The organism is Serratia sp. H1w (assembly GCF_000633355.1).
Classification (GTDB): Bacteria; Pseudomonadota; Gammaproteobacteria; order Enterobacterales; family Enterobacteriaceae; genus Chania.
Genome location: NZ_AYMQ01000046.1, coordinates 1 through 57,671, shown reverse-complemented (window position 1 = coordinate 57,671; position 57,671 = coordinate 1). Strand labels below are relative to the sequence as shown.

Here is a 57,671-nt window from a genome sequence, read left to right as displayed (position 1 = left end):
CACGAAGTTGGCACCCGGTACCGCCAGCAGCACGCCGGTCATCCCACCGATGGAGAAGGTGATGATGAAGCCCACGGTCCACAGCATTGCGGAGTTAAGCTGAATACGGCCCTGGTACATGGTGAACAGCCAGTTGAAGATTTTCACCCCGGTCGGGATGGAAATGATCATGGTGGCGATACCGAAGAAGGCGTTGACGTTAGCGCCTGACCCCATGGTAAAGAAGTGGTGCAGCCAAACGATAAACGACAGGACGGTGATCGCAATGGTTGCCCATACCAGTGAGGTATAGCCGAACAGACGTTTCTTCGAGAAGGTGGCGGTGACTTCAGAGAACACCCCAAACACTGGCAGAACCAGGATATACACCTCTGGGTGACCCCAGGCCCAAATCAGGTTGATGTACATCATCATGTTGCCGCCCATATCATTGGTAAAGAAATGGGTGCCCAGATAGCGATCCAGGGTCAGCAACGCGACGGTGACGGTCAGAATTGGGAAGGAGACGATGATCAGCACGTTGGTACACAGCGCTGCCCAGGTAAATACTGGCATCTTCATCATCGGCATGCCAGGAGCACGCATCTTCAGAATGGTGGCGAAGAAGTTCACACCGGTCAACAGGGTACCCAGACCGGAAATCTGCAGACTCCAGATCCAGTAATCGACCCCGACACCCGGGCTGTATTCCTTACCCGATAGCGGTGGATACGCCAACCAGCCGGTCTGTGCGAATTCACCGACACCCAGCGAGATGTTGATCAATACCACGCCGACCACGAAGAACCAGAAGCTCAGGGAGTTCAGGAACGGGAAGGCGACGTCGCGCGCACCGATTTGCAGCGGTACTACCACGTTCATCAGACCTACCACGAAAGGCATTGCCATGAAGAAGATCATGATCACGCCGTGTGCGGTAAAGATCTGGTCGTAGTGGTGCGGCGGCAGGAATCCGGCCTCACCGGCAGACGCGAGCGCCTGCTGGCTACGCATCATGATGGCATCAGCAAAACCACGCAGCAGCATAACCATAGCCACGATGATGTACATGATACCGATTTTTTTATGGTCGACCGAAGTCAGCCATTCGCTCCACAGCCACTTCCATTTGCCGAAATACGTGATCAGCGCCAGCAGTGCCAGCCCGCCAACGATAATTGCAGCAACGGTGACCATGATGATCGGTTCATGCAACGGAACCGCATCAAGTGTTAATTTTCCCAACATCAGATTATTCCTCGGCTCCGGCGTGAGCATGTTCACTCATGTCCATACCCTGGCTCATGTCCATGCCCTGGTGCGCGGAAGCTTCTGCGCCTTTGTGCATGTGCATATCACCCATGAATTTGCCAATAGTCTCTTTGAACAAATTCGGTTTGACACTGGAGAAGTACTCGACCGGGTTGTTTTCACTCGGCTCTGCCAGTTTGTTAAAATCGCTGGTGGCGTTAAGGGTATTAGACGATTCTTTCACCTTGGCTACCCACTGATCGAAGTCGCCTTCGGTCGGGGTGACAATGGCGGTGAATTTCATGCCGGAGAACCCGCGGCCACTGAAGCTGCTGGAAATACCGTCGTATTTGCCTGCTTCGTTGCCGATCAGGTGCAGTTTGGTCTGCATCCCGGCCATCGCATAAATCTGCCCACCTAACTGAGGAATAAAGAACGAGTTCATTACCGAGTTAGAGGTGACTTTAAATTCGACTGGAACATCTTTCGGGAAAGCCAGCTCATTAACGGTCGCGATACCTTGCTCTGGATAGATGAACAGCCATTTCCAGTCTAACGATACCACTTCGATGGTCATTGGCTTTTTGTCGGTGACAATTGGCTTGAATGGATCCAGCGCGTGGGTCGTTTTCCAGGTTATGGTGCCAAGGATGGCGATGATAATGATTGGAATGGTCCAGACGACCGCTTCAATCTTGTTGGAGTGTGACCAGTTCGGACTGTACTTGGCGGCTTTGTTGGAAGCACGGTACTTCCAGGCAAACGTGAACGCCATGAAGATCACTGGCACCACGACAATCAGCATCAAGCCGATTGCTGTGAGGATCAGTCTTCGCTGCTCAACACCTATTGCTCCTTTGGGATCCATCAAAACCATATCGCAACCGCTTAGCATTACGGTGGCGACAATTAAGGACAACATCCCAATACTTTTATTGTATTTCTTAAGTCTCATCTAACGACCCCAATTACCAAGGCTCTATATTGTCGTTTCATGTGTGCGGGCATTTTACGGGAAGGTTGCAGTACTGTAAACATACTTAAGAGAGTGTCAGCGGCTTGTTGACACTTTCTGTTAAGGGGGTCACACATGTAACGTTAGGTGACAATTTACTAATGGCAACAACGTGTTGGCGAGCTGAATCGTTCCGTGAGGGTGCTATGTGTTGGAAAAGCAAGGGTATCTCAGGATATCCCGTCGGCGCTGGCGACCAGTGAATAGGCGCAAAAAGGTTTATTTAATGTAAAATTTTTGTTTTATAGAGGTGAATTAAATTCTATTTCCGAGTGTTTTACTCGGGTAAAAAAATAACTTGAGCGGAAATATTAAATTTTTAACGAAATAAATTCGTTTTTCTGATGCTTTTTTGTTGGCCGAATTTTATCGGCCGACAAAAAATCAGGCTAATTGTGTTCGGCGCAACGCCAGGTAGTCCAGCAGGCTACCCATGATAATCCCCACCAGGCTCAGCATGGCACCGGTTTGCAGCAGTTGCACGGCGAGGTTGGGCCAGTCGGTCCAATCCAGTGCGTTAGCGATCAGCAGCAGTAGCCAGATGCCTAGCAGCGAGCAACCGACGCCCAACAGACGCAGCGCCCAGCGATAGGCGGCACGGAACTCGGTGCGTGGCATAAAGTTGTCGGTGCGTTGCGTATATTCCAGCGTCTGGCGGCAAATCAACAGCAGTAACAGGCCGGGAACGGCCGCCGCGATGGAGAACAGATAGAACAGTGGCCAGCCATGAGCGGTCACAAACCAGCCAGCAATCGGCCCCACGTAAACACGACCCACGGCGGAGAGCGCCGAGAGCAGGGCAAACTGGGTGGCCGAGAAGGATTTGTTACACAAGGTCATCAGCAAGGCGACAAAGGCTGCGGTGCCCATGCCGCCGCACAGGTTTTCCAGGAAAATGGCGCTGCCCATGGTGAGAATGTTTTTATCGGTGATCGCCAGCAACCAGTAACCGATGTTGGATACTGCCTGCAAAATCCCGAACAGCATCAGCGCCCGGAACAGGCTGAGACGTTGCATCAATACACCGCCGAACAGCGCCCCGACGATGGTAGCAAACAGGCCGAGCGTTTTATTCACCAGGCCGACTTCACCGGCATCAAAGCCGACGCCGCGGATCAAAAAGGTGGTGCTCAGGCTACCGGCAAAGGCATCACCCATTTTATACATCACGATCAACAGCAGGATCAGCCAGGCATTGTTGCGGGCGAAGAAGTCACGCAGCGGTGCTACAACCGCCAGTTCCAGAGTGCGTGGCGCAGGAATGCTATCGTCCGGTTCCGGTGCCATCAGCGTAGCGGCCACGCCAATCAGCATCAGCGCGGCCATTAGCCAGTAAGTCGCCTGCCAGCCGAAGTAGCGATCGGCCAACCACAGGGCCAGGCCGCCGGAAACCAGCATAGCCAGGCGATAACCCAGCACCGAAACCGCAGCCCCGGCACCGCGCTCTTCGGCAGACAGCAGATCGGTTTTGTAGGCGTCAAACACAATATCCTGTGAGGCGGAACAGAACGCCACCATCACCGCCAGCGCGGCCAGCCACCACAGATGCTGAGACGGATTCATGAACCCCATCGCCACAATGGCGACCACCAGCAGCAATTGGCTAATTAGCAACCAGCCACGCCGCCGCCCCAGGAACGGGGGAGTATAGCGATCCATAAACGGCGACCAGAGGAACTTGAACACGTAGGCCTGACCCACCAGCGAGAAGATGCCGATGGTTTTCAGATCGAGGCCTTCGACGGTCATCCAGGCCTGTAGCGTACCGGAGGTCAAGGCCAGAGGCAGCCCCGAGGCAAAGCCCAAGACCAATAGGATGACGGAGTTACGCTGGGTGAAGATATTCAGATACTGTTTCGACATGAGATCCCGAACTGCGCTGCCCGGTGGCCCGAGCAGCGCCAGATATTGCCAGATTAACGCGCGTTTTGTTTGATAAACTCGTTGACGCTGGTGTCTTGCGCCATATCGGCGATGACGTCACCCAGCACGGTGTTGACCGCATCGGTGATTTTTTCGTTGTTGGCGGTGAAGGCACCCTGCACGTTATAGGTTGAACGGTAGTTTTTCACCTGCTTGTTGCCGTTCTTCGCCTGGGCGATGATCGAAATATCCGCTTTAGTGGTGATGTTGTAGCGCAGGTTGCCTTGGGAAACGTCGGCAAACAGCGTGTTCACGACGATCTGCAAATCAACCGCACCTGCTGGCCCAATCATGTAGCCACGTGCGCCCATTTGCTTTTCCAGCACTTCTTGCAGCAGGAAGCGCAGATCGCGCGATGGGGTCAGGGTGATCAACTGGCCGTCACGGTTCACTTTAGCCAGCGCCTGGTCTGGACGTTGGTCGGCACCGTTAATGCTGATGGTGATCCCTTGCAGGGAAGGATCCTGCTGCGGCAGCACGATCTTCGGGGTGACGTTCAACGTATTGGTGCTGGTCGCACAGCCAGCCAACAACAGGACAGCCAGCAGTGGAAGACAAAGTTTTTTTAACATTATTACTGTCTCATCAATCGTGGTTTTTATACCCGGAGCTGTTCAAACCCGCGGGCAGGGTTGTGGGTGCTTGATAATCAAAGCGCTAGAGTCAACGATAAATTGCCGCCATCATAGCATTGCCAACAACAGGGGGAAGTGTTGAAGGTGGCCATGACGTAAATTTTTCCTCAACCAGGATAAAAACAGGCTTTTTCGCTCACCTCAATCGGATAAACCTCAACTCAGCTGCTTTTATTGCTGTTTTTTCCAGCAATGCGCGGCGGGATTTACGATAGCGATGTTCTGATGAGGGCAAAACCGACTAATATTAAAGTAGAACCTGGTAGCCTGCCGGTGTTGTAAGGAGATCCTATGATCCGCGAGCAAATAGAAGCAAAGTTAAGGGCGGCATTTGAGCCCGCGTATCTGGAAGTGACTGATGAAAGCTATCGGCATAACGTTCCCGCGGGGTCAGAAAGTCATTTCAAGGTGGTGTTGGTCAGCGATCGCTTTGTAGGCGAACGCTTTCTGACCCGCCATCGCTCCATTTATGGCGTGTTGGCACAGGAGCTGGAAGATGGCGTGCACGCGCTGGCGTTACACACCTATACCCTGAAGGAATGGGAAGGGCTACAGGATACGGTTCCTGCTTCGCCACCCTGTCGTGGAGCTGGCACACTGGCCTGAACCTTAAAATTTACGGTATCAGTGGAACTTTTACCCGCATTTAGGGTATTACTACTGACGAATTTTGCAACGGCCTGCGGGCCGTTGCTGTTTTTGACGACGACAGAGCCAAAGGCTTTTGCCGCTCTGATGGCCAAGGCAAACAGGTATTTGGGCGGAAAATCGACAAAAGTGTGATTTTTAACGCGCCAGTGCCGCCTTGCCATCCTCGACTAGCTACGCTTGCGCCGCTATAATGTCGCGTCTATTTTTCCGGAATGGTTTCGGAACGCTCTCGACATCAGGGAACTCGGTTTTTAATTTAGCCGTCCTGGTTCTTGGAACGGAGTTGACCGAGCACTGTGATTTTTTTGAGGTAACAAGATGCAAGTTTCAGTAGAAACCACTCAAGGCCTTGGGCGCCGTCTCTCTATTACTGTACCCGCTGATGTTATCAATCAGGCAGTAAAGAAAGAGCTGATCAACGCAGCTAAAAGCGTACGTATCGACGGTTTCCGTAAAGGCAAAGTGCCGATGAACATCGTTGAACAGCGTTATGGCGCTTCTGTTCGTCAGGACGTGCTGGGCGATCTGATGCAGCGCAACTTTGTTGATGCGATCATCAAAGAGAAAATTAACCCGGCCGGCGCACCAAACTACGTGCCGGGCGAGTATAAAGAAGGCGAAGATTTCGCTTTCACCGTTGAATTTGAAGTCTACCCAGAAGTTGAGCTGAAAGGCCTGGAAAGCATCGAAGTTGAAAAACCGGTGGTTGAAGTTAACGACGCCGATGTTGATACCATGCTGGAAACTCTGCGCAAGCAGCAGGCGACCTGGAAAGACAAAGACGGCGCAGTCACCGCAGAAGACCGCGTGACCGTTGACTTCTCCGGCTCTATCGACGGTGAAGAGTTTGAAGGCGGCAAAGCCGCTGATTTCGTTCTGGCTATGGGCCAGGGCCGCATGATCCCAGGCTTCGAAGAAGGTCTGATCGGTCATAAAGCCGGTGAAGAATTCACCATCGACGTCAACTTCCCAGAAGATTACCACGCAGAAAACCTGAAAGGGAAAGCTGCCAAGTTCGCTATCGTGCTGAAGAAAGTTGAAGAGCGCGAGCTGCCAGAACTGACCGAAGAATTCATCAAGCGTTTCGGCGTGGCTGATGGTTCTATCGCCGGTCTGCGTACCGAAGTGCGTAAAAACATGGAGCGCGAACTGAAAGGCGCCGTGCGTAACCGCATCAAGACTCAGGCAATCGACGGTCTGGTCAACGCTAATGACATCGACGTGCCAGCGGCACTGATCGACGGCGAAGTCGACGTTCTGCGTCGTCAGGCTGCACAGCGTTTCGGTGGCAACGAGAAGCAAGCGTTGGAACTGCCTCGCGAACTGTTCGAAGAGCAAGCCAAACGCCGCGTTGTGGTCGGTCTGCTGTTGGGCGAAGTGATCAGCACCAACGATCTGAAAGCCGATGAAGAGCGCGTCAAGACCCTGATCGAAGAAATGGCTTCCGCCTACGAAGATCCGAGCGAAGTGGTTGAGTTCTACAGCAAAAACAAAGAGCTGATGAACAACATGCGTAACGTTGCTCTGGAAGAACAAGCGGTAGAAGCTCTGCTGGCGAAAGCGAAAGTGACTGAAAAAGCCACTACCTTCAGCGAGCTGATGAACCAGACTCAACAAGCGTAATGCTGGTTGACGCCAGGAGCGACCTGCTGACAGGTCCATTGCGCTAGCAGGGAGTTCCTTACAAGGCCCGTAACTTTGGTTACGGGCTTTTCTTTTGCCACGTGACTGATTAATCTCGGCTTAACTGTGGCAATATGCACTATATTTATTGGGTCATGGGTAAATGATGGCAGCGGAAGGTCAGTGGTTGTGACCTTGCTGCGATACAGGGATGTTGGTGATAATTGTTCACCGGGCTTGAAATTCGCTCTGTGACCCCCAATTCCTACAACAGTATGGGCTGCTTGATCCGCCTGGCGGAATGATAGCGCCGTCAAATCAGTGTGGAGCCTGTCGGTGGCTTGAACGTAGTCATAATGGCCGTTCTCAAGTAGAATCGACAGACAATGGCGCCAAGGCAATTTCTATTAGGAGACGGTAATGTCATACAGTGGCGAACGAGATCAATTTGCACCCAACATGGCACTGGTGCCGATGGTGGTAGAGCAGACTTCGCGCGGGGAGCGTTCTTACGATATTTATTCCCGCCTGCTGAAAGAGCGCATTATCTTCCTGACCGGCCAGGTTGAAGATCATATGGCTAATCTGATCGTGGCGCAGATGTTGTTCCTCGAAGCAGAAAGCCCAGAAAAAGACATCTTCCTCTATATCAACTCACCGGGCGGCGTGATCACGGCTGGCATGTCAATTTATGACACCATGCAGTTTATCAAGCCGGACGTTAGCACCATCTGTATGGGGCAGGCGTGTTCCATGGGGTCGTTCCTGCTGACGGCAGGCACCAAGGGCAAGCGTTTCTGCCTGCCAAACTCCAGAGTGATGATCCACCAGCCGCTGGGCGGCTACCAGGGCCAGGCAACGGATATTGAAATCCATGCGCGTGAAATCCTCAAGGTGAAGGCACGCATGAATGAGTTGATGGCGCTGCATACAGGCCAATCGCTGGAGCAGATCGAACGTGATACCGAACGTGACCGCTTCATGACAGCGGAAGACGCGGTAGAATACGGTCTGGTCGACAGTATTCTGACGCATCGCAGCTAGCACGATGCCCGATAAATTTCAGGCTGCATGGCAAAACCGGCAGCCTGAAAGGTTACGGGTACAGCGCGGCTTGCGGGCCGATAGGCTATAGTATTCAGAGCGGGCCTGGCTCGCTGTAAACAGCGTTATCGGCGTTCCCGGTATAAAGTTTGGGCGCATTGTCGCTGCATGATTGTGCGGGACAAAGACAAAAGAAGAGGTTTGACTCATGACAGATAAGCGCAAAGACGGTTCAGGAAAGCTGCTGTACTGCTCTTTCTGCGGCAAAAGCCAGCATGAAGTGCGGAAGCTGATTGCCGGTCCGTCAGTGTATATCTGCGATGAATGTGTTGATCTGTGTAACGACATTATTCGCGAAGAGATTAAAGAGGTTGCGCCGCATCGCGAGCGTAGCTCATTGCCGACACCGCACGAAATTCGCCACCACCTGGACGATTATGTTATCGGTCAGGAGCAGGCGAAAAAAGTTCTGGCCGTGGCGGTATACAACCACTACAAACGCCTGCGTAACGGCGATACCAGCAATGGCATCGAACTGGGCAAAAGCAACATTTTGCTGATCGGCCCAACCGGTAGCGGCAAAACCTTGCTGGCAGAAACGCTGGCACGTTTCCTGGATGTACCTTTCACCATGGCCGATGCCACCACGCTGACCGAAGCCGGTTACGTGGGTGAAGACGTGGAAAACATCATCCAGAAACTGTTGCAGAAATGCGACTACGACGTGCAGAAAGCCCAGCGCGGCATCGTCTATATCGATGAAATTGACAAGATTTCACGTAAGTCAGACAACCCGTCTATCACCCGTGACGTTTCGGGCGAAGGCGTGCAGCAAGCGTTGCTGAAGCTGATCGAAGGCACGATTGCGGCGGTACCACCACAGGGCGGGCGTAAGCATCCGCAGCAGGAATTCCTGCAGGTGGACACCTCCAAGATCCTGTTTATCTGTGGCGGCGCGTTTGCCGGCCTGGATAAAGTGATCGGCCAGCGCGTGAACACCGGTTCCGGTATCGGTTTTGGTGCCACGGTGAAGGGCGAATCTGAAAAAGCCACCGAAGGCGAACTGCTGTTGCAGGCAGAGCCGGAAGACTTGATCAAATTCGGTCTGATCCCGGAATTCATCGGTCGTCTGCCGGTGGTTGCCACCCTCAGCGAGCTGAGTGAAGATGCGCTGATCCAGATCCTCAAAGAGCCGAAAAACGCCCTGACCAAGCAGTATCAGGCGTTGTTCAATCTGGAAGGGGTCGATCTGGAGTTCCGTGAGGAAGCGCTGACCGCCATTGCCAAGAAGGCCATGACGCGTAAGACCGGTGCCCGTGGCCTGCGTTCGATTGTCGAAGGTGCGCTGCTGGATACCATGTACGATCTGCCGTCACTGGATAGCGTAGATAAAGTGGTGATCGATGAATCGGTGATCGCTGGCCAATCCAAGCCGTTACTGATTTACGGTAAACCGGAAGCGCAGGCTTCTGGCGAATAATTAGCCAGCCAAACCAGAAAGTTAATCGTAAAAGGGGGATTTTATCCCCCTTTTCTTTTTCTCTACATTGTTACCGTTGAATGTAAGAGATTCATCCCCATATACTCATAATCCAGATTTTGTGAAACGTTTGATGCTTGCGTCTCATGAGATCCCCCTAAATCCTGGCGGAAATTAAACTAAGAGAGAGCTCTATGAACCCTGAGCGTTCCGAACGCATTGAAATCCCCGTCTTGCCATTGCGCGACGTGGTGGTTTATCCGCACATGGTGATCCCGTTGTTTGTTGGCCGGGAAAAATCGATTCGGTGCCTCGAAGCCGCAATGGATCACGATAAAAAGATCATGCTGGTGGCGCAGAAAGAGGCCTCGACGGATGAACCTGGCATTAACGATCTGTTCTCGGTCGGTACCGTAGCGTCGATTTTACAGATGCTGAAACTGCCGGACGGCACGGTCAAGGTGCTGGTCGAAGGTTTGCAGCGTGCGCGTATTACCACGCTCTCCGACAGCGGTGAACACTTCGCAGCGAAGGCTGAATACCTTGAGTCACCGGCCATCGACGAGCGTGAGCAGGAAGTCCTGGTGCGCACGGCGATCAATCAGTTTGAAGGCTACATCAAGCTGAACAAAAAAATTCCACCGGAGGTGCTGACGTCTTTAAACAGCATCGACGACGCTGCGCGCCTGGCGGATACCATCGCCGCGCATATGCCGCTGAAGCTCAGCGACAAGCAGTCGGTGCTGGAGATGTTCGATATCACCGAGCGTCTTGAGTACCTGATGGCGATGATGGAGTCGGAAATCGACCTGTTGCAGGTTGAGAAACGCATCCGTAACCGCGTCAAGAAACAGATGGAAAAGAGCCAGCGCGAGTACTATCTGAATGAGCAGATGAAGGCGATTCAGAAAGAACTGGGCGAGATGGACGACACGCCGGATGAACACGAGGCGTTGAAGCGCAAGATCGAAGCGGCCGAGATGCCGAAAGAAGCGCGCGAGAAAACCGAAGCGGAACTGCAAAAGCTGAAAATGATGTCGCCAATGTCTGCGGAAGCGACCGTGGTGCGTGGTTACATCGATTGGATGATTCAGGTGCCGTGGAATGCACGCAGCAAGGTGAAGAAAGACCTGCTCAAGGCGCAGGAAGTGCTCGATACCGATCACTACGGCCTGGAACGCGTCAAAGACCGTATCCTTGAGTATCTTGCCGTGCAAAGTCGTGTCAGCAAAATCAAGGGCCCAATCCTGTGTCTGGTAGGGCCTCCTGGCGTGGGTAAAACCTCGTTGGGGCAGTCGATCGCTCGTGCGACCGGCCGCCAGTATGTCCGTATGGCGCTGGGCGGCGTACGTGACGAAGCGGAAATTCGCGGTCACCGCCGGACTTACATCGGTTCCATGCCGGGTAAACTGATCCAGAAAATGGCCAAGGTCGGGGTGAAAAACCCGCTGTTCCTGCTCGACGAGATCGACAAGATGTCATCCGACATGCGTGGCGATCCGGCTTCCGCTCTGCTGGAAGTGCTGGATCCGGAACAGAACGTGGCGTTTAACGATCACTATCTGGAAGTAGATTACGATCTGTCCGACGTGATGTTCGTGGCGACCTCGAACTCGATGAACATCCCGGCTCCGTTGCTGGACCGTATGGAAGTGATCCGTCTTTCCGGCTATACCGAAGACGAAAAGCTGAACATCGCCAAACAGCACCTGTTGCCAAAGCAGCTTGAACGCAACGCGTTGAAGAAAGGCGAACTGACGGTCGATGACAGCGCCATTATCGGCATTATCCGCTATTACACCCGTGAAGCCGGGGTGCGTAGCCTGGAGCGTGAAATCTCCAAGCTGTGCCGTAAAGCGGTCAAGTCACTGTTGATGGACAAGAAGCTCAAACACATCGAGATCAACGGTGAAAACCTCAAGGACTTCCTGGGCGTTCAGCGTGTTGATTATGGTCGTGCAGACACCGAAAACCGCGTAGGCCAGGTTACCGGCCTGGCGTGGACGGAAGTGGGTGGCGATCTGCTGACTATTGAAACCGCCTGCGTGCCGGGCAAAGGCAAGCTGACCTACACCGGTTCTTTGGGTGAAGTGATGCAGGAGTCGATCCAGGCTGCGTTGACCGTGGTTCGTGCGCGTGCAGAGAAATTGGGCATCAATGCCGATTTCTATGAAAAACGCGATATCCACGTCCACGTGCCAGAAGGGGCGACGCCGAAAGACGGCCCGAGTGCGGGTATTGCCATGTGTACCGCGCTGGTTTCCTGCCTGACAGGCAACCCGGTGCGTGCCGATGTGGCGATGACCGGTGAAATCACCTTGCGTGGTCATGTATTGCCGATTGGTGGCTTGAAAGAGAAGCTGCTGGCGGCGCACCGTGGTGGTATCAAAACCGTGCTGATCCCTTACGAGAACAAGCGCGATTTGGAAGAGATCCCGGACAATGTGATTGCCGATCTGGAGATCCATCCGGTACAGCGAATCGATGAAGTTTTGAACATTGCTTTGGTCAATCCGGCCTTCGGCGCACAGCCGGTAGCGGTAAAATAGTGACCTATAGCAAAAACCATTGATAAAACTCATGCTGGCAAGCCAATTCGGACTTGCCAGTATTTTTTTGTGCCGCTAAGTTAGATCCCTGTCGGCTCACGTTTCGCCGCCGTTTGGTGGCTTGCCAAGGCACGACGGGATTGATATAACAGCAGCGCTGTCGTCACCGTGGGGATTGTTCGGTGCGACGTTTTGAATTCTAGAGGGGATGATAGAGTGAATAAGTCACAACTGATCGACAAAATTGCCGCCGGTGCTGATATTTCTAAAGCGGCAGCAGGGCGTGCTTTGGACGCAATTATTGCTTCCGTTACCGATTCCTTGAAAGAAGGGGATGACGTGGCTCTGGTTGGTTTCGGTTCTTTCACCGTGCGTGAGCGTTCAGCTCGTACCGGCCGTAACCCGCAAACGGGTAAAGAGATCAAAATCGCGGCAGCCAAAGTTCCGGCTTTCCGTGCAGGGAAAGCCCTGAAAGACGCGGTAAACTGATTACAGCGTTAATCGCCTGACGTCGTTGGTAAACAATCACCTGACGCAGCGGTATTGGTAAGGTAAGATATAAGGCGCATCAGGTTGATGCGCTTTTTTTATTTTTGTCGCAGGGAACGCGCCTGCACAAGGGTTGTTAATCCATATCACAGCGGAGTGTTGTCACACTATGATGGACAATTTACGCGCGGCTGCAAACCACGTCGTGCTAAAAATCATCCTGGGGTTGATCATCTTGTCATTTCTTTTGACTGGAGTGGTCAGCTATCAGGGAAGTGCCGGCGATTACGCTGCGAAAGTAAATGGCCAGGTGATCGAACGCGCCCAGCTGGAACAGGCTTTCCAGAGTGAACGCAGCCGTATGCAGCAGGAACTGGGCGACCGTTTCTCTGCCATGGCGGGCAACGAAGGCTACATGCAGCAGATGCGCCAGCAGGTGCTGTCTCAGCTGATCGACAAGTCGCTGCTGGATCAGTACGCGAAGACGCTGGGCCTGAGCGCCAGTGACGATCAGGTGAAAGACGCTATCCGCAAAGAAAGCTACTTCCAGACGGACGGCAAGTTCGACAACGCCAAATATCTCGACCTGATTGCCCGCTCTGGCTTTAGCGCCGATCAGTATGCGCAATACACCCGTCAGCGGTTGATCAACCAGCAGATGATCCAGGGTTTTGGCGGCTCCGAAATCGTTGCGCCAAACGAAGCACAGTCAATGGTTGCCCTGGTGCTGCAAGAACGTGAAGTACGCCTGGCAACGATCGATCTCAATGCCATGATGGCCAAGCAAACCGTCAGCGACGAAGAGTTGAAGGCGTTCTACGAGCAGAACAAAAACAGCTTCATCGCACCAGAGCAGGTGAAGGTGAGCTTTATCCCACTGGATGCTGCGGCATTGCAGGATAAAGTGACCGTTAGCGAAGCCGATATCAGTGCCTATTACGATCAGCACCAGAGCAGCTATGGCCAGCCGGAACGTAAAAAATTCAGCGTGATCCAGCTGAAAGATGAAGCGGATGCCAAAGCGGTGTTGGAACAGCTTAAAAACGGTGGCGATTTTGCCGCGTTGGCGAAAGAGAAGTCCACTGACATCATCTCGCGCCGTACCGGTGGCGAAATGGACTGGATGGAGCCAGATACCACGCCAGACGAACTGAAGCAGGCTAACCTGACTGAGAAAGGCCAACTTTCCGGCGTAGTGAAGTCTTCGGTCGGTTACCTGATCGTGCGCCTGGACGACACCAAGCCAGCGCTGGTGAAGCCTTTAAGCGAAGTGCATGACGCCATCGCCAAGCAGGTCAAGCAGGAAAAAGCGGTAGACGCTTTCTATGCTCTGCAGCAGAAAGTGAGCGAGGCGGCAACCAGCGATAACGAGTCTCTGGCCTCTGCGGAAGAAGCCGCGGGTATCAAGGCAACGCATACCGAATGGTTTACCCGTGACGCTATTCCTGCCGCGTTGAACTTCAAGCCGGTCGTACAGGCCATCTTTGATGGTTCACTGATTGGCGAGAACGGCGCACCAGGCAGTAACTCTGACGTGATCACCGTTGACAACGATCGCGCGTTTGTTGTCCGTGTGGTAGCCCATCAGCCGGAAGGGATTGAGCCTTTCGACAAGGTGAAAGATCGCGTTACCGCAATGGTCAAACACAACAAGGCGCTGCAAGAAGCCAAACTACAGGGTGAGAAGCTGCTGGTTGAGCTGAAGCAGGGCAAAGGCGATGAGGCGATGAAAGCCGCTGGCCTGAGCTTTGGTAGCGTGCAGAAAATGGCTCGCGCCCCGGAAGACAGCCAACTGGTGGAAGCCGTATTCGCGTTGCCACACCCGGAAGCAGGCAAAGTGGTTTACGGGATGTCGCAGGATGCTCAGGGGAACGTGGTGCTGATCGCACTGGATAGCGTTAAACCAGGCACATTGTCAGCAGACGAAATGAAAACCTTCGTCGCCAACATGGAGAAAGGCAGCGCTAGCGTGATCTTCGATGCCTTGCTGACTAACCTGCGCAAAGAAGCCAAGATCAAAATGGGTGCCGCTGAGCAACAGCAACCTTAATCGATAAGCACCGCATTTCTTTGTAATCGCATGTAATACCCAAAGGCCGCTTTCGCGGCCTTTTCCACATTTAAACTCTGCCATTTGCCGATCCTCCGCCACTACTGCAAGGTAACCAAGCTGTCAAACACAAGGAGGAAACAGCATGCAACTTAGCGAAAATAAAGCCATTGGCCGTTTTTCTGGCGCCCGTCAACTGCTGTTGGTGGCGGTACTGTTCGGTCTGATGGGTAGCCCTGCCATGGCGGCAGAAAAGGCGGCTCAAGGGCAACCAGCAGCCACTGCGGTATCGCCCAAAGCCAATGTTCCGGTTAGCACTGAAGTGCAGAGCGAAGCTGAAGCCAAGGTCAGCATTAACCAGGCTGATGCGGAGGCGCTAGCCAGCGTGTTGAACGGGGTTGGGCTGAAAAAGGCGCAGGCTATCGTGCGTTACCGCGAACAGAACGGGCCGTTTAGCGAAATAGACCAGCTACAGGAGGTGCCGGGGATCGGACCTTCCCTGGTGGAAAGGAATCGTGATCGACTGAAAATGTGATCCCGCTCGCGGCTGCGTGGCAAAGTGTCCTCGCAGCCGCGCTGCTCTGCTACATTTCTGCTACATTTTACAGGTCATACCAGTTCAAACTCTTTTTCGTTATCACCAGAGCAGGAGCGGTTGTTTCACTATGCAGACTTATATCAAAGTTCGTGGCTATCATCTTGATGTCTATCAACATGTTAATAATGCCCGTTATCTGGAATTCCTGGAGGAAGCGCGCTGGGAGTGGCTGGAAAACCTGGATGCTTTCCACTGGATGACACAAAACAACATCGCGTTTATCGTGGTGAACATCAATATCAATTACCGTAAGCCCGCCGTGTTGGGCGATAAACTGCGTATCGATAGCCAGATGTTGCAGCTCAATGGCAAGAGTGGTGTGCTGAGCCAGCAGGTATTGCTGGAGCCAGAAGGGACGATGGTTGCTGATGCGACGCTGACCTTTGTCTGCATCGATTTGAAGACCCAGCGGGCACTGCCGATCGAAGGCGAACTGCGCGAACACCTGGAGGCGTTGCAGCTTAAGGATCGGCAGGGCTGAATTATCCACGGGCGCAGCATGCAGCGCCCCTACGCAGTGCCGGTGCCCAGATGAACTCTTTTCCCAATCCCGGCTCGGCACTAGTTCCCTCTCCCCTCACAAGCGTTTTTGACTTCCACTTTAGCAACATTGGGAGAGGGCTGGGGTGAGGGGAGCCGTGTCATTCGGTTATTCAGATTAACCGCTCCTGAGCACGGCTCTGAGCTTGTTCTCTATGTCTGTGGGAAGGGGCTTAAACCAGCCCGGTCTTGCGCTTCAGGCTGGCCATCACGCCGATCTTATCCTGCTGGTACTGCTGCAACCCATTAGCCCGCAGGTGGCAGGCTGCACATTCACCACAGCCGTCGCCCTGAACGCCGTTATAGCAGGTGAGCGTGTCGTGGCGGATGCGTTCCAACTGTTGGTAATAATCCGCCAGTGCCCAGGTTTCGGCCTTGTTGAGCCACATCAACGGCGTTTCAAAGCGAATATCACGCGCGATCCCCAGCACGATGGCCTGATTCAGGGCCTTGACGAACTCGTCGCGGCAATCCGGGTAGCCCGAGAAATCGGTCTCGCACACGCCAGTGATGACAGCCTCTGCTTCCACTTGGTAAGCATAAATTGCCGCCAAGGTCAGGAAGAGTATGTTGCGCCCAGGTACAAAGGTACTTGGCAAGGTATCCGTCTGCGAGCTGTCGTAGGCGGGCACCGGGATGTTATCGCGAGTCAGGCTGCTGATGGCCAATTCATTGAGTAATCCAACGTCCAACACCTTGTGTGCCTTGGCCCCCAAGGTTTGGCATAAAGCCTGGGCGACCTCGATTTCAGAGCGATGACGCTGGCCATAATCGAACGTGATGCAGTGAACTTCATCGTACTGTTGCAATGCCTGGATCAAGCAGGTCGTGGAGTCTTGTCCACCGCTAAAAACGACGACTGCGCGTTTCATAAATCTACCTTTTCTGTTGGGCCACTCCCGATGCACATTCGGGCGACCGGTTTATGCCAGGCTACGGCGTTACTTGCCTGAGCCTGACGCTACTGAGGGGATGCTATCAGAAATGGCTGCTATAGCGTAGGGAGGGCATACCCAACCAGGTGAATTATCACGGCAACAGACGGCCTTTGCTCAGTATCAGTTGCCGTTGAGCTAAAGCTGCGACTTCTTTTGGCTCATGTGAGACTAACAGCAGGGTCACGGAAAAGCGCTGCTGTATCTCCTTCATCGCCTGCCACAAGCGCTGCCTGACCGGCCAGTCAAGGCTGGAGAAGGGCTCGTCAAGTAGCAGGATCCTGGGTTCGCTGATTAATGCTCTGGCCAAAGCTGCCCGTTGCTGCTCTCCACCTGAGATCTGGGCAGGGTAACGTTTAGCCAGATGGTCAATTTCCAGTAACTGTAGCAAGGCGCGGCGCTTCTCTGCTTCCTGCGGCTGCTTTGCCGCGTATTGCGCTATACGCAGGTTATTTTCAATAGATAAAAAGGGAAACAAGTACAGGCGCTGGTTCAGGTAGCGGCAGGGGCGCTGCCAGATCGGCAGCGCATCAATGCATTGACCAGCAATGGCAATGCTCCCTTGATAGTCAAGGTTGCCAACGATGGCGTTCAGCAAGGTGGTTTTCCCGCTGCCGGATGGGCCGCATACGGCGGTACTGGTGCCATATTCCATCGAGAAACTGACCTGTTCGAGAATACCGCAGTAAAGATCAGTCACTTTTAACATGCGGTATACCCCTTTGTTGCAACAGATGCAGCATGATTAGCAGAAAGACCGAGAACAGGATCAGCAACAGGGCGCAGCCTACCGCCAGAGGGAAATCGCCGCTGGCAATATTCAAGAAAACGGCAATCGGCAAGGTTTCAGTTTTCATTCTTGTAGCCCCGGCCAGCATCAGCGTGGCACCAAATTCCCCAAGCGCACGGGACATAGCCAACACGCCGCCGCTTAATAGCGATCGCCAAACCAAGGGAATTTCCACCAGGCAGAACGTTTTTAATGGCGTGAGTCCTAAATTATAAGCGGTGTGGACATAGGCCGGAGAGATGGAAGTAAAAGCGGCATAGGCGCTACGAGTCAGTATTGAGCTGGCCACATAGGTTTGGGCGATCACGATCCCAAAGGGAGAGAACAGCCATTGGGAAATCATTGGAGCAATCTGCCCGACCGGGCCTTCCCGCCCAAGCAGCAGCAATAACCCGATCCCTACTACCAGCGGTGGCATCACCATCGGGAGATCAAGCAGGATATTGATCGCTCTTTTTCCTGGTACTGACAGGCGTGCCATTGCCCAGGCGGCAGGAAGGCTGATCAGGCATGCCAGAGACAAAGAGATCAGCGCTGTAGTCACAGACAGCACTAAAGCAAACTGGATCTCGCTATCGGAGAGTAATTGAACGAAGTGGCTAAAACTCAGTTGGGTAAACAGGGAAAACAGCGATCCTACGATCAAAAAAAGCAGCATCGCTAAAGGTAACAGGGCCAGCTTCGCCATTGATACTCGATCCGTCGCAATGATTAACGGGGGTGTACGGGCAGGTAACCCTGATCGGTAAACATTTTTATCCCCTGTGGTGAGGCAAAAAACTCCGCGAGCTGTTTAGCAATATCTGGATGCTCGCTGGTTTTCAGTACCGCAATAGTTGCCACTTCTTCCGGGGTACCGGCAGGGGAAGGTAATAACGTCAGGGTATCCTGATGTTTTATCGCATCGGAACGTCCAATTACCGCAGCATCAACGTCGCCGTTGAGTAAATAAATCAGCAACTGCTTAATTGTCGTCGCTTGCACGACCACCTTTTCTTTCAAGGCGGATTCATAGCCGCTGGCGACAAGGAGCTGTTCACCGCTTTTACCCAGGGCGATAGCTTTAGAATCGCCCATGCCGATCTTGAGATTGCTTTTCGCCAGATCGGCCAACGTTTGGATCTGACCACCGCTGGCTTTTCTGACTACCATTACTGGCGTATGTAACACCAGGGGGTAAGAGGCGAGCACTTGCCCTGCTTGTTGCAATTTTTCAACGTAATCGGCGGAGCCGGGCAGAAAAACGTCCCCGCTTTTGGTCAGGTTAAAGCGCGTGAGGATTTGCCCTGAGCCGCCATATTCGATAACGACTTTATGGCCGCTGTCCTGTTCAAACTGTTTGACCACGGACTCGACCGGTTGACGCAGCCCGGCTCCGGCATACAGATGTAATTCAACCGCGCTGGCGCTGTAACTGACTAACAGTAAGGTAAATAGTGTGAGGGATTTCTTTAATAGGCTTGGCATAGCGGCTTTCTCATTATTATTAAACGTTTCGCCAGAAGGGACCGATGCCGATACTCTCGGTCTTCGATATGTAATAATTTATATAACGATAGAGAATGTAGCATGCGCCGATGGCAAAACAAAGAGCGCGAAACTAAAATCCCACTGTTAAATAAGGTGTTTCTGGTTAGCTGTCCAGCGGCGGAGGCAGCCAGGCCTGGCAAAAATCAAACCAGCCGTAGGCGGTGAGCATTACGCCATGTATGCGGGGAGGAGCGCTGACCTGATATTGGTAATTGAATAAGGGCGTGAGGATCGCGGCCCCCATCAGCTGTTGATAATACTCTTTTAGCTGGCTGTAACGCTGTTGCGGCGCGGGGTGCTGTTGGATCTGTCGTAGGATCTGCTGTTGATGCTGCCAATCCTCTTCCCGCAAGATCCCCCGCCACAACAAATCGCGCCGCAGCCAACTTTCCAACGTCGCTTCCGGGGCCTCACCGATCAGGTTATCGGCCAGCAACAGATCTGCCTGGGCTATCTGCTCGGTACTTTGCCAACGTTTACCGGAATAATAGCGGATCGCCAATTGGCAGCCATGCTCGGCCAGCAATTGCTGCAAAGCCTGCGTGACGCTCTCCAGTTCGATCGGTGGATGGTACAACAGCGTCAATCGAGAGGGCAGCTCAACGTCCTGGTGTACATCATGCTCGGGGATCGCCCAGCCGGGCAGCATTTCATGGCTTGGCGTGATCACCCCTTGTTGGATTGGCAGGCTGGCCAATAATCCTGAGCGCTGGATGAGCATCAGCAGCTTTTGCCCCTGAGCCTCACTCAGTACGCCACGGCGCTGATTAATCGCCAGATAACACCATCCCAGGCTCATACTGCGCTGTACCGGCCGCGCCTGTGCCAGCTCTTCCTGTTGGCCGATGGTGATACGAACCGGGTGCAGACAGCTGGTGTCGCTACTGTTAGTTGGCAACTCTGGCGTGATCCAGTATTCGATGCTTTCCAGATACGGATGTTGCAGATGGTAATAAGGGTGCTGCTCCAGCCGTACCATATGTGGCTCGTTGAGCGCCAATTTAAATGGGCCTGCGCCGATGGTCGGTAATTCCGGATGCGTTATCAGGCAGGGCAGCTCTGCCAACCGATGTGCTAACCAATAGTCGGGTATATGCAGATCGAACTGGATACATAGCGCATGTGGCAGGCTGATTACCGCCACACTGCTCAATAATGGCTGGCTGCGCGGATGTTGGCGCAGGGCGTTAAGGGTTTGCAACAGCTGTTGGCCGGTCAAGGATTCGCCGTTATGCCAGCGTAATTGGCTGCGTAGGAAAAACTGCCAACGCAGGCCGCCCTCGCTGATTTGCCAATGATGGGCCAGGTCGGGCTGCGGCTCGGTGCAACCGGTATTGAAGCGCGTCAATCCGGCATATACGGTCGCCACCAAATGTTGTTCCGCACGGCCGCTTAGCGTCAGCGGGTCGAGCTTTTCCAGCGTGCGATAATAGGGAATACGCAGGGTAGGGCTGCCTTCCTGCCATTGCCCGCCGAGGTGGGGGCTAAGCAACTCTTGCAGATGCTGTGGCGCAAGCTGCGCCATTTCCAATGCACCTTGATGATCGCCCAGTTGCAGTAAGCGCTGGAGATGCGCTGCCCGCAGTTCATCGGGGGTTTTCAGGCATTGCAGCTGCGCGCGTTTACCTCGGCCAGCCTGGGAATGCCAACTTAGCCAACCTTGTTCCTGCAACTGCTGCACCAGAGTACGTGCATGTCGTTCACTACAATAGAATATCGCTGCCAGCTCACCGATAGTGATCGCCACCGGGGCGCTGCCTAGCTGGTGGTACAAACGTTGATACTGACCAAGACGATGAACCAGGCGCATAGCGTTATCCTAAGTGCTGCAAGCGATGAAGTTTAAATCAGGAAGTGTTTATGCAAATTGTTCACTATTACTTCCGCAAATACCACCCCATACTGCGTTGATTGCCATTGTGCTCACAGTTATGAGGTTCCTATGTACCGCCTGGCCGCTTTCGATATGGATGGCACCCTGCTGACCCCCGATCACCGTGTCGGGTCGGAAACGCTGAGCGCGTTAAATCAGCTTATCGACAGGGAAATGGTGGTGACCTTTGCCACCGGGCGGCATTACCTCGATGCCCAGCCGATCATGGCTCAGCTGGGTTTGCAGGGTTACTTGATCACCGGTAACGGCACCCGCGTTTATGACCTGCATGGGCAGCAACTGCACGCCACGGACTTACCCGCGGAGATTGCCGAAGAGGTTTTGCATACCCATTGGCGTACCTCTGCCAGCATGCACGTGTTTCGTGATGAAGGGTGGTTGACCGAACATGCGGTGCCGGAAATGCTGGAAGCCCACCACCTAAGCGGTTTTCATTTCCAACTGACCGATCTGCGCCGCCTGCCTGCGTTTGGCAACAGCAAGGTTTGTTTCTGTGCCCCTCATGAAGAGCTGATCAAACTACAGATACAACTGAGCGAGCATTTTGGTACGCGTGCCGATCTGTGTTTTTCGGCCTACGATTGCCTCGAAGTGCTGCCAAAAGGCTGCAACAAGGGAGCGGCATTGGATCGGCTCAGCCAACACCTGGGGCTGACGCTGGCGGATTGTATGGCCTTTGGCGATGCGATGAATGACAAGGAAATGCTGGCAGGCGTCGGGCACGGCGTGGTGATGGGCAATGCCTTGCCACAGTTGAAATCCCTGTTGCCGCAACTACAGATTATCGGCCGCTGCGAACATCAGGCGGTGGCTCACTATTTGCAACATTGGCTGCGTTCACCACACCTCACCTATTCCCCCGAATTCTGAGGTATTACCATTACAGCCGGCCGGGTATGACTACCCGGCTTTTTTTTCCCCTTCGTCTTTCAAGCTGTAGCGTTGTTGGCTGCGTACCCTCACCCCAGTCACTTACAAAAGTAAGCTCCTGGGGATGAGTGTCCTTGCCGCCTAGCTACAACTTGAAATCCATTGGGGATATTTATTCACTTAAAGCTTGGTCAACTGAGTGCGATAAGGCGTCAAATCACCGATATTATTGCTGACCCAGTCGCTATTGTAATAGGTATCCAGATAGCGCTCGCCGCTGTCGCATAGCAGGGTGACGATAGCACCTTGCTCGCCTTTTTCCCGCATCTGCTTGGCTAATTGCAGCGCTCCCCAGACGTTAGTGCCGGTCGAGGCTCCTACTTTACGGCCCAGAATGTTTTCCAACCAATAAATGGTGGCAATACTGGCGGCATCGGGCACACGCAGCATGTTGTCGATCACCGAAGGGATAAACGACGGCTCGGCGCGGGGGCGGCCAATGCCTTCGATGCGGCTGCCACAGCTGCCGATAATGGTGCGATCGCCATGATGGTAACAGTCGTAGAAGACCGAGTTTTCTGGATCGACCACGGTGAGCTGCGTATCGTGCCCTTGATAACGAATGTAGCGCCCCAGCGTTGCCGAGGTGCCACCGGTGCCTGCACTCATCACGATATGTCTTGGGATCGGGTGCGGCTCGCGTTCCATCTGGCGGAAAATGCTGTCGGCGATGTTGTTGTTGCCACGCCAGTCGGTGGCACGTTCGGCAAAGGTGAACTGATCCATATAATGCCCGTTCAACTCTTTGGCCAACTCCTCCGATACCGCATAAATCTGCGCTGCATGATCGACAAAATGGCTGCGGCCACCGTAAAAGGCGATTTGTTCCACCTTACGTTTGGCGGTGCAGGAAGGCATGACTGCGATAAACGGCAGGCCGAGCAGGCGGGCAAAATAGGCCTCAGATACCGCCGTGCTGCCCGAAGAGGCTTCAATAATCGGTGTATTCTGGTTGATCCAGCCGTTGCATAGCCCATAAAGGAACAACGACCGCGCCAGACGATGCTTCAGGCTACCGGTGGGATGGGTGCTCTCATCTTTCAGATAGAGATAGATGCCAGGAAATTCCGGCAGGTTTAAGCGGATCAGGTGGGTATCGGCGGAGCGTTGGAAATCCGCTTCTATTTCGCCGATAGCATATTTTACCCAAGCGTTTGTCATATTCTGGCCTCAATATAGGGGGCTTAAACCCGCCGCCTTGCAAGCCGTAGCTTGAAGTTCAGCAAGGATGTTTGAGGTGTAGCATAGCGTTTCGGCGAGAAAAAAGGATTGCCATTTTTCCTGTTTAATCGCCTAATGGGAGAAATATTTTCTATGAAACTCCCTTATGCTGGATAAAACTGACCGTAAGCTGCTGTGCATGCTGCAACAGGACTGTACGCAATCGCTGCAAGTGCTGGCCGAAGCGGTGAACCTGACCTCAACGCCCTGCTGGAAACGGCTAAAAAGGCTGGAGGATGAAGGTTACATTCGCGGGCGCGTGGCGCTGCTGGATAATGAAAAGCTCGGGCTTGGCCTGACGGCGTTTGTGCTGATAAAAACCCAGCAACACAGCAGCGAGTGGTATCAGAAGTTTGTTGATCTCACCGCGCAGATGCCGGAGGTGCTGGCGTTTTACCGCATGGCGGGGGAGTACGATTACCTGATGCAGGTTGAGGTGGCGGACATGAAAAGCTATGACAATTTCTATAAACGCCTGGTGACCGGCGTACCGGGGTTGATCGATGTGACTTCCAGCTTCGCCATGGAAAAAATCAAATACACCACGGCGTTGCCCGTGCCAGAGTGACATCTTCACTCTACTGTTGAATGTTAAGGTTGCAGGGCCGCAACCGGTAATTTGTCGGATACTGTCTGGAATAAAACTGCGTGAGACTCTTTGCTCAAATCGGCTGGTACTTCCGCCGCGAGTGGCGCCGCTACCTTGGGGCCGTGGTGCTGCTGATCGTCATTGCCATACTGCAACTGCTGCCGCCTAAACTGGTCGGCATCATTGTTGACGGTGTTACCAAGGAACAGATGTCCAGCAAGGTGCTGATGGCCTGGCTGGGCTTGATGCTTGGCACTGCCATCGTGGTCTATCTGCTGCGCTACGTGTGGCGAGTGCTGCTGTTTGGGGCTTCCTATCAGCTTGCGGTCGAACTGCGGGAAAACTTCTATCGCCAGCTCAGCCGCCAGAATCCGGCGTTCTATCTGCGCCACCGCACTGGAGATCTGATGGCCAGGGCGACCAATGACGTCGATCGTGTGGTGTTTGCCGCCGGTGAGGGCGTGTTGACGCTGGTGGATTCTTTGGTGATGGGGCTGGCGGTGCTGATTGTGATGAGCACCCAGATCAGTTGGCAATTGACCCTGCTTTCCCTGATCCCGATGCCGATCATGGCAATCGTCATCAAATACTACGGCGATCAGCTGCACCAGCGGTTCAAATCGGCGCAGGCGGCGTTCTCCAGCCTTAACGATCAGGCCCAGGAGAGCATGACCAGCATCCGCATGATCAAGGCCTTTGGTCTGGAGGATCATCAGTCCAACCAGTTTGCCGAAGTGGCGGCACAAACCGGTGCCAAGAATATGCACGTGGCGCGAGTCGATGCGCGCTTTGATCCCACCATTTATATCGCCATCGGCGCGGCCAATCTGTTGGCGATCGGCGGTGGTAGCTGGATGGTGGTTAACGGTTCACTTACGCTGGGTCAACTGACCAGCTTTGTCATGTACCTCGGCCTGATGATTTGGCCGATGCTGGCGCTGGCCTGGATGTTCAACATCGTCGAGCGCGGCAGTGCCGCCTATGGCCGTATCCGCAGTCTGTTGGAAGAGGCACCGGCCGTGAAAGATGGTGAGCTCGATCTGCCAGCAGGGCGCGGTAGCCTGAGCGTGGCAATCAACGCCTTCCATTACCCGCAAACCAACAAGCCAGCGTTACATGATGTGGCGTTGCAGTTGCAGCCTGGGCAAATGTTGGGGCTATGCGGCCCTACCGGTTCGGGTAAATCGACACTGCTCTCGCTAATCCAACGCCAGTTCGATGTTGATGAGGGCCATATCAGCTATCACGGTTTGCCACTCAGCCAAATCAAACTCGATGATTGGCGTTCCCGTTTGTCGGTGGTCAGCCAGACGCCGTTCCTGTTCTCCGATAGCGTGGCCAATAACATCGCGTTGGGTAACCCGGCAGCGACTCAGGAACAGATTGAACAGGCTGCTCGCCTGGCCAGCGTGCATGAAGATATTCTGCGCTTACCCCAGGGTTACGAGACCGAGGTAGGAGAACGCGGCGTGATGCTTTCTGGTGGCCAGAAGCAGCGTATTTCCATTGCGCGGGCGCTATTGATGGAGGCAGAAATACTGATCCTCGACGATGCCCTGTCTGCGGTGGATGGGCGCACCGAACACCAGATCCTGCACAACCTGCGCAGTTGGGGGCAAAACCGCACGGTGATCATCAGTGCGCACCGCCTTTCGGCCCTGACCGAGGCCAGTGAAATTCTGGTGATGCAACATGGCACGGTGGTACAACGCGGGCAGCATGGGCAATTGGCAACCGAGCCAGGTTGGTATCGTGACATGTATCGCTATCAGCAGTTGGAAGCGGCGTTGGATGAGGCTCCCGAAAACAGCGAAGAGGTTTTGGCCGATGAGTAAGTTACAGAACATGTGGCCAACGCTGAAACGTTTACTGGCCTATGGCTCACCTTATCGCAAACCGCTGGGGTTGGCGGTATTGATGCTGTGGGTCGCGGCGGCAGCGGAAGTCGCCGGGCCGATCCTGATCAGCTACTTTATCGATAACTATGTGGCGAAAGGGCAGCTGCCGCTGATGATTGTCAGTTCCCTGGCGGTGGCCTATATCCTGCTGGAACTGCTTGCTGCGGCGTTGCACTATTTTCAGGCGATCTTGTTTAATCGGGTGGCGGTCGGAGTGGTCCAGCGGTTGCGTACCGACGTAATGGATGCCGCTCTGCGTCAACCGCTGAGCGCATTTGATACTCAACCGGTCGGGCAATTGATCTCGCGGGTAACCAACGATACCGAAGTGATCAAAGATCTGTATGTGATGGTGGTGTCCACGGTACTGAAAAGTGCGGCGCTGATCGGGGCGATGCTGGTGGCAATGTTCAGCCTGGACTGGCGCATGGCGCTGGTGGCGATCTGCATCTTCCCGGCAGTGCTGGTGGTGATGGGCATCTACCAATACTACAGCACGCCGATCGTGCGGCGGATGCGTGGTTACCTGGCGGATATCAACGACGGCTTTAATGAAGTGATCAGCGGCATGGGCGTGATCCAGCAATTCCGCCAACAGATCCGCTTTGGTGAGCGCATGAGCGCGGCCAGCCGCTCGCATTATACCGCCCGCATGCAGACGTTGCGCCTGGACGGTTTCCTGTTGCGGCCGCTGCTTAGCCTGTTCTCTGCCTTGGTGCTTTGTGGACTGTTGATGCTGTTTGGCTTCAGCGGTGAGGGCTCGATTGGCGTAGGGGTACTGTATGCCTTTATCAACTATCTTGGCCGTTTGAACGAACCGCTGATTGAGTTGACCGCCCAGCAATCGATTTTGCAGCAGGCGGTGGTGGCTGGTGAACGTATTTTCGAGCTGATGGATCGCAGTCAGCAGAGCTATGGCAACGACGATCGCCCACTGACCAGTGGCCGTATCGATATCAACGATCTGAGCTTTGCCTACCGCAGTGACAAAAAAGTGCTGCAACATATCTCTTTGCAGGTACCGTCGCGGGGTTTTGTTGCCTTGGTGGGGCATACCGGCAGTGGCAAGAGCACCTTGGCTAACCTGCTGATGGGCTATTACCCGCTGAGCGAAGGTGAAATTCGTCTCGATGGCCGCCCGTTGTCCAGTCTCTCGCACCGCACCTTGCGCCAAGGCATTGCTATGGTGCAGCAAGATCCGGTGGTGATGGCGGAGTCGGTGCTAGCGAACGTTACGCTTGGCCGCGCGATTGGCGAAGAGGCGGTCTGGCAGGCGCTGGAGACGGTACAATTGGGTGAACTGGTGCGTGGCCTGCCTCAAGGCATCCATACGCGTCTGGGGGAGCAGGGGAACAACCTGTCCGTCGGTCAGAAGCAGCTACTGGCCTTGGCGCGCGTGCTGGTACAGGCACCGCAGATCCTGATCCTGGATGAAGCGACTGCCAATATCGACTCTGGTACCGAGCAGGCGATCCAACGCGCTTTACGCCTGATCCGCGAGCAGACAACGCTGGTAGTGATCGCCCATCGCCTGTCGACCATTGTGGATGCCGACTCTATCCTGGTTCTGCATCGTGGCCATGCCGTGGAACAGGGGAACCATCAGCAACTGCTGGAGCAGCAGGGCCGTTACTATCAGATGTATCAGCTACAGCTGGTGGGGGAAGAACTGGCCGCCACGACTCGCGATGAAACCCAACCCGCATAATATTCAGTAAGGGCTCCGCTTCTGGAGCCCGCACCACTAACAGGCATTTCCGCTTTTCCATTCCCTCCTGCTGCACTTTCCCAACGCGCGCTGCACCAAAAAGGTGCGAGATCTCTGGGCCGCAATCTCGGCTTTCGCCCGGTATCGGCAACTTCCCCCAAGAATTTCCACCTAATTGATTGAAATAAATCAGTTAATAATTTATGGCACAGCCTTTGCTTTATATGACTCGTACCGGGGGTAAGTTTTTTGGCTTAATCGTGGAGAGGCAATATGAAGCTGGTTACCGTGGTGATCAAACCATTCAAGTTGGAGGACGTGCGTGAAGCCTTATCCTCTGTAGGTATTCAGGGACTGACCGTAACCGAAGTCAAAGGATTTGGCCGCCAGAAGGGCCATGCCGAGCTCTATCGCGGGGCAGAGTACAGCGTCAACTTCTTACCCAAAGTGAAAATTGACATCGCGATTGCCGATGATCAACTGGATGAAGTGGTGGATGTGATTAGCAAGGCGGCCTACACCGGCAAGATCGGTGACGGCAAAATTTTCGTTGCCGAATTGCAACGGGTGATCCGTATTCGCACTGGCGAAACCGACGAAGCGGCTCTGTGATTGCAGGCTCAGTCAACTGAATGGGGATGGATTGATAATGAAAAGACTGTTATCCACGTTAGGCCTGAGTTTGGTAACCCTGGTTCCTTCTTTGGCGCTGGCCGCTCCGGCGGTGGCAGACAAGGCGGACAACGCCTTTATGATGATTTGCACCGCGCTGGTGCTGTTTATGACTTTGCCGGGCGTCGCTTTGTTCTACGGCGGCCTGCTGCGCTCCAAGAACGTCCTCTCAATGCTGACACAGGTTACCGTCACCTTTGCTCTGGTCTGCGTGCTGTGGGTCCTTTACGGCTACAGCCTGGCCTTCAGCGAGGGGAACGCCTTCTTTGGTGGCTTCCAGACAGTGATGCTTAAAGGGATCGGGATCGACAGCCTGACCGGCACCTTCAGCCAGATGATCCACGTCGCGTTCCAATGTTCCTTCGCCTGTATTACCGTGGCGCTGGTCGTCGGGGGCTTTGCTGAACGCATTCGCTTCTCTGCGGTAGTGATATTTGCGGCCATTTGGTTCACGATTTCCTATCTGCCGATTGCGCATATGGTGTGGGGCGGTGGTTTCCTGGCAACCGACGGTGCGTTGGACTTTGCGGGCGGCACCGTGGTGCACATTAACGCCGCCAGTGCGGGCCTGGTAGGGGCTTATCTGCTGGGCAAACGTGCCGGTTATGGCAAAGAAGCCTTCAAACCACACAACCTGCCGATGGTGTTTACCGGTGCTTCTATCCTGTATATCGGCTGGTTTGGCTTCAACGCCGGTTCGGCGAGTGCGGCCAACGGCATTGCGGCGCTGGCGTTTCTCAACACAGTGATAGCCACAGCCGGTGCCATCCTCTCCTGGACCTTCGCCGAATGGGTGGTACGCGGTAAGCCTTCCCTGCTGGGCGCTTGCTCGGGTTGTATCGCGGGTCTGGTTGCGGTTACGCCAGCGGCGGGTACTGTTGGTGTGGGTGGCGCGCTGATTATCGGCCTGGTAGGGGGTGTCGCTGGCCTGTGGGGCGTCGTCACGCTGAAGAAATGGCTGAAAGTGGATGATACCTGCGATGTATTTGGTGTACACGGGGTGTGCGGTATCGTTGGCTGTCTGTTGACCGGCGTCTTTACCGCCTCATCTTTGGGTGGCACTGGCTATGCAACTGGCGTCACTATGGGGCACCAAGTGTGGATCCAGTTGCTGAGTGTGGTCGTCACGCTGGTGTGGTCAAGTGTGGCCGCGTTTATCGCCTTTAAAGTGGCCGGAGCGGTGGTGGGGCTGCGCGTACCGGAAGAGCAGGAACGCGAAGGTCTGGATGTGAACAGCCATGGCGAAAATGCTTACAACCAATAAATTCTGTTGAATAAACACTAAGGGGGGCGATGGAGACATCGCCCCCCTTTCTCATTTAAACATCGCGCTTGCGGATCACGCCTTCCTGTACCGTAGTGGCTACCAGCACACCGTCACGGGTGTAGAACTGGCCGCGTACAAAACCACGAGCGCCAGATGCGGAGGTGCTCTCTACCGCGTATAGCAGCCAGTCATCCATGCGGAACGGGCGGTGGAACCACATTGAATGGTCGATGGTAGCCACCTGCATACCAGGTTCGAGAAAACCAACGCCGTGCGGTTGTAACGCCGTCAGCAGGAAGTGGAAGTCAGATGCGTAGCCCAGCAGGTACTGATGGACACGCAAGTCGTCAGGCATGGTGCCGTTGGCGCGGAACCAGACGTGGCGATGAGGCTCTTCCACACTGCCCTTGAGCGGGTTGTGGAATTTCACCGGGCGCATTTCGATCGGCTTCGGGCCAATAAACTTGTCGCGCACTTTTTCCGGCAGCATATGCGACAGCTTTTGGGCAATTTCCGACTCCGACATCAGTCCTTCCGGCGGTGGTACGTCCGGCATGGTGTTCTGATGTTCAAAACCTTGCTCCGGGCTTTGGAAAGAGGCCGTCATGTAGAAAATGGGTTTGCCGTTTTGAATGGCGCTGACGCGACGCGCGCTGAAGCTATTACCATCGCGCAGAGTTTCTACGTCATACACAATGGGTTTACTGCTGTCCCCTGGGCGCAGGAAATAGCTGTGGAAGGAGTGAACGATACGCTCCGCAGGAACGGTCTGCTTGGCGGCATACATTGCCTGGCCAACGACCTGACCACCAAATACCTGGCGTAAACCCAGGTCTTCGCTTTGGCCGCGGAATAAACCTTCTTCAATTTTTTCCAAATCCAGCAGTTCGAGGAGGTTGTGCAGTGCCTGGCTCATAAAGTGGCGATCCTTTTAGTCATCATGTTGCGCAGTGTGCTGAATATGATGGCAGGACGTCAATATATTGCGTGATAGCTGCTGAATGATTAACCATCAACAACGGGGGATTGTTGCTGCATGGAGTTATTTAAGGCTAGTCTGATAGGGTAAAGTCGGTGTTTTGTGCTAGGTTTAATAGTAATAGTGGTTTAAGCCACCGATATGTTACTAATAATAAAGGAGACCGACCCATGAAACTCTGGCAAATGGTAGGGGGAGCAGCCGCATTGACGATCACTCTGGCAGGTTGTGCCCACAAGAACGCTGATGTGCCAACGCAGACGGCTAACGCTGCGGCTTCACAAACGCAAATCCAGGGCCCGGTGGTCAAAGGTTCAGTCAATATTCGCCAGCGCATTGCGCTGCCGCCGGATGCCGTACTGACCGTCACCCTGTCTGATGCTTCGCTGGCCGATGCTCCTTCGCGAGTGATCTCGCAGCGTGCGATCCGCACCGAAGGCCAGCAGGCTCCTTTCCAGTTTGTGCTGCCTTATAACCCAGCGGAAATTCAGCCTAATGCGCGCATCATCCTGAGCGCTGCGATCACGGTTAATGGTCAGTTGATGTTTATCACCGACACCATTCAGGAAGTGATCAACCGCAACGGGACCCAGGCCGATCTGCTGCTGGTGCCGGTACAAAACATACCGGTTCCGGTTCAGGATACATCTGCACCCGCTCTCTAAATAAGGGGGCCAGCATCTAACAGCCTTTGCGCCTTTGGCCAAAGGCTGTTTTTTTACCAACGCCAGCCATAAAGCTCAAAATCAACCGTGCTTTGCGGGCCGAAAACAATCCCCTCAGCCAGTAGCGCCTGCCGTTGGCGCTGAAAATCTTCACCCTGCTGTGATATCTGCCCGTGGCGGTTGATAACCCGGTGCCAGGGCAGGGTGCTGCCCTCCGGCAAACGCCGTAATACGCCACCTACCTGACGTGCCGCACGCGGTGAGCCAGCCAGCCGTGCCACTTCTCCGTAGGTGGTGACCTTGCCAGCAGGAATAGCGGCCACGATATGGAACACACGTTGGCTAAAGGTCGCATCTTCGGGTTGCATGACTGTCTTCCTGAGTTATTGGTAGGGGCGCCGCACGCTGCGCCCGTTTAGCCATTAGTGTGCCACAGGCGAGATGGGTAAGAAAACAGCGGTTGAGCCCGGCTGGCTTGCTATTTGGTTGGCCATCACCGATAATGCCCACCGCTTCGCAATTTAAGAAGCCGTCAATGGGGGCCCTGTTGGTTCTCCCGCAACACTAACTTGTGAACTCGGTCAGATCCGGAAGGAAGCAGCCGTAGCGAGTGACGTGTGTGCCGGGATGTAGCTGGCAGGGTCCCCACCAATTTCTAGCTTCCCCCCCCCAAAAAAAAAGCACCGACAATTTGCCGATGCCTTCTGCTATTGATGATGCTTATGCCGGGGTTTCCCAGCAGGCAACCAGCGGATCGACGATCTGGCGCGTTGTGCCATCGGTCAGGCCAAGGTCGGTCAAATGCGGTCCGGCATTACATGCCAGGCAGGTGCCTTCAATCGCCTTGAACACACGGTAGGGCGGTTCCCAATCTGCAACTTTAGCACTCAGATCGCGCAGGTTTTTAAACTGCTGTGCCAACTGATCGGCGGGGAGGTCGGAAAGCATACCGGCGATCGGCATAGCCACCTGCGCCAATATTTCACCGTTCTGGCTGAGGGCCATGCCGCCACCGGTGGCGATCAGCGCGTTGGCGGCCAGCGCCATGTCATGAGGATCGCGACCCAGCACCACCAGGTTATGTGAATCATGAGAGTAGCTGGTGGCGATCGCCCCGCGTAATTCCCCCCAACCTTCCAGCAATGCCAACTGTGGCTTGGCCGGATGGCGGGCGTGGCGATGCTGTACCCAGATCAGGCTGAAACCCGGTGGCAGCTGTACCTTGCCGTCGCGCACTTCCACCGTGGTTTCATTCCATTGAGTGAAGCGTGCACCTTTGATATGGCGCAATGTGGCCTGGCCGTGACGAATGGCAGACACGCGCATAATGAAATCATCGGCGGCCAATGGTGGCAGGCGTAGCGTGTCGCGCGGTGCGCAGACGCCTGGCGTAGCTTGCACCGGAGCCAGCATTTTTCCCTGTTCTGCCAGGCACTGGCCAGCAACGTAAACCCGCCGGGCCTGGAGGTGTTCCAGGGAGTCAAAGACCACCAGATCGGCGATCCGCCCTGCGGCAATCAGGCCCAGATCGTTACGTTGCAAGCGAATGGCGGCATTGAGCGTAGCCATGCGCAGCGCATCGGTGGCCGGTAATCCGTGTTCGATCAACAGATTGAGCAGGGCGATAATGCCGCCTTTCTCCAGCAGCATATCGGGCGGGACGTCATCGGTGCAGATGGTGATCTGGGAGGAGAAGTGCGGCAGCGATTTTAAGGCCGCAACGATTTCCGGTAGCAGGTAAGGATGGGAGCCACGGATCTCCAGCGTCAGCCCGGAGCGTAATTTCTCCAGGGCATCAGCGGCAGAGGTCAGTTCATGATCGGAGGTTACGCCAGCGGTCAGATAGGCTTGCAGTTGTGGGCCGCTCAAACCACGCGCATGGCCTTCAATCAATTTGCCGCTGTTCAGCCCAGCGTTGAGGATTTCCTGCATTCGCTCACTGCCGTGCAGCACACCGTGCATATCCATCACTTCCGCCACGCCGCCTACTTCTGGCCAAGCTAACATGGTGTCCATCTCGCTGCCGCCAAATTCGGCACCTGACATTTCCAGCCCTGGTGTCGAAGGTACGCTGGAGGGGGCCGCGCAGATCACCCGTAGAGGCAGGTTTCGGCTGGCATCTACCGCGTAGCGCACTCCTGCAACGCCAAGCACGTTCGCCAATTCATGCGGATCCCAGAAGATGGTGGTGGTGCCCTGTGCGACAACGATCTCGGCGTAGCGTTCTGGCAGCAGGTGGGAACTCTCGACGTGCACGTGAGTATCGATCAGGCCCGGACTCAGATAGGCTCCAGCCAGGTCTTGCGTTTGATGAGCCGTTGGCAACGTGCCGCAAGGGTGAACGCTGGCGATCAGCGGGCCGACAATGCCAATATCAACCAGGCGGATTTCCCCGGTGACCATGTCGATCAGGTTGGCATGGGTCAGCAAGAGATCAAATGGCGTATGGCCTAACGCGGCCTGTACGGCACGTTGACGTTCGTCGTTTCTGACAGAAAAGGTAGCCATGATAATTCCCGGAACAAGAGTAAGGAAGTTACTGTAGGCGGGGGCGCAAGCTTTGCACAGATGATTTAATTTATTGTGCGATAAGAAACAGTTATGCTAGGGCAAACGTTTACCTCTTTTCCCGGCAGGTTAAGCTATGTCCGAGCCATGGCGGCGGCTCCCCGCGCTTTCCCTCAAGCAGATTCAGTATTTTGTCACTCTGGCGCAGCTACGGCATTTTACCGATACCGCCAGCCGTCTGGCGATCAGTCAGCCCGCGTTAAGCAGTGCGCTGCGGCAAACCGAGGCGGTGCTTGGTGGGAAATTAGTCAATCGAACGGCCTCTGCGGTCACTCTGACGGATCTGGGCGCGGCAATCCTGCCACATGCGCAACGGCTGCTGAATGTGGCTCACGCTAGCTTTGATGATATGCAGCGCGTCGTGTTGGCTGGAGGAGATGGCACGTTACGCATCGGCCTGGTCCCTTCGGTGAGCAGCCTGCTGTTTCCTGCGGTACCACAGTTGCTGGCGCAGCATTTCCCACGTTTACGCATCGAGTTCCACGATCAAACCAATGATTCCCTGCTGCGGCAGTTGGAAAATGGTCAGATAGACTTTGGCATTGGGGCGCTGGACAGTTCGGTACCAGAGACCGTGGAGATCTATCCATTGCAGGAAGATCCGTTTGTGGCGGTGATGCGCCGTGACGATCCCTTGGCGGATCCCCATCATCTGCCTTGGCGGCAATTGGCTAACCGGGATATTGCGGTATTTTCGAAAGGGAATAGCAGTCGATTGGTGTCGGCATTGGCGGAAAGCCATCGGCTGAACTTGGCGGCCCGTTACCAGGTCGATTTTTTGGAAACGCTGTATGGTTTGGTGCGGTCACAATTAGCGGTGGCTATTTTACCGCAGCTTTATACCACGCATTTAAACGATGAAGAATTAACCGTTATTCAATTACAACAGCCACTGCTTAGCCGCACTGTGGCGCTTATGCGCAGTGCAAAACAAAATCACTCACCGTTAATTGAAAATTGTTTCCAATTACTACTGCACGATTTCCAGCTCAGAAGCAAGCTAAGTTGAATTTTTAAGATAATGCTGAATTTGAGTGGCCATTGAAGCCGATAATATTATCGGCTCAACGCAAGGCTACTTTGATTATCTTACAAATTTCCAAACGGCGACCGGGATTTTATCGTACAGCTTGTTCATAGTCAGTTCGGCCAGGCGATGATCGGCGGCAGAGTAGAACAGTTCCAGCTCGTCGTCAGAAAGTTCGTACTTATTTTTCTCGATCACGCGCTCAAGGGTTTCAATCGTGGTGCATTTACGCAAACGCATCAGATAGTCAATTTTTGTCATGATAACCTTTAGTCTTATTAGCCATAAAATTATGTGAGGATAATTATCCCCTAAGTTTTCATCGTGGTACAGACGCCCTCTCCTGAGAACAATCTGAATGTGCGTGCCTTGGTTTTTTGCCAGCGACGCAGATCGGAGTCATTAATACCGTAGCTGCTAAACAGCGTGTAGGTATCGTCGAGGTATTCTTCGACCAGTTCCGATAAATCACTTTCGTCCATGTATTTAATTTTAAAACTCATTACAAACGAAGCAATATGTTCGATCAGCTCATTAAGCTGAAGATTGACGGCGGACGTTGGATCGTTCACCCAGCCGTGGTGGCTGTCACCCAAGGTGGCTATGCCTTCGTCATACAGATTTTCACACAAGAATTTGAGTTGAGCAATATCGTGCCTTTTAGGCGAATACTCATCCATATCATCCCCCGTCAGTCTTAATTTCGGTGTTGATAACACTCTGTGAGTACACTGATTTAACATCGTATGCAGTCAAGCTTAGCTCAGGCTTAATAAACTTTCTGCATAATTAATATAAATCATTTTTTGCCATCTAGCTGATTACTATTACCGAAACTTACAATTCGTCAGCGGTTGACGGACGCGAGTTGTCGATAACCTCAAACAGCAAACCCTTTTCAGTAACGGAAAATGTGACAGAATCATTTATGTATTCGTCACTACTGATATCCAGACATGCGTTAAAAGTTGACCACTGATAGCGATAACTCATTGAATACTGGTTACTACTGATGCAGTTAATCTCAACAATTTCTAATGAGCCTTCCGTATAGCGTGCATTTTCGGAGTAAAATCTTAGCCCACTGGTGAGCACCGAAACCAAATCAGATAATTGATTAACGATCACTTTCCTTAATTGTTTCACAGAAAGTGTGCCTACTTCGGAACCACGGCTTAGCGTCACTAGCATTTGGATATCTGGTTGTATCACATTCTATGCCGCTATCTTACTCCTTTTCCAGCCTTGGTGGGCAAACTTTTCATGGAATAACGCTTTTTTAGCCACCTTTGAGAGTTTTTACCCTTCAGCCGTTCTATCAATCGCCCGCTATTATCGGTTCGACGGTCCGGAAATGTTACGTTCTGTTGCATTATTCGCCTCAGGCGGCTTGAGGTTTGTTAGTTTGTGTGATGTTATATTATTACAATAATCCCTGTTCTTATCGGCGATAACCATGCTGCCTAACCTTCCCGTTACTCTGTTTAGCTCAGCCGCGCTTGTGCGCTGTGCTGCCGTTGTCGTACTGCTAGTGGTGCTTTGGTCTGCTATTGCGTGGGCGGTTGCGCTGCCATGATAACGCTGCAAAATGCCGTTTTCGGTTATGACCGCACCCCTTTGTTTCCACCGCTATGTGGTCGTTTTGCTGCCGGTTCATTAACGGCGGTGATCGGCGTTAACGGTGCCGGTAAATCTACGTTGTTGAAGTCGTTGGCCGGGTTGCATCCGTTGTTGGGTGGCAGGCTGAGTTTTTCCGCTGGCAAGGCTCCGGCAATGGCCTACTTACCACAGCTGGCGGAGCTGGATCGCCAATTTCCTATTTTGGTCCAGGATTTGGTCGCCATGGGCTGCTGGCCACAAAGCGGCCTGTTTGGCGGCGTGAACAAGCGTTCTATGCAGCAAATAGCCAGCGCGTTAGCTACCGTGGGCATGAGTTCGCTGGCCCGTGAGGCGGTGGGGGAGTTATCCGGTGGGCAACTGCAACGCGTGTTATTTGCCCGTTTACTGGTCCAACAGTCGCCGTTGATTTTACTGGATGAGCCCTTCACTGGCATCGATGCGGCAACCACTCAGCTGTTATTGCAGGTGATTGCGCAGTTGCACCGGCAGAGAAGGACGGTGATTGCCGTATTGCACGATATGTCTACCGTGGCCAACCATTTCCCCGCAGCGCTGTTGCTTACCTCGGAAGGCTGTCATTGGGATCACGCCGAACAGGTGTTAGCGCATTATTCGACGGCGACTCGTCAGCAAGGAGCGGCGTAATGACGTTACTCCATCTGTTAGTCGATCCCTTTGTCTCCTTTGGTTTTATGCGCCGGGCATTGGTTGCCTGCCTGGCAATATCCCTGAGTGCCGCACCGCTAGGAGTCTTTTTACTGCTGCGTCGGATGAGCCTGGTGGGCGATGCACTTTCTCATGCGGTATTGCCCGGTGCGGCAATCGGCTATCTGATTTCGGGTATGTCACTGGTGGCTATGGGCGTCGGGGGATTTATTGCCGGACTGGCGGTCGCCATGCTATCCGGGCTGGTGAGCCGCCAAACCCCGTTAAAAGAAGACGCCAGCTTTGCGGGTTTCTATCTGGGCTCGCTGGCTTTGGGGGTCACGCTGGTCTCTTTACGTGGTTCGAGCGTCGATCTGCTGCACGTATTGTTTGGCTCGATCCTGGCGGTGGATGCACAAGCAATAGTGATGGTCGGCATTATCGCCAGTATTTCGCTGGTGATGTTGGCGGTGCTGTATCGCGCTCTGGTGATCGAATCCTTTGACAGCACTTTTTTGCGCGTCAGTGCTCCACGCTGGCTGGCGTGGATCCACGGACTTTTTCTCGCGCTGGTGGTGATCAACCTGGTCGCCGGTTTTCAAATCCTTGGCACCTTGATGTCGGTAGGGCTGATGATGCTACCGGCGACCTGCGCCCGCTTTTGGGCACGAGATCTGCCACAGACGTTGGCCGTGGCCATGGGGATTGGGTTGCTTGCCAGCCTGGTTGGCCTGGAGTGGTCCTACTATGCGTCGCTACCCGCAGGCCCGGCGATTGTGCTCAGTGCCAGCGTGATGTTTTTACTGTCGATTTTGTTTGGGACGCGTGGCGGGATGTTGCGCCGTGCGCGTCATTGAGAAGTGCGTTCTGCAAGGAGAAATCATGAAATCTTTACCCATTACGCTGGTGGCAGCTGCTCTGCTTGCCAGCCCGTTAGCGCAGGCAAAAACCGTTGAGGCCGTAGCCAGCTTTTCTATTCTTGGTGATATCGTCAAACAGGTGGGCGGCGAACATGTGAAGGTCAGCACCCTGGTTGGCCCAGATGGCGATCCCCATAGTTTTGAGCCATCGCCGCAGGACAGCAAGCAACTGGCTCAGGCTGACGTTGTGTTTGTCAGTGGGTTGGGACTTGAGGGCTGGATCGATCGGCTGGTCAAGGCGTCAGGTTATCAGGGAGAGGTGATCACCGCCTCCAAAGGGATCGCGTCACGCAGCATGCAAGAAGAGGGCAAGCAGGTCACCGATCCACACGCCTGGAACAGCATGAAGAATGGAGCGCAGTATGCGTCCAACGTAATGAATGCGCTGATTGCCGCCGATCCTGAAGACGCTGCCTATTTCCGTCAACGTGGAGACGCATATATTCAGCAGCTTCAGCAGCTCGATGGTTGGGCCAAAGCCCAGTTCGCGGCGGTGCCACAGCAAAAGCGCAAGGTGCTGACCAGCCATGATGCTTTCGGTTATTTTGGGCAAGAGTACGGCGTCACCTTCCTTGCCCCGGTCGGCTTTTCTACCGAGGCTGAAGCCAGCGCCAGCGATGTCGCTGGGCTGATCAAACAGATCGGGCAGGAAAAGGTCAACGCTTACTTTATTGAGAACCAAACGGATCCGCGCCTGGTGAAGCAAATCGCGGCGGCAACGGGGGCCAAGGCGGGTGGCGAACTGTATCCTGAAGCGCTATCCAAGCCGCAAGGCCCGGCGGCCAGCTATGTTCAGGCGTTCAAACATAATGTCGAGGCCATTGCCGGCAGTATGAAGTAGCTTTTATCCCCATCGGCTGCGGTGGGGCTTTCTCTTGACGATGGCACTGGACAATAAAAAGCCCCGTTGAGCAGCAACGGGGCTTTGGCTAGTCATGACACTGTGGTTTAACGCTTCTTCTTACGTCCCTGTACCGCTTTAAAACGCGGGTTGGACTTACAAATCACAAAGACGCGGCCATGACGGCGCACCACTTTGCAATCTGGATGGCGACCCTTCGCCGAACGTAGTGAACTCAATACTTGCATCATCAACCCCGATTATTTCTGCTGTTAACCAAATGACCAAACCGCTGCTGGAAGCGCGCGGTACTGCCTTCTTTTGAGAACTCCTTCTGCTTACCGGTGTAGTACGGGTGTGAAGCGGAAGAGACGTCTACGGTGACGTAGGGCCAGCTTTTGCCCTCGAGCTCGATGGTGCGATCGGTTTTGATGGTCGATCCCACCTTAAAGTAGGTATCGGCACTGAGATCGTGAAATACCACGGTGCGGTAGTCTGGATGGATGCCTGCTTTCATGATGACCTCAAATGTCATGTTATACTATAACATTAATTATGCACCTCTCCGGGAGCGGGATCAACCCCAAAATGGCGTTAATCGGCGTTGGGAGTGATTGGCTGGATCGCAGGCAAAAAAAAGGCCGCTTGCGCGGCCTGAGACGATTGACGAACCTCACTGGGTTCACAAAACGAAGGGGCACAGCATGCTGCGCCCCTTTGGAGCATCAGTGATGCTTAACCGGATGGCTATGTTCCAGATCTTCAGTCTTTTTGCTGAAGCGGCGGCGAACCACCACGAAGAACACCGGTACAAAGAAGATGGCCAAGACGGTCGCTGTCACCATCCCGCCCATTACGCCGGTACCTACCGCGTTCTGAGCGCCGGAGCCTGCACCGCTGCTGATAACCAGCGGCATAACCCCGAGGATAAAGGCCAGTGATGTCATCAGGATTGGACGCAGACGCATACGCACCGCTTCCAGAGTTGATTCCACCAGCCCTTTACCTTCTTTATCCATCAGGTCCTTGGCGAATTCCACGATTAATATCGCGTTCTTCGCCGACAACCCAATGGTTGTCAACAGGCCCACCTGGAAGTAAACGTCGTTTTCCAGCCCACGCATGGTCGCGGCCAGCAGGGCACCGATAACGCCCAATGGCACAACCAACATAACGGAGAACGGAATTGACCAGCTCTCGTAGAGAGCCGCCAGACACAGGAACACCACGATCAGTGAAATGGCGTACAGTGACGGAGCCTGGTTACCGGACAGACGTTCCTGATAGGACATACCGGTCCAGTCATAGCCCACACCGTTTGGCAGTTTCGCCGCCAGTTGCTCCATCATGTCCATCGCTTCACCGGTACTCTTGCCTGGTGCCGCCTGGCCGAGGATTTCCATCGATGGCAAGCCGTTGTAACGTTCCAGACGTGGTGAACCGTATTCCCATTTCGCTGTAGCGAAAGCGGAGAACGGTACCATCTGCCCGGTGCTACCACGCACATACCAGTTATTAATATCCTCCGGCAGCATACGGAACGGGGCTTCAGCCTGTACGTAAACCTTCTTCACACGACCACGGTCGATAAAGTCGTTCACGTAGGAGCCGCCCAGCGCGGTGCCGATGGTGGTATTAATATCGCTCAGGGAAACGCCCAGTGTCTGTGCTTTTTCCTGATCGATGACCAGTTTGAACTGAGGTGTATCTTCCAGGCCGTTAGGACGCATACCGGTCAGCAAATCAGAGTGCTCTGCCGCCATGCCCAACAGTTGGTTACGTGCTGCGGTCAGCTTTTCGTGACCAAGGTTAGCCTGATCGATCAGCTGGAAGTCGAAGCCGGTCGCCGTCCCCAGTTCCACGATCGCTGGCAGGTTAAAGGCGAAGACCAAACCGTCTTTAATCTGCGAGAAAGCTCCCATGGCGCGGGCTGCAATAGCCGGTACCTTGTTCTCTTCCCCTTTACGCTCAGACCAGTCTTTCAGGCTGACAAACGCCAAGCCGGTGTTCTGACCCTGGCCGCTGAAGCCGAAGCCATTAACGGTAAACACCGAGTTAATGTTGTCGCCTTCTTTCTCGTGGTAGTAGCGGTTAACTTCATCCAGGACTTTTTGGGTACGTTCCTGAGTAGCACCCGCTGGCATTTGCACCATGGTCAACAGGATGCCCTGGTCTTCGTCCGGCAGGAACGAGGAAGGCAAACGCATGAACAGCACGGCCATACCAACCACGATCAGCAGGTAGATCACCAGATAACGCCCGGTGCTACGCAGGATGTTCGCTACGCTGTCGGTATAGTGGTGGGTACTCTTTTCAAACAGGCGGTTAAACCAGCCAAAGAAGCCGGTCTTGATGCCATGATCGCCTTTCGGGATCGGTTTGAGCATGGTGGCACATAGGGCCGGCGTCAGGATCAACGCGACCAGTACGGACAGCACCATGGCGGAAACGATGGTAATCGAGAACTGACGATAGATTGCCCCGGTTGACCCGCCAAAGAAGGCCATTGGGATAAATACTGCCGACAGCACCATGGCGATACCGACCAATGCACCCTGGATCTGTTCCATCGACTTCTTGGTGGCTTCTTTCGGCGGCAGGCCTTCTTCGGCCATAACGCGCTCAACGTTTTCTACCACCACGATGGCGTCATCCACCAGCAGGCCTATCGCCAACACCATACCGAACATCGTCAGGGTGTTTATCGAGAAGCCAAACGCGGCCAGGATGGCGAACGTCCCCAGCAATACTACCGGCACGGCGATCGTTGGGATCAGCGTAGCGCGGAAGTTCTGCAGGAACAGATACATCACCAGGAATACCAGGATGATCGCTTCGATCAGGGTTTTTACCACTTCGTTAATCGAAATCTTAACGAACGGGGTGGTGTCGTAAGGGTAAACAACTTTCAGGCTTGCAGGGAAGAACGGTTCCAGTTTGGCCAGTTCTGCCTTGACTTCTGCTGCCGTATTCAGGGCGTTGGCACCGGTTGCCAGCTTGATACCGATACCGGCCGCAGGCTTACCGTTAAAACGGGCAATGATGTTGTAACTCTCACCACCCAGCTCAACCCTGGCCACATCTCTCAGGCGGACCTGCGAACCATCCGGGTTAACCTTCAGCTGGATCTTGCTGAATTCTTCCGGTGAGGTCAGACGGGTTTGCGCGATGATCGAGGCGTTCAACTGTTGGCCTTTCACCGGGGGAGTCCCACCGAGCTGGCCAGCAGCAACCTGGTTGTTCTGCACTTTGATCGCGGCGATAACATCGCCTGGAGTCAGTTGGTAGTTGTTCAGTTTGTTGGGATCGAGCCAGATACGCATCGCGTACTGGGAACCAAACAGCTGAACGTCACCCACGCCAGAAGTACGGCTGATAGGATCCTTGATGTTGGAACCTACATAGTCCGCGATATCTTCCTGCGTCATGCTGCCGTCATCGGAAATAAAGCCCGCGACCATCAGGAAGCTGCTGCTTGATTTCTCGACGCTGACGCCCTGTTGTTGCACTTCTTGCGGCAGCAATGGCATTGCCAGCTGCAACTTGTTCTGCACCTGTACCTGAGCGATGTCAGGATCGGTACCAGAGTTGAAGGTCAACGTGATCTGGACGTTACCGGACGAGTCACTGTTGGAGGACATGTACAGCAGGTTATCGATACCGTTCATGTTCTGTTCGATAACCTGCGTCACGGTATCCTGCACCGTTTTGGCGTCAGCGCCCGGGTAGTTTGCGGAGATCGTGACTGCTGGTGGCGCAATGGTCGGATATTGCGCAATAGGCAGCTTCATGATCGACAAGATGCCCGCCAACATAATGATGATGGCGATTACCCATGCAAATATGGGGCGATCTATAAAGAACTTAGCCATGTATTACCGGCTCCTTTTTATGACTTCTTCTCGGGTTCAGACGCAGTCTGTGGCTTATTGCTATCAGTTTCTTGCGCCTTCACCTGAACGCCAGGTCTGATTTTCTGCAGGCCGGTAACAATGACGCGATCGCCCGGTTTCAAACCAGCCGTCACTAACCATTTGTTGCCAATGGCCTGTGCGGCGGTCAGCGTACGAACTTCCACTTTATCGTCCGCACCGACAACCATCGCGGTAGCTTCACCACGTGGGTTACGGGTGACACCCTCTTGTGGCACCAGCAAGGCATCGCTACGCACGCCTTCATCCAGACGGGCACGTACGAACATCCCTGGCAGCAAGGCATCGTTCGGATTAGGGAAGATGGCGCGAATAGTGATAGAACCGGTGGTTTCATCAACGGTTACGTCGGAGAATTCCAGCGACCCTTCCTGCGCATATTCCTGGCCGTTTTCCAGCAGCAGCTTCACTTTAGCCTTGCCGTTTTCCTGTTTCAGGGTGCCGTTAGCCAGCTCCTGTTTCAGGCGCAGGTAATCGTTGCTTGACTGGGTCACGTCGACATACATCGGATCCAGTTGCTGCACGGTAGCCAACGCGGTGGCCTGACCAGAAGTTACCAGTGCCCCTTCGGTTACCGATGAAAGGCCAATGCGGCCGCTGATCGGTGAAGTGACCTTGGTGTAAGCCAGGTTGATACGTGCGGTTTCCACAGCGGCCTTGGCCGCTACCACGGCAGCGTTAGCCTGCAGCAGGGTGGAGTTGGCATTATCGAAGTCTTGCTTACTGATGTAGTTGGTACCCAGCAAAGGCTTGTAGCGGTTAACCGTCAGACGCGCAATTTCTGCCGCGGCCTGGGCTTTGGCCAGATCGCCTTTGGCACTGTCATAGGCTGCCTGATAGGTCGCTGGATCGATTTGATACAGTGAAACACCGGCCTTGATATCGCTGCCTTCGGTAAAGTTGCGTTTCAGGATGATGCCACTGACCTGAGGGCGAACTTCGGCGATGCGGTAGGCTGCGGTGCGGCCAGGAAGATCGGTAGTAATATTGAGAGGTTCAGCCTTCAACGTCACTACACCCACGGCAGGAGCTGGGTGTTGAGCACCTTGTTGCTGGGTTTCTTTATCGTTACATCCTGTAAGCACTAAGCTGCCTGAAAGCATCAGAACTGCCGCCAGAGGCGTTAACCCTCTGTTTTTGTTCATAGAAAAACCTCAAGTGTCCGATTTCAAATTGATCAATGGATCACAAGCTTTAAAACCCATTGCTGCGTTAATTATATGTGCGTGCTATGGTACATACATTCGCGAATGTATGTAAATCACACTCCCCCTAAAAAACAACATCATGGCACGAAAAACCAAACAGCAGGCGCAAGAAACACGACAACAGATCCTCGACGCCGCGGTGAGGGAATTCTCCGAGCGCGGCGTTTCAGCAACCTCGCTGACTGATATCGCAACCGCTGCCGGGGTTACGCGTGGTGCGATTTACTGGCACTTCAAGAATAAGGTAGACCTGTTTAATGAAGTTTGGGAGCTGTCAGAGTCGAAAGTAGGCGATCTGGAGATAGAGTATCAGGCAAAGTATCCCGATAATCCACTGCGGATTTTAAGAGAGATTCTGATTTACATATTGACCGCGACGGTCGATGACGGCCGCCGCCGGGCCTTGATGGAAATCGTGTTCCATAAATGTGAATTTATTGGTGAAATGATGCCGTTACATGACGCTCGCAAGGTGCTTTATCTTGAAAGTTATGAGCGTATCGAACGTGTTTTGCGTAACAGTATGACCCATGGTCAACTCCCTGCCGATCTGCATACGCGCCGGGCCGCAATTACCCTGCGTGCCTACCTCACCGGCCTGATGGAAAACTGGCTGTTTATGCCCGAAAGCTTTGATCTCAAAGCCGAGGCGAGTATCTTGGTCGACAGCTTCCTCGAAATGGTGCAGTTCAGCCCTTCTTTACGTGTAAACGCGCCAGCTCGTTAGACCTTAGATAAGGAGAATCCCCATGTCATCTCTATTACTGATTGCCAACGGTGCGGCCTATGGCCAGGAATCGCTGTTCAATGCGCTGCGTTTGGCGATCACCCTGAAAGAACAGCAGCCCGATCTGCAACTGAAGCTGTTTCTGATGTCCGATGCCGTCGTGGCTGGCATTGCCGGGCAGCAACCGCGCGAAGGCTATCATTTGCAGCAAATGCTGGAAATTCTGACGGCGCAGCAGGTTCCGGTAAAACTGTGTAAAACCTGTGCCGATGCCCGTGGCGTCAGCCAACTCAAGCTGGCCGATGGTGTAGTCATTGGCACGCTGGTGGAATTGGCTCAGTGGACGCTGGCGGCGGATAAAGTGCTGACCTTCTGATCGCTTTACAGTACATCCTGCAACGCTTTTACTGTTCTTGCCAACCTGCGATCGTGATAACCTTGGCGCTTCATTGTTAAACCGACGTTAAATCATGAGTCGCAGGCGTATTCTCTCCGCAGTCCGAACCGTTTCCTTCCCTCACGCTGCGGGCCAATTCCGCATTTTCACGCTTTGGCTGTTGTTATTGGCGGCACTGGCTTTGCCTTTGGGGGCGTTCGCTGCACAAAACGGTGATCTACCGACACGCAGCGACATTCAAAGCCAGATTGAAACGCTGAACAAACAGAAAAACCTGACGCCGGTCGAAAAACTCTCTCTACAGGATTTAAACCGCACGCTGGAGCTGCTTGACGGCATCGATCGTATCAAGCAAGAGGTCAATCAACTTAAACAGCAGGTGCAGCAGGCCCCGGCCAAATTACAGCAGGTAACGCGGGACCTGGAGTCGCTGAAAAATACGGCGGATGAAGCGGTGACGCGAGCCGAACTGCTACCGCTTTCCCTGCGTCAGTTGGAAAGCCGCCTGTATCAGACGTTGGACGAACTGCAGGACACCCAGGAGAACCTCTCCACCTACAACAGCCAGCTTATCTCCTTACAGACCCAGCCAGAGCGCGTACAGAGCAGTATGTACACGGCTTCCCAGCGCCTGCAGGAAATCCGTAACCTGCTTAGCGATCGCGCACCGGGGCAACAGGTATTACGCAGCACCCAGCAGGTCATGCTCAATACGGAGCAGGTGTTGCTCAATGCCGAGATAGACCTGCAACGCAGGAGCCTGGATGCCAATACTACGTTACAAGACCTGCTCCAGAAGCAGCGCGATTACACCACCATGAACATCGACGCCCTGGATCACCGGGTGCAGGTGTTGCAGGACGTGGTAAACAGCAAGCGGCTGACGCTGTCGGAAAAAACGGCCAAAGAGGCGCAGAACCCGGAAGATGCCAGCGATATCCAGAGCAACAAGCTGGTGAGTAAAGAGCTGAACATCAACCGGCAAATCAGCCAGCGGCTGATCACCGCCACGCAAGAAAGTAACACCCTGTTCCAGCAAAATATTCAGGTAAAAAACTGGCTCGATCGTGGCCTGCAATCGGAACAGAACCTGAAAGAGCAGATCCAGGTGCTGAAGGGCAGCCTGGTACTGTCGCGCATCCTTTATCAGCAGCAGCAAAACCTGCCGCCGGGTACGCTGGTAGCGGATATGAGCACCCAAATTGCAGACTTACGGCTGGAGCAGTTTGAAATCAACCAGCAGCGCGATGAGTTGTTCAAGGGCGATGAATTCATCAATAAACTGGTGGCCGACAGCAAGGAAAAAGCCAACGGTGACGTGCTGGATGCCTTGAATGAAATTGTCGATATGCGCCGTGAGCTGCTCGATCAACTGAATAAACAGCTCAATAACCAACTGTCGCTGGCCATCAACCTGCAAATTAATCAGCAGCAGCTGACCAGCGTCTATAGCTCGGTACAGGACACGCTAACCCAGCAGATTTTCTGGGTTAACAGCAACAAGCCCATCGATTTCGCCTGGCTTAAGGGATTGCCGAGCGCGGTGAAGGAACAACTGGCCGGGTTGGATTTCAAATTCGAACCAGGGCAGATGTTGATGGGGGGGCTGCATGCGCTGGTATTCCTGATCCCATTACTGGTAGTGATTGGTCTGCTGCGCTGGCGCTATCGTCTGATCGACAGGCATCTGCAAAAGCTGGCCAATGATGTCGGCCAGCTAAAGCGTGATAGCCAGATGCATACGCCGAAAGCCATTCTGCTGACCTTGTTAAAGGTGTTGCCGGGCTCGTTGTTGCTGCTCGGTGCCGGGTTCTGGTTCTATCGGGCCGATTTCAGCATCAGCGATTTTATCTGGGCCTTGTCACAACAGCTGGCGCTGTTCTGGCTGGTGTTTGGTTTCACCTTCCGCATGCTGGCACCGGGGGGGATTTCGGAGCGGCACTTTGCGACGCCGGCCGATCGTTGCGCGCACTATCGCCGCCAGACTTTCAGGTTGGGGTTGGCCTTATTACCGCTGATCTTCTGGTCAGTGCTGGGGGAGAAAGCCCCGCTGAGACTGGTTGAGGATGTGATTGGCCAGGTGGTGGTGATCCTGACATTGGCGCTATTAGCGGTACTGGTATTCCCCATTTGCCGCGACCACTGGCGTGAAAAGGATTCCCACAAGGTGCGGCTGCTGATGGTCACCGCGTTGGCCGCTACACCGGTGATCCTGCTTGGGCTGATGTTTGCCGGTTACTTCTACACCACCTTACGTTTGGCGGGCCGTTGGATCGATAGCCTGTATCTGTTCTTCCTGTGGAATATCGTTTACCTGGCGGCGATCCGTGGCCTGAGCGTCGCAGCTCGTCGGCTGGCCTATCGCCGTGCCCTGGCGCGCCGCCAAAACATAGCCAAGGAAGGAGCCGAAGGAAACGAACCCGTGGAAGAACCGCCGCTGGCGTTGGATCAAATCAATCAGCAATCGTTGCGTTTGACCACCATGGTGCTGTTTTTGATCTTCGCCAGTGCGTTTTATGCGATTTGGTCGGATCTGGTTACGGTGATCTCCTATCTCGATAGCGTAACCCTGTGGCATTACACCAGCAATGTGGCGGGCAGTGTGATCCCGCAGGCGGTCACACTGGGCAATATGATGGTGGCGGTGTTGGCGGTGATCGTGGCTTACGTCATGACGCGCAACCTGCCGGGTCTGCTGGAAGTGCTGGTATTATCAAGATTGCAGCTGCGGCAGGGGGCGTCCTACGCCATCACCACCGTACTTACTTATCTGATCACGGCGGTGGGCACCATCACTGCGCTAGGGTCGCTAGGTGTCTCGTGGGACAAATTACAGTGGCTGGTAGCGGCACTGTCGGTGGGGTTGGGCTTCGGTTTGCAGGAAATCTTTGCCAACTTCGTTTCCGGCCTGATCATCCTGTTTGAGCGTCCGGTGCGGATCGGCGATACCATCACCATCGGCACCTATTCCGGTACGGTCAGCAAGATCCGTATCCGCGCCACCACCATTACGGACTTTGACCGCAAAGAAGTGATCATCCCGAACAAAGCGTTTGTTACCGAGCGGCTGATTAACTGGTCATTGTCAGACACCATTACCCGCGTGCTGATTAAGGTGGGGGTGGCCTATGGTTCGGACCTGGACAAGGTTAAGGCGGTATTGTTGCAAGCGGCGCATGAAAACCCGCGCGTGATGACGGATCCTGAGCCGATGGTCTTTTTCCTCAATTTTGGTGCCAGCACGCTCGATCATGAATTACGGTTGTACGTGCGTGAGCTGCGTGATCGCAGCTATACCGTAGACGAACTGAACCGGGCGATCGATCGCCTGTGCCGTGAGAACGAGATCAATATTGCCTTCAACCAGTTGGAAGTGTATCTGCATAACCAGCAGGGCAATGAAGTGCAGGAGGTCAAACGGACGCAGGCTCCAGGCGACGGTATTCAACCGGCGGTGTAGGGACCTGACAATAAAGGCTGGCGGGCCATGATCATTGGCCCGCAGGCAAATACGGCGAGGTGATGCCTGCGCGCTGCATCTTTTCCTGATAATCCTTTCTGACGATATCCAGCGCGGCCAGCGCCGTTGCCGGATCGATCTCGTTGCATTCCAGCAGGTAAATCAAGTCTACCGCCAGTTGCAATTCTGGGGAGGCATTCTCTAGCGACATAAGTCCAACGTTTGTGTTAGTGAGAGGGCTACTTTGGCTGAGTATAGTGAACATGGCGCGGGGAAGGGAATAATCATTAAAATAATGTGACAAATATTCAAAAACCGTTTTCTTTTCGCTCGATACTGCGTTCTATGCGCGCCAATGCTTGCCGACAACGCACTAATCTGCCTTCGAAGGCGGCCAGCTCGTGTTGTAATTTCTTCTGCGCAGCGAAGGTGGTTTGTTGCCCCAACAGGCTTTCACGATCCTGGATCATGGCGATCAGGCGGCGTTCATAGTCCTGATGTTCGGCGAGCTTATGGTACAAATCAACCACCGCCACTTCCTTCGGTTGATTTTTACGTCGAATCGTCAGGGTAGCCATTTCACGCTGTAACGCGGTGAGCTGCGCCACCAGCTTTTCCGCCAGAAAGGCAACGTGGGCGGTACGGTTGTCTTTTACTGCCGTTTGTAGCTGGGCAAAGTTCCTCTGTACCTCGGCCAGATAATCTCGTAACCGGGTGCCGTGGTTGGAGAACAGTGCCACGTCAAAGCGTGCCTGCGAGATGGGGGCATCGCCTCTAGGGTGTATTTCGCTTGCCAGGGCGGCGATCTGTTGTTCAAGCGCCTGTAATAAGCGGTGCGTAGTCACGTGAGATCCTTCGATCAGGCAATAGGTGCTTAAGCTTGCCCGTGAAAGCGTAATGAAACAAGCGGCAAATACCTGTTGGCAACCCTGTACCCTGAGCGTTCAGGCGCATAAAGCGCGATCCACCGGAGTGAATCTTTGTGATGATGATCAAAAAGTATAAAGGTATACCTTTATGTTTTTTGCTTCAGGGGTAGACTGAGTCTGTGCCAACATTTCAGGGAAAATTATCCAGTGGTGAACAAGGCGGAAGAAAACCGTCGTTCGGGTAAGCGTTATGTGGCATTAGCGATTGGCATTGACCAATGAAAAGTGACCTGTTGTTAACAGACTGCATCGTTAACAGATCTTAATAAAAGGTGCTCACATGAAATTATCAGTCCTCGAAAAGATAGGATTTGGCGCCGGCGATATGGCAATTAATATCATCATTATCGCCATGCAGTTATTGCTTGCGTATTTTTACACCGATATTTATGGTTTGCATGCCGCTGACGTGGGCGTTTTATTCGTGGTTGTGCGCCTGATTGACGCAATTATCGATCCGCTAATGGGGGTGTTAACCGATAAAGTCAACACCCGTTGGGGACGTTATCGTCCCTATCTGTTGTGGTTTGCCATTCCATTTGGTTTTGCCGTTTACCTGATGTTTATCACGCCCGACGTGGATTACACTGCGAAATTGGCGTGGGCCTACTTCACTTATATTTTAATGACGGTTATCTACACCGCGATCACCATTCCCTATATTTCCATGATCGGCGTGATTACGGATGATCCATTGAAACGGTTGAGTGCCAACGGTTACCGGTTTGTGATGACCAAAATTGCGGCGTTTCTGGTAACCATTGTAGTGCCACTGATGGCCGTGTGGCTTGGCCAGGGCAGCAAGGCACATGGTTACCAACTGTCGATGGGGCTGATGGGCGTCATGGGAGCGGTGCTGTTTATCTTCTGCTTCTTGACCACTCGCGAGCGCAGCCGCCCGGAAATTCCCACCATGCGTCTGCCTGAACAGTTCAGGCTGTTGCTGCGCAACGATCAGTGGCTCCTGTTGGGCGTGGTGATCATGCTACTGATGTGCGGCTATGTGATCCGCGGTTCCGTAGCCGCTTACTATGCCAAGTACTATCTCGAAGGTGGAGATGCCCTGATTTCCCCGTTCCTGACCATCGGGGTTGTGGCCTCGATACTGGCCATGATTTCCACCACCTATATCACCCGGGTCTACGACAAAATAAAGCTGTTCCGTTATACCCAGTTGCTGACCTTTATTTTAAGCCTGGGAATGTTCTTCCTGGTCGGACAAAATAACCTGTGGTTGGCCTTCATATTTTATTTCCTGATTAACTACTTCTGCGATATGCAGATGCCGATATTCTGGTCATCCATTGCTGAAGCGGTAGATTATGGCGAAAACAAGACCGGCAAGCGGGTTTCTGGCCTGGCATTTGGCGGTATTTTATTCTTCCAGAAATTTGGTATGGGGATCGCCGGTGGGCTATTAGGTTTTCTGCTCAGTCATTTCGGTTATCAGCCCGACGTGCAGCAGACGGCCAATGCATTAACCGGCATTGCCATGATGATGACGATAATTCCGGCATTATTCCATTTAATCATCGGCCTGCTGATGAAACGTTATGTCATTAATAATCACTATTACGCTGAATTGAAACTGGCCTTGGCCAAGCGAGGGTGAGATGAGCAGCAGCAACAAGGTATGGGTAATTGGTGATGCTTCGGTTGATCTGGTACCTGACGATCAACAGCGCTATCTGAAATGCCCGGGGGGCGCGTCTGCCAACGTGGCGGTGTGTGTAGCGAGACTGGCGGGGCAGTGTGGGTTTATTGGCCGCCTGGGGCTGGATCCGGTCGGTCATTTTCTGGCACAGACTCTGCGGCGCGAAGGGGTGGATATCAGCAGTCTACGGCTCGATCCTGCACTGAAAACTGCCGTGTTGATCGTGTCATTGGAAGAGGGCGGTGAGCGTTCCTTCAGTTATCTGGTGACTCCCAGCGCCGACAGCTTTGTCAGCGAACAGGATCTGCCGATTTTTGCGGCCGGGGAGTGGTTCTACTTCAACTCAATTGGACTGATCCGGGAACCTTCGCGTAACGCCTGCCTGGTTGGCGCTCGCCAAATGCAGCGGGCAGGAGGTTCGGTGCTGTTTGATGTCAACCTGCGGGAGGCTATGTGGGATCAGCCACAAGACATCCTGCCGCAGGTGACCGCTGCCATCGCGCTGGCCGATATCTGCAAAATCTCTGCCGACGAACTCTGCCGCCTGTCGGCTCAGCCGGACTGGCGTAGTGCTCGTTACTACGCCCGTGATCTGGGCTGTATGACGACGGTAATCTCCCTCGGTGGCGAGGGGGCCTATGTCATCCATCAGGGGCAAGAACAGCATTTCCCGGCCATTCCGGTCGTGGCGATCGATACCACGGGAGCTGGAGATGCCTTTGTCGGCGGCTTGCTGAGTCGCTTGGCACAACAAGCCGATTGGCGCCATCAATCATTGGCCGACGCCCTGTTGACCGCCAATTTTTGCGGGGCGGCGGCGGTGACGCAGAAAGGGGCCATGACCGCTTTACCTACTGCCGGGCAACTGGCTGATTTTTATGCGGCCTCATCCTGGCAGGCCGCTGTTGCAAATGACACCAAGGAGACTTGAATGAACGCAAATTATGACAAGGTACTGGGTTGCCTGATTGGCGCTGCTGCCGCCGATGCGATGGGAGCGGCGACAGAAGTGCGCACCCAGCAACAAATCAAGGACACTTTTGGTGGCTGGGTGACAACGTTCCTCAAACCTCCGGCGGATACCTTTGGCCGTTGTAACGAGGCCGGGATGTGTACCGATGACTTTCTGCAGGCGAAATATATTATGGATGCTCTGTTGTCCCATGGGCGGCAGGTTTCCGATACGGCAATGAGAGAAGCCTTCCAGCGTTGGTTGGATTATCCCTTTTATGCCAACTTTACCGGTCCAACGACCCGCGCGGCGATGAAAGCGATTTTTAACGATAATCGCGCTTCTTTACAGGGCGAGTTGGAGGGGGAGAAGCAGTCAGTGCAGATTATCAACGGCGGTAATGCTGCCGCCACCAATGGTTCGGCGATGAAAATCTGGCCAGCGGCGGTGTTGCATCCGGCAGAGATTGATCGAGCGATCCAATGCGCTCTGGATATCGCTCGTTTTACCCATAATAATGTACTGGCAATGTCTGGAGCTGCGGCCATGGCGGCAGCGATCAGCGAGGCTTTATCCAGCTCGGCCAGCCGTGATTCGATTATTGCGGCAGGCATTTATGGTGCCGATAAAGGGTTGGTGCTGGCAGCCGAACAAGGCGCAGCGGCGATTGCCGGGCCATCCGTGGGGCGGCGCATCGAACTGGCTGTGACCATTGGCAAGCGGCATCTGCATTGGGAAACGGCGATCGTCGAGTTGAACGATATTATTGGTACCGGGCTGCATGTCAGTGAAGCGGTGCCGGCTGCATTCGGCCTATTCGCCTGCTGTGCCAGCAATCCGGTCGATGCTATTGTTTCCGCAGTTAATATCGGCAATGATACCGATACGGTTGCTACCATGGTTGGTGCCATTTCTGGCGCATACCACGGTGCAGCAGCATTACCCGCAGACTACCTGAGTACCCTGGATCGTATGAACCATTTCTCTCTGGAGGCGTTGGCGGGTTCAATTACGCAATAACAGCCAGACAGGGGAAGGAGCAGGCTCTTTCCCCTGTAAACAAGAAGAGGTCATCAGGTGGTGGTAGACAAGGCGAGCTATACGCCGCTGTATAAGCAGTTGTATTCGATCATCTGTCATCAGATCCTCGATGGCACCTACAGCCTCGGTGACCGTTTACCGACGCAAAAGGAAATTGCGCGCCAATTTGATGTTTCGCTCATTGTCGTCAAACAGGCGTGGAATGACTTGGTGGCAAGCGGGATCATCGTCTCGCAGCGCGGCACCGGTTCGGTGGTGAATGCGCTGCCGGAAGGGGTTAGCTATGGGCACACGTTCCGCGGTATTACCTCTGACCTGAGCTTTTCCCAGATACGGATAGAAAACCAGATCCTGGCGGTGGCACCCCGCAGCGCCAAAGAGGCATTGCTGGACGGATTGAACCTGCCAGCCAAGAACAAGTATCTGTTTATCTCCCGCGTGCGCTATGCCAAAGGCAAGCCGTTCAACCACGAAAAAATTTACATTAACCTGTCGTTCTTCCCCGGTTTGCAACTGGTGCCAGAGGATTTGGCACAACAGTCGCTATACCAGTTGCTGGAAAATCGGTACCAGATCACCATCGGCTCTGCCGTGGAAAAGATTGATGCCGTTATGCCTTCACCTGAGTTATGTGAACGCTTGCAGATCGGTGCTGATATGCCGCTGCTGTCGGTCGCACGGCAGACGTTCCTCCGCGATGAGAATGAACCCTTTGAATATTGCCGCTATAGTGTGTTATCAGACTACTTCGGTGAAATTCATTACCAGTAATCTACCTTGACGATTTTGGGACTTGGCTGCCGGATGCTAAAATAGCAGCAAATAGGGCCTAAGAAGAAACGGCATGACTCGTTGGTTGTTGATTATACTGGGATGGTTGGCCGTCGTGCTGGCCACGTTGGGCGTGGTGCTACCGCTACTGCCGACGATCCCATTTCTCTTGTTGGCTGCCTGGTGCTTTGCTCGCTCTTCGCCGCGCTTTCACCATTGGTTGTTATATCGCTCCTGGTTCGGTTCTTATTTGCGTCATTGGCAACAGCATAAGGCGCTGCCGCCTGGAGCCAAGTGGAAAGCGGTCGTGCTTATCGTGCTGACGTTTGCCGTTTCCCTGTGGCTGGTGCCGCTTTGGTGGGTGCGCGGTTTACTGCTGGCGATGCTGGTTATTCTGCTGACCTTTATGCTCCGGCTGCCAGTTATTGACCTGTCGCAACAAAAACAGCGCTGATCGTGCTGCGTCAGTTGCATTTATCCGCCTTTTTGCATAGATTTGGGCGTTTTCGTGCGCAGGTTTCCTCCCGCCGTTTTTTGTTCATGGTGTGGCAGTTGAAGGCCTGTGTGGAAGTTATCAGGTAGTTTTATCAGGCAATAACTATGACCGCGACTGCGCAACAGCTTCAGTATATTAGAGACAGTATCAAAACCATTCCCGACTATCCGAAGCCGGGTATTCTGTTCCGTGATGTCACCAGCCTGCTGGAAGATCCGCTGGCGTATGCTTCCAGCATTGAACTGCTGGTTGAACGTTACCGCGATACGGGCATCACCAAGGTGGTGGGTACTGAAGCGCGTGGATTCCTGTTCGGCGCGCCGGTAGCGTTGGCACTGGGCGTGGGCTTTGTGCCGGTACGCAAGCCGGGCAAATTGCCGCGTGCCACCCTGAGCGAAAGCTATGAGCTGGAATACGGCACCGATAAGCTGGAAATTCACACCGACGCTATCGTCGCTGGTGACAAGGTGCTGGTTGTTGACGATCTGTTGGCTACTGGCGGCACAATCGAAGCTACCGCTACGCTGATCCGCCGTCTGGGTGGTGAAGTCACTGGCGCGGCATTTATTATCAACCTGCCGGATCTCGGGGGCGAAACGCGTCTGAATAATCTGGGGATTGATTGCTACTGCCTGCTCGACTTCGCTGGGCATTGATAGCATAGACGGCAACCCCGTGGCTCGCTGCGGGGTTGGTGTTTAACAGCCACTTCTTGGTATCTCTCTACTCTTTTAGCCCTCAACGTTATCGATGGGCACCCTCCTGGCATTTCCGACATGTACTGCGCCCCTGTTAATCGGGGCGAAGATAGACAAGCGTTAATAAACTTAAACCATGCGCGAAAGGATCGGGTTCTTGTCAAACAACTGATGTTTGATCACGGCACAGACATGCATCAGCAGCATCAGGCCGAGCGAGATGCAGCTAATGCGATGCACGGTGAAAAAGAATCGGTTAACTTCCAGATTCTCTAATGGTTGTGGGATGTGGATCAGGCCAAACAGGCTGTAGCCATGTTCCAGCATCAGGAACCCACTGATCAGTACGGCAAAGATGATGAGATAGAAAATCTCGTGCAGCAGGACAACCAGCCCTTTTTTGTGTCCAGTAATATGGCTGCCGTAAGGCACGGAAGGGCGGAAAAAACGCCAGATAAAACGCACGACCATCAGCGTCGCCATCACCGTTGCCAGCGACATATTCAGTTCGGAAAAGAACCTGAACACCTGTGGGTCTGAAATAAAGTGCAGACCGTAACCCACGATGGTAGCGTAAATGATCCCTATGGCCAACACCCAGTGCAAGATGCGGGAGAACAGGTCATAACGTGTTTTGTGGGGGAGATTGCTCATCGTCATTATGGGGTTCCGTAAAACAGGATAATACTAACAACGGCCCACGAAGGGCCGCTGGTGGAAAGGGTAAAACGTTTCAGACGCTTATTTCAGTGTCCAGGCATCCTGCCAGTTGCTGCCCACGCCCGGTTCAAACTGAGAGGTGGTTGCAGTCCACTGGATGCAGTAGCCGCTGTAAGGGAAAGGTTTACACTCGTAGGTTTTGCCATCTTTTGGCTGCAAGACCACGGTCCCGGCAACGTATGAAGAGATATTTTCCGGGAAGATATGCTGATATTCACCGGTACCGCCGTTGCTGGCGTTCTCTAATTGCAGATCGATCACGTCCTGCTTGATCAGTTTGCCGTCTTTATTGGTCGCAAAGTATTTGAGCATGTGGTGACCAGACTTCACGTCTTTCAGCATGATGCTGAATGGCATGTTGGTATCGGCGATATCCTGCTTCACATAACCCTTTTCACTGCCGTGGTGATTGATCACCGTGGCTTCAAAGCGGATTTCCCCTTTTGCCTGCACGTTGAAGTCCAGCTTGGCCTGGCCGTCCTGGATTTTGCTGACCTGCGCACCGGAAACGGTCACTTCTTCAGTAATTTCAGGCGACTGCTCTTCATAGGCGGTCACCACTTTGCTCAGGCGGCTATCTTTCTTCACGAATGCGCTGTTATTGCCGAACACCGGGTTGATATTACCTTGGCCGTCTTTTACCCCAACGCGAACATCGGTGTGGGTGTTGTTGATCTGGGTTGCCAGATCGAATGACCAACGGTTTTTATCCGTCTGCTCCTGGGTGGCGATGGTCATTTCAGTGCGCTTGGCCTGCACTTCACCTTGATCGTCGAAGAAACGGGCGATGACTTTATCGCCTTGACGCAGGTCTTTACCGACAATCTGCCCTGTAAGCTGAGTGGTCCACTCTGAAACCACGCCTTCTTCACCACCAAAATCAACGTCGATGACCTGATAGAAGCTGTTGATGGTATCGGAGATCTCCCATACACCATAGATCACCTGGGAACCGGTGCGCTGTGGAACATCGCAGCTGTGGGTGGCACGTGCCGCTGGCAATTCCTGATGCCCTTCAACCTGGCAGAAAGGGGTACTTTCGAAAGCGGCGCGCGTCAGCGGCTGGTTTTGATCCCAATTTTGTTTGGTGATGTAATAGCGCCAGTTTTGGGTTTTATGCGGAGCCGTGTGGTACCAGGTAAAGTTGTTCATACCGGCTTTGATCGGATTTTTCGCCCAAAGGTTGGTGCTTTGTTTATCCAGCGGAGAGAATTGAGAAAGGCTGGCGCTAGCCAATTCGCCATCCAGTGGCAAAGGTCCGATTGGGAAGCCCGAGTCTTTCTCAATGCTTTGTGGCTCGTATTCCGCCTGGCCACAATCGTAGTTCTGTTGCATCTTGCATTTATAAGCGCGGCTTTCTGGAAACTCAATATAACCGTGTGCCCAAGAACCCGAAGAAATAATTAAAGCAGAAACAGCTAAGGCAACTTTTTTCAATCTCATTGTATTATCCGAATAAAATCAAATTGGTATAATTAAAAGGATGTATAAAGATATTCCCTTTAGTATCGGAGTGTACTCCATGGTCTCCGGGAAAGCATGTTAGCGATTTTTGTCGGTCTGACATCTTATAATCGATTAAAATAAGATTTTTTAATATCAATTGGGATCCGCTAAGGGGGGCGCTTAATGAAAATTAAGAAGTTAATAGTGTTATCATTAGCGGTAAAACCTTAAAATAGTCGCCTTACTCGCTAATAAAAAATGACGAAATCAATATGAAAAAACACATGCTGCCTTTGCTGTTGGGGGCAAATTTACTGACCGGATGTTCTCTCTCTACTTCAGAGCAAGAGGCGTCCTTGGCACAGCCACCGCAGGTAGAGCAATTGGCTACGCTGGTGGCCTCCAGCGGGTTTTTAAGAGACCATTGCCAGCGCAGCGATGTGCCAGCGGAGGCCAAGCTGATAGCGGCTGCGCATTCACAGGCGAGAAGCAAAGGATGGGCATTGAACGGCGCGGCAGAACAACAGCTTACGGCACGAGCCAAGAGTATTTTAACCGATCTGAATCAGGACGGGTCGCCGTTGGCGGAGAAATGTGCTTACTTTAACCAGCAGTTGGCGCCGTTTATTGAGCTGGCACGCCGCCAGTAATATAAGAGCAGGCTATCTAGCTGCTTAGAATAGTGTTTCAGGAGAGGGTCAAGTATTCAATGTG

Annotated in this window: 54 protein-coding genes and 1 other RNA gene (1 of these 55 running past the window's edge); 31 read left to right on the top strand and 24 right to left on the bottom strand. The window is 53.7% G+C overall.

Annotation, left to right across the window (positions count from 1 at the left end):
- The 4 genes from cyoB to U869_RS0109640 form a co-directional block, all read right to left on the bottom strand.
- Positions 1-1,227: the 5' portion of a cytochrome o ubiquinol oxidase subunit I gene (gene cyoB / locus U869_RS0109655; RefSeq protein ID WP_025120337.1), read on the bottom strand. It extends 765 nt beyond the left edge of the window; the window shows 1,227 of its 1,992 coding nt (coding positions 1-1,227); the start codon lies at positions 1,225-1,227; its stop codon lies off the left edge, out of view.
- Positions 1,228-1,231: 4 nt separating this feature from the next.
- Positions 1,232-2,185 carry a cytochrome o ubiquinol oxidase subunit II gene (gene cyoA / locus U869_RS0109650; protein WP_025120338.1) on the bottom strand — a complete coding sequence of 318 codons (954 nt, stop codon included), beginning with the start codon at positions 2,183-2,185 and terminating at the stop codon, positions 1,232-1,234.
- A gap of 444 nt (positions 2,186-2,629) precedes the next feature.
- Entirely contained in the window at positions 2,630-4,108 is a 1,479-nt protein-coding gene (gene ampG, locus U869_RS0109645) for a muropeptide MFS transporter AmpG (RefSeq protein ID WP_025120339.1), read from the bottom strand.
- A gap of 53 nt (positions 4,109-4,161) precedes the next feature.
- Complete coding sequence (locus U869_RS0109640; RefSeq protein WP_025120340.1) at positions 4,162-4,740, bottom strand: lipoprotein; 579 nt, start codon at positions 4,738-4,740, stop codon at positions 4,162-4,164.
- Between the two features lie 354 nt (positions 4,741-5,094).
- Between U869_RS0109640 and bolA the strand changes: the two genes are divergently transcribed.
- From bolA to U869_RS0109595, 9 genes are all read left to right on the top strand, one after another.
- Positions 5,095-5,409, top strand: a complete 315-nt coding sequence (bolA, locus tag U869_RS0109635; RefSeq protein WP_025120341.1) for a transcriptional regulator BolA — start codon at positions 5,095-5,097, stop codon at positions 5,407-5,409.
- Between the two features lie 363 nt (positions 5,410-5,772).
- The gene (tig, locus tag U869_RS0109630) at positions 5,773-7,077 is read left to right on the top strand and encodes a trigger factor (RefSeq protein WP_025120342.1); all 1,305 of its coding nucleotides are present in this window, start codon (positions 5,773-5,775) and stop codon (positions 7,075-7,077) included.
- Positions 7,078-7,497: 420 nt separating this feature from the next.
- On the top strand, positions 7,498-8,121 hold the full coding sequence (gene clpP, locus U869_RS0109625) for an ATP-dependent Clp endopeptidase proteolytic subunit ClpP (protein ID WP_025120343.1): 624 nt from the start codon (positions 7,498-7,500) through the stop codon (positions 8,119-8,121).
- Positions 8,122-8,329: 208 nt separating this feature from the next.
- Positions 8,330-9,601, top strand: coding sequence for an ATP-dependent protease ATP-binding subunit ClpX (gene clpX, locus U869_RS0109620; RefSeq protein ID WP_025120344.1), 1,272 nt, complete (start codon positions 8,330-8,332; stop codon positions 9,599-9,601).
- A gap of 194 nt (positions 9,602-9,795) precedes the next feature.
- Positions 9,796-12,150, top strand: coding sequence for an endopeptidase La (lon, locus tag U869_RS0109615; RefSeq protein ID WP_025120345.1), 2,355 nt, complete (start codon positions 9,796-9,798; stop codon positions 12,148-12,150).
- A 216-nt stretch (positions 12,151-12,366) separates the two neighbouring features.
- A complete protein-coding gene (gene hupB / locus U869_RS0109610; protein WP_004954599.1) occupies positions 12,367-12,639 on the top strand; it encodes a nucleoid-associated protein HU-beta in 273 nt (90 codons plus the stop codon).
- Between the two features lie 169 nt (positions 12,640-12,808).
- On the top strand, positions 12,809-14,689 hold the full coding sequence (gene ppiD / locus U869_RS0109605) for a peptidylprolyl isomerase (RefSeq protein ID WP_025120346.1): 1,881 nt from the start codon (positions 12,809-12,811) through the stop codon (positions 14,687-14,689).
- A 145-nt stretch (positions 14,690-14,834) separates the two neighbouring features.
- Positions 14,835-15,224: a ComEA family DNA-binding protein gene (locus U869_RS0109600; RefSeq protein ID WP_025120347.1), complete on the top strand. Its 390-nt coding sequence runs from the start codon at positions 14,835-14,837 to the stop codon at positions 15,222-15,224.
- A 130-nt stretch (positions 15,225-15,354) separates the two neighbouring features.
- Complete coding sequence (locus tag U869_RS0109595; RefSeq protein ID WP_025120348.1) at positions 15,355-15,768, top strand: thioesterase family protein; 414 nt, start codon at positions 15,355-15,357, stop codon at positions 15,766-15,768.
- Positions 15,769-16,000: 232 nt separating this feature from the next.
- Here the strand turns inward: U869_RS0109595 and queC are convergent, their stop codons facing one another.
- The 5 genes from queC to U869_RS0109570 all read right to left on the bottom strand — a co-directional run bounded on the left by queC (position 16,001) and on the right by U869_RS0109570 (position 20,892).
- On the bottom strand, positions 16,001-16,699 hold the full coding sequence (gene queC, locus U869_RS0109590) for a 7-cyano-7-deazaguanine synthase QueC (protein ID WP_025120349.1): 699 nt from the start codon (positions 16,697-16,699) through the stop codon (positions 16,001-16,003).
- A gap of 157 nt (positions 16,700-16,856) precedes the next feature.
- Positions 16,857-17,471, bottom strand: coding sequence for an ATP-binding cassette domain-containing protein (locus U869_RS0109585; RefSeq protein ID WP_025120350.1), 615 nt, complete (start codon positions 17,469-17,471; stop codon positions 16,857-16,859).
- Positions 17,455-18,240, bottom strand: coding sequence for an ABC transporter permease (locus tag U869_RS0109580; RefSeq protein ID WP_025120351.1), 786 nt, complete (start codon positions 18,238-18,240; stop codon positions 17,455-17,457). The genes U869_RS0109585 and U869_RS0109580 overlap by 17 nt, the downstream gene beginning before the upstream one ends.
- A 23-nt stretch (positions 18,241-18,263) precedes the next feature.
- A complete protein-coding gene (gene modA / locus U869_RS0109575; protein ID WP_025120352.1) occupies positions 18,264-19,019 on the bottom strand; it encodes a molybdate ABC transporter substrate-binding protein in 756 nt (251 codons plus the stop codon).
- 166 nt (positions 19,020-19,185) lie between these two features.
- Positions 19,186-20,892 (bottom strand): SgrR family transcriptional regulator, encoded by a 1,707-nt coding sequence (locus U869_RS0109570; RefSeq protein WP_025120353.1) that lies wholly within the window; start codon positions 20,890-20,892, stop codon positions 19,186-19,188.
- Between the two features lie 132 nt (positions 20,893-21,024).
- Here U869_RS0109570 and cof point away from each other — a divergent pair, with 132 nt between their 5' ends.
- Entirely contained in the window at positions 21,025-21,846 is an 822-nt protein-coding gene (cof, locus tag U869_RS0109565; RefSeq protein WP_025120354.1) for an HMP-PP phosphatase, read from the top strand.
- Between the two features lie 180 nt (positions 21,847-22,026).
- On the opposite strand, the gene U869_RS0109560 is transcribed toward cof, so the two are convergent.
- Positions 22,027-23,067 (bottom strand): PLP-dependent cysteine synthase family protein, encoded by a 1,041-nt coding sequence (locus U869_RS0109560; RefSeq protein ID WP_025120355.1) that lies wholly within the window; start codon positions 23,065-23,067, stop codon positions 22,027-22,029.
- Positions 23,068-23,233: 166 nt separating this feature from the next.
- Here U869_RS0109560 and U869_RS0109555 point away from each other — a divergent pair, with 166 nt between their 5' ends.
- The 5 genes from U869_RS0109555 (at position 23,234) to amtB (ending at position 29,258) form a co-directional block, all read left to right on the top strand.
- On the top strand, positions 23,234-23,695 hold the full coding sequence (locus tag U869_RS0109555) for an Lrp/AsnC family transcriptional regulator (protein ID WP_025120356.1): 462 nt from the start codon (positions 23,234-23,236) through the stop codon (positions 23,693-23,695).
- An 80-nt stretch (positions 23,696-23,775) separates the two neighbouring features.
- The gene (locus U869_RS0109550) at positions 23,776-25,551 is read left to right on the top strand and encodes a SmdA family multidrug ABC transporter permease/ATP-binding protein (protein WP_025120357.1); all 1,776 of its coding nucleotides are present in this window, start codon (positions 23,776-23,778) and stop codon (positions 25,549-25,551) included.
- On the top strand, positions 25,544-27,322 hold the full coding sequence (locus U869_RS0109545) for a SmdB family multidrug efflux ABC transporter permease/ATP-binding protein (RefSeq protein WP_025120358.1): 1,779 nt from the start codon (positions 25,544-25,546) through the stop codon (positions 27,320-27,322). Before U869_RS0109550 ends, U869_RS0109545 begins: the two co-directional genes overlap by 8 nt.
- Before the next feature lie 273 nt (positions 27,323-27,595).
- Positions 27,596-27,934, top strand: coding sequence for a P-II family nitrogen regulator (gene glnK / locus U869_RS0109540; protein WP_004949337.1), 339 nt, complete (start codon positions 27,596-27,598; stop codon positions 27,932-27,934).
- A 37-nt stretch (positions 27,935-27,971) separates the two neighbouring features.
- Positions 27,972-29,258, top strand: coding sequence for an ammonium transporter AmtB (gene amtB, locus U869_RS0109535; protein ID WP_029987400.1), 1,287 nt, complete (start codon positions 27,972-27,974; stop codon positions 29,256-29,258).
- A gap of 55 nt (positions 29,259-29,313) precedes the next feature.
- Here amtB and tesB read toward each other — a convergent pair whose 3' ends face one another.
- Positions 29,314-30,177, bottom strand: a complete 864-nt coding sequence (tesB, locus tag U869_RS0109530) for an acyl-CoA thioesterase II (protein ID WP_025120360.1) — start codon at positions 30,175-30,177, stop codon at positions 29,314-29,316.
- Between the two features lie 233 nt (positions 30,178-30,410).
- Between tesB and U869_RS0109525 the strand changes: the two genes are divergently transcribed.
- Entirely contained in the window at positions 30,411-30,905 is a 495-nt protein-coding gene (locus U869_RS0109525; protein WP_025120361.1) for a YbaY family lipoprotein, read from the top strand.
- A gap of 53 nt (positions 30,906-30,958) precedes the next feature.
- Here U869_RS0109525 and U869_RS0109520 read toward each other — a convergent pair whose 3' ends face one another.
- Positions 30,959-31,273: an MGMT family protein gene (locus U869_RS0109520; RefSeq protein ID WP_025120362.1), complete on the bottom strand. Its 315-nt coding sequence runs from the start codon at positions 31,271-31,273 to the stop codon at positions 30,959-30,961.
- A gap of 177 nt (positions 31,274-31,450) precedes the next feature.
- Here U869_RS0109520 and ffs point away from each other — a divergent pair.
- An RNA gene (gene ffs / locus U869_RS30575) (signal recognition particle sRNA small type) lies at positions 31,451-31,547 on the top strand.
- A gap of 78 nt (positions 31,548-31,625) precedes the next feature.
- On the opposite strand, the gene U869_RS0109515 is transcribed toward ffs, so the two are convergent.
- On the bottom strand, positions 31,626-33,413 hold the full coding sequence (locus U869_RS0109515) for an adenine deaminase (protein WP_025120363.1): 1,788 nt from the start codon (positions 33,411-33,413) through the stop codon (positions 31,626-31,628).
- 136 nt (positions 33,414-33,549) lie between these two features.
- Between U869_RS0109515 and U869_RS0109510 the strand changes: the two genes are divergently transcribed.
- Positions 33,550-34,482, top strand: coding sequence for a LysR family transcriptional regulator (locus tag U869_RS0109510; protein WP_025120364.1), 933 nt, complete (start codon positions 33,550-33,552; stop codon positions 34,480-34,482).
- Positions 34,483-34,557: 75 nt separating this feature from the next.
- On the opposite strand, the gene U869_RS0109505 is transcribed toward U869_RS0109510, so the two are convergent.
- The 3 genes from U869_RS0109505 to U869_RS30570 form a co-directional block, all read right to left on the bottom strand.
- Entirely contained in the window at positions 34,558-34,761 is a 204-nt protein-coding gene (locus U869_RS0109505; protein ID WP_021180142.1) for an HHA domain-containing protein, read from the bottom strand.
- 50 nt (positions 34,762-34,811) lie between these two features.
- Positions 34,812-35,180 (bottom strand): Hha toxicity modulator TomB, encoded by a 369-nt coding sequence (tomB, locus tag U869_RS0109500; RefSeq protein WP_025120365.1) that lies wholly within the window; start codon positions 35,178-35,180, stop codon positions 34,812-34,814.
- Positions 35,181-35,337: 157 nt separating this feature from the next.
- On the bottom strand, positions 35,338-35,691 hold the full coding sequence (locus tag U869_RS30570) for a hypothetical protein (RefSeq protein ID WP_071998221.1): 354 nt from the start codon (positions 35,689-35,691) through the stop codon (positions 35,338-35,340).
- A gap of 381 nt (positions 35,692-36,072) precedes the next feature.
- Between U869_RS30570 and U869_RS0109495 the strand changes: the two genes are divergently transcribed.
- The 3 genes from U869_RS0109495 to U869_RS0109485 are packed head-to-tail and all read left to right on the top strand — an operon-like array spanning position 36,073 to position 38,526.
- On the top strand, positions 36,073-36,765 hold the full coding sequence (locus U869_RS0109495; RefSeq protein ID WP_025120366.1) for a metal ABC transporter ATP-binding protein: 693 nt from the start codon (positions 36,073-36,075) through the stop codon (positions 36,763-36,765).
- Positions 36,765-37,622 (top strand): metal ABC transporter permease, encoded by an 858-nt coding sequence (locus U869_RS0109490; protein WP_025120367.1) that lies wholly within the window; start codon positions 36,765-36,767, stop codon positions 37,620-37,622. Before U869_RS0109495 ends, U869_RS0109490 begins: the two co-directional genes overlap by 1 nt.
- 25 nt (positions 37,623-37,647) lie before the next feature.
- Positions 37,648-38,526 (top strand): metal ABC transporter solute-binding protein, Zn/Mn family, encoded by an 879-nt coding sequence (locus U869_RS0109485; protein ID WP_025120368.1) that lies wholly within the window; start codon positions 37,648-37,650, stop codon positions 38,524-38,526.
- A 107-nt stretch (positions 38,527-38,633) separates the two neighbouring features.
- Here U869_RS0109485 and ykgO read toward each other — a convergent pair whose 3' ends face one another.
- The 4 genes from ykgO to sdeX all read right to left on the bottom strand — a co-directional run bounded on the left by ykgO (position 38,634) and on the right by sdeX (position 43,603).
- On the bottom strand, positions 38,634-38,774 hold the full coding sequence (ykgO, locus tag U869_RS30565; protein ID WP_071998220.1) for a type B 50S ribosomal protein L36: 141 nt from the start codon (positions 38,772-38,774) through the stop codon (positions 38,634-38,636).
- A gap of 2 nt (positions 38,775-38,776) precedes the next feature.
- A complete protein-coding gene (locus tag U869_RS0109480) occupies positions 38,777-39,043 on the bottom strand; it encodes a type B 50S ribosomal protein L31 (RefSeq protein ID WP_025120369.1) in 267 nt (88 codons plus the stop codon).
- Between the two features lie 208 nt (positions 39,044-39,251).
- Entirely contained in the window at positions 39,252-42,398 is a 3,147-nt protein-coding gene (gene acrB, locus U869_RS0109475) for a multidrug efflux RND transporter permease subunit AcrB (RefSeq protein ID WP_025120370.1), read from the bottom strand.
- Between the two features lie 17 nt (positions 42,399-42,415).
- Positions 42,416-43,603 (bottom strand): multidrug efflux RND transporter periplasmic adaptor subunit SdeX, encoded by a 1,188-nt coding sequence (gene sdeX / locus U869_RS0109470; protein ID WP_025120371.1) that lies wholly within the window; start codon positions 43,601-43,603, stop codon positions 42,416-42,418.
- Positions 43,604-43,745: 142 nt separating this feature from the next.
- On the opposite strand from sdeX, the gene acrR reads away from it, so the two are divergent.
- From acrR to mscK, 3 genes are all read left to right on the top strand, one after another.
- A complete protein-coding gene (gene acrR, locus U869_RS0109465) occupies positions 43,746-44,393 on the top strand; it encodes a multidrug efflux transporter transcriptional repressor AcrR (RefSeq protein ID WP_025120372.1) in 648 nt (215 codons plus the stop codon).
- A gap of 22 nt (positions 44,394-44,415) precedes the next feature.
- Complete coding sequence (locus tag U869_RS0109460; protein ID WP_025120373.1) at positions 44,416-44,769, top strand: DsrE/DsrF/TusD sulfur relay family protein; 354 nt, start codon at positions 44,416-44,418, stop codon at positions 44,767-44,769.
- Between the two features lie 94 nt (positions 44,770-44,863).
- Positions 44,864-48,250 (top strand): mechanosensitive channel MscK, encoded by a 3,387-nt coding sequence (gene mscK / locus U869_RS0109455; RefSeq protein ID WP_025120374.1) that lies wholly within the window; start codon positions 44,864-44,866, stop codon positions 48,248-48,250.
- Positions 48,251-48,281: 31 nt separating this feature from the next.
- Here mscK and rsmS read toward each other — a convergent pair whose 3' ends face one another.
- Both rsmS and priC read right to left on the bottom strand, forming a co-directional pair.
- Positions 48,282-48,461 carry a pleiotropic regulatory protein RsmS gene (rsmS, locus tag U869_RS0109450; RefSeq protein WP_021180129.1) on the bottom strand — a complete coding sequence of 60 codons (180 nt, stop codon included), beginning with the start codon at positions 48,459-48,461 and terminating at the stop codon, positions 48,282-48,284.
- 97 nt (positions 48,462-48,558) lie between these two features.
- A complete protein-coding gene (gene priC / locus U869_RS0109445; protein ID WP_025120375.1) occupies positions 48,559-49,095 on the bottom strand; it encodes a primosomal replication protein PriC in 537 nt (178 codons plus the stop codon).
- A 364-nt stretch (positions 49,096-49,459) separates the two neighbouring features.
- Between priC and U869_RS0109440 the strand changes: the two genes are divergently transcribed.
- The 6 genes from U869_RS0109440 to apt all read left to right on the top strand — a co-directional run bounded on the left by U869_RS0109440 (position 49,460) and on the right by apt (position 54,749).
- Complete coding sequence (locus U869_RS0109440; RefSeq protein ID WP_025120376.1) at positions 49,460-50,791, top strand: MFS transporter; 1,332 nt, start codon at positions 49,460-49,462, stop codon at positions 50,789-50,791.
- A gap of 1 nt (position 50,792) precedes the next feature.
- Positions 50,793-51,764, top strand: a complete 972-nt coding sequence (locus U869_RS0109435) for an aminoimidazole riboside kinase (protein ID WP_025120377.1) — start codon at positions 50,793-50,795, stop codon at positions 51,762-51,764.
- Positions 51,765-52,805 carry an ADP-ribosylglycohydrolase family protein gene (locus tag U869_RS0109430; protein ID WP_025120378.1) on the top strand — a complete coding sequence of 347 codons (1,041 nt, stop codon included), beginning with the start codon at positions 51,765-51,767 and terminating at the stop codon, positions 52,803-52,805.
- Positions 52,806-52,862: 57 nt separating this feature from the next.
- Complete coding sequence (locus tag U869_RS0109425) at positions 52,863-53,597, top strand: GntR family transcriptional regulator (RefSeq protein ID WP_025120379.1); 735 nt, start codon at positions 52,863-52,865, stop codon at positions 53,595-53,597.
- A 73-nt stretch (positions 53,598-53,670) separates the two neighbouring features.
- Positions 53,671-54,051 carry a DUF454 family protein gene (locus tag U869_RS0109420; protein WP_025120380.1) on the top strand — a complete coding sequence of 127 codons (381 nt, stop codon included), beginning with the start codon at positions 53,671-53,673 and terminating at the stop codon, positions 54,049-54,051.
- 146 nt (positions 54,052-54,197) lie between these two features.
- Positions 54,198-54,749 carry an adenine phosphoribosyltransferase gene (apt, locus tag U869_RS0109415; RefSeq protein ID WP_025120381.1) on the top strand — a complete coding sequence of 184 codons (552 nt, stop codon included), beginning with the start codon at positions 54,198-54,200 and terminating at the stop codon, positions 54,747-54,749.
- Between the two features lie 171 nt (positions 54,750-54,920).
- On the opposite strand, the gene U869_RS0109410 is transcribed toward apt, so the two are convergent.
- Entirely contained in the window at positions 54,921-55,451 is a 531-nt protein-coding gene (locus U869_RS0109410; RefSeq protein WP_025120382.1) for a cytochrome b, read from the bottom strand.
- Positions 55,452-55,532: 81 nt separating this feature from the next.
- A complete protein-coding gene (gene gbpA / locus U869_RS0109405; RefSeq protein ID WP_025120383.1) occupies positions 55,533-56,954 on the bottom strand; it encodes an N-acetylglucosamine-binding protein GbpA in 1,422 nt (473 codons plus the stop codon).
- Between the two features lie 275 nt (positions 56,955-57,229).
- Between gbpA and gspS the strand changes: the two genes are divergently transcribed.
- On the top strand, positions 57,230-57,607 hold the full coding sequence (gene gspS, locus U869_RS0109400; RefSeq protein ID WP_029987402.1) for a type II secretion system pilot lipoprotein GspS: 378 nt from the start codon (positions 57,230-57,232) through the stop codon (positions 57,605-57,607).
- The last annotated feature ends 64 nt before the right edge of the window (positions 57,608-57,671 follow it).

Bases quoted from the DNA above. Each gene is read 5' to 3' on its own strand.
- cyoA (WP_025120338.1), bottom strand. From the start codon at position 2,185: ATGAGACTTAAGAAATACAATAAAAGTATTGGGATGTTGTCCTTAATT.
- ampG (WP_025120339.1), bottom strand. From the start codon at position 4,108: ATGTCGAAACAGTATCTGAATATCTTCACCCAGCGTAACTCCGTCATC.
- U869_RS0109640 (WP_025120340.1), bottom strand. From the start codon at position 4,740: ATGTTAAAAAAACTTTGTCTTCCACTGCTGGCTGTCCTGTTGTTGGCT.
- bolA (WP_025120341.1), top strand. From the start codon at position 5,095: ATGATCCGCGAGCAAATAGAAGCAAAGTTAAGGGCGGCATTTGAGCCC.
- tig (WP_025120342.1), top strand. From the start codon at position 5,773: ATGCAAGTTTCAGTAGAAACCACTCAAGGCCTTGGGCGCCGTCTCTCT.
- clpP (WP_025120343.1), top strand. From the start codon at position 7,498: ATGTCATACAGTGGCGAACGAGATCAATTTGCACCCAACATGGCACTG.
- clpX (WP_025120344.1), top strand. From the start codon at position 8,330: ATGACAGATAAGCGCAAAGACGGTTCAGGAAAGCTGCTGTACTGCTCT.
- lon (WP_025120345.1), top strand. From the start codon at position 9,796: ATGAACCCTGAGCGTTCCGAACGCATTGAAATCCCCGTCTTGCCATTG.
- ppiD (WP_025120346.1), top strand. From the start codon at position 12,809: ATGATGGACAATTTACGCGCGGCTGCAAACCACGTCGTGCTAAAAATC.
- U869_RS0109600 (WP_025120347.1), top strand. From the start codon at position 14,835: ATGCAACTTAGCGAAAATAAAGCCATTGGCCGTTTTTCTGGCGCCCGT.
- U869_RS0109595 (WP_025120348.1), top strand. From the start codon at position 15,355: ATGCAGACTTATATCAAAGTTCGTGGCTATCATCTTGATGTCTATCAA.
- queC (WP_025120349.1), bottom strand. From the start codon at position 16,699: ATGAAACGCGCAGTCGTCGTTTTTAGCGGTGGACAAGACTCCACGACC.
- U869_RS0109585 (WP_025120350.1), bottom strand. From the start codon at position 17,471: ATGTTAAAAGTGACTGATCTTTACTGCGGTATTCTCGAACAGGTCAGT.
- U869_RS0109580 (WP_025120351.1), bottom strand. From the start codon at position 18,240: ATGGCGAAGCTGGCCCTGTTACCTTTAGCGATGCTGCTTTTTTTGATC.
- modA (WP_025120352.1), bottom strand. From the start codon at position 19,019: ATGCCAAGCCTATTAAAGAAATCCCTCACACTATTTACCTTACTGTTA.
- U869_RS0109570 (WP_025120353.1), bottom strand. From the start codon at position 20,892: ATGCGCCTGGTTCATCGTCTTGGTCAGTATCAACGTTTGTACCACCAG.
- cof (WP_025120354.1), top strand. From the start codon at position 21,025: ATGTACCGCCTGGCCGCTTTCGATATGGATGGCACCCTGCTGACCCCC.
- U869_RS0109560 (WP_025120355.1), bottom strand. From the start codon at position 23,067: ATGACAAACGCTTGGGTAAAATATGCTATCGGCGAAATAGAAGCGGAT.
- U869_RS0109555 (WP_025120356.1), top strand. From the start codon at position 23,234: ATGCTGGATAAAACTGACCGTAAGCTGCTGTGCATGCTGCAACAGGAC.
- U869_RS0109545 (WP_025120358.1), top strand. From the start codon at position 25,544: ATGAGTAAGTTACAGAACATGTGGCCAACGCTGAAACGTTTACTGGCC.
- glnK (WP_004949337.1), top strand. From the start codon at position 27,596: ATGAAGCTGGTTACCGTGGTGATCAAACCATTCAAGTTGGAGGACGTG.
- amtB (WP_029987400.1), top strand. From the start codon at position 27,972: ATGAAAAGACTGTTATCCACGTTAGGCCTGAGTTTGGTAACCCTGGTT.
- tesB (WP_025120360.1), bottom strand. From the start codon at position 30,177: ATGAGCCAGGCACTGCACAACCTCCTCGAACTGCTGGATTTGGAAAAA.
- U869_RS0109525 (WP_025120361.1), top strand. From the start codon at position 30,411: ATGAAACTCTGGCAAATGGTAGGGGGAGCAGCCGCATTGACGATCACT.
- U869_RS0109520 (WP_025120362.1), bottom strand. From the start codon at position 31,273: ATGCAACCCGAAGATGCGACCTTTAGCCAACGTGTGTTCCATATCGTG.
- U869_RS0109515 (WP_025120363.1), bottom strand. From the start codon at position 33,413: ATGGCTACCTTTTCTGTCAGAAACGACGAACGTCAACGTGCCGTACAG.
- U869_RS0109510 (WP_025120364.1), top strand. From the start codon at position 33,550: ATGTCCGAGCCATGGCGGCGGCTCCCCGCGCTTTCCCTCAAGCAGATT.
- U869_RS0109505 (WP_021180142.1), bottom strand. From the start codon at position 34,761: ATGACAAAAATTGACTATCTGATGCGTTTGCGTAAATGCACCACGATT.
- tomB (WP_025120365.1), bottom strand. From the start codon at position 35,180: ATGGATGAGTATTCGCCTAAAAGGCACGATATTGCTCAACTCAAATTC.
- U869_RS30570 (WP_071998221.1), bottom strand. From the start codon at position 35,691: ATGCTAGTGACGCTAAGCCGTGGTTCCGAAGTAGGCACACTTTCTGTG.
- U869_RS0109495 (WP_025120366.1), top strand. From the start codon at position 36,073: ATGATAACGCTGCAAAATGCCGTTTTCGGTTATGACCGCACCCCTTTG.
- U869_RS0109490 (WP_025120367.1), top strand. From the start codon at position 36,765: ATGACGTTACTCCATCTGTTAGTCGATCCCTTTGTCTCCTTTGGTTTT.
- U869_RS0109485 (WP_025120368.1), top strand. From the start codon at position 37,648: ATGAAATCTTTACCCATTACGCTGGTGGCAGCTGCTCTGCTTGCCAGC.
- ykgO (WP_071998220.1), bottom strand. From the start codon at position 38,774: ATGCAAGTATTGAGTTCACTACGTTCGGCGAAGGGTCGCCATCCAGAT.
- U869_RS0109480 (WP_025120369.1), bottom strand. From the start codon at position 39,043: ATGAAAGCAGGCATCCATCCAGACTACCGCACCGTGGTATTTCACGAT.
- acrB (WP_025120370.1), bottom strand. From the start codon at position 42,398: ATGGCTAAGTTCTTTATAGATCGCCCCATATTTGCATGGGTAATCGCC.
- sdeX (WP_025120371.1), bottom strand. From the start codon at position 43,603: ATGAACAAAAACAGAGGGTTAACGCCTCTGGCGGCAGTTCTGATGCTT.
- acrR (WP_025120372.1), top strand. From the start codon at position 43,746: ATGGCACGAAAAACCAAACAGCAGGCGCAAGAAACACGACAACAGATC.
- U869_RS0109460 (WP_025120373.1), top strand. From the start codon at position 44,416: ATGTCATCTCTATTACTGATTGCCAACGGTGCGGCCTATGGCCAGGAA.
- mscK (WP_025120374.1), top strand. From the start codon at position 44,864: ATGAGTCGCAGGCGTATTCTCTCCGCAGTCCGAACCGTTTCCTTCCCT.
- rsmS (WP_021180129.1), bottom strand. From the start codon at position 48,461: ATGTCGCTAGAGAATGCCTCCCCAGAATTGCAACTGGCGGTAGACTTG.
- U869_RS0109440 (WP_025120376.1), top strand. From the start codon at position 49,460: ATGAAATTATCAGTCCTCGAAAAGATAGGATTTGGCGCCGGCGATATG.
- U869_RS0109435 (WP_025120377.1), top strand. From the start codon at position 50,793: ATGAGCAGCAGCAACAAGGTATGGGTAATTGGTGATGCTTCGGTTGAT.
- U869_RS0109430 (WP_025120378.1), top strand. From the start codon at position 51,765: ATGAACGCAAATTATGACAAGGTACTGGGTTGCCTGATTGGCGCTGCT.
- U869_RS0109420 (WP_025120380.1), top strand. From the start codon at position 53,671: ATGACTCGTTGGTTGTTGATTATACTGGGATGGTTGGCCGTCGTGCTG.
- apt (WP_025120381.1), top strand. From the start codon at position 54,198: ATGACCGCGACTGCGCAACAGCTTCAGTATATTAGAGACAGTATCAAA.
- U869_RS0109410 (WP_025120382.1), bottom strand. From the start codon at position 55,451: ATGACGATGAGCAATCTCCCCCACAAAACACGTTATGACCTGTTCTCC.
- gbpA (WP_025120383.1), bottom strand. From the start codon at position 56,954: ATGAGATTGAAAAAAGTTGCCTTAGCTGTTTCTGCTTTAATTATTTCT.
- gspS (WP_029987402.1), top strand. From the start codon at position 57,230: ATGAAAAAACACATGCTGCCTTTGCTGTTGGGGGCAAATTTACTGACC.